Source organism: Rathayibacter sp. VKM Ac-2879 (assembly GCF_015351245.1).
Taxonomy (GTDB): Bacteria; Actinomycetota; Actinomycetes; order Actinomycetales; family Microbacteriaceae; genus Rathayibacter.
This window is the reverse complement of record NZ_JADKSO010000004.1, coordinates 280,250-335,661: the sequence shown is the minus strand read 5'-3', so window position 1 is coordinate 335,661 and position 55,412 is coordinate 280,250. Positions and strand designations below refer to the sequence as shown.

The window sequence follows — 55,412 nt, the reverse complement described above, 5'->3', positions numbered from 1 at the left end:
TGATCGTCGGCGCGCTGCTCTCGCTCGTCGCCGCCATCGGGCTGCTGCGCTTCGATGACCTGCTGTCGCGAATGCACGCGGGCACGAAGCCGCAAGTGCTCGGGCTGATCTGCGTGATGCTGGCGGTGGCGATCCGCAATCCGGGTTTCGCGGCGGCCGGGACGATCGTGCTGGTGATCGGGTTCCAATTGCTCACCGTGCCTGTGTCGGCACACATGGTCGGCCGGGCGGCCTACCGGGCCGAGTCGGTCTCGACCGGGCTCCTGGTAGTCGACGAGCTCGCGGAGGCAGTCAGCCGGGCCGACGACGAGGCGCGCGCCGACGACGAGGCTCGGCCCGAGGGCGGGGAGCTGACGACCTGAAGGAGCTCTCGGTTGAGGCGCTGACCCAGGGCTGATTAGCGCCAGGAGAGCCCGTCGGTCGGAGAAGGGCCGCTTCTTCCAGGCGAAGAACGCTTGTTTCGTGAATCCTGGCCTCACCTCTCCGCACCACAGCGACGACATCCCGGCAGAACTCCTCCGGACACGGCCCATGCATAACTGCCATTCCTCCAGCCGCGATCAACGGCCACCGCATGTCAGGAGTCAACCGAACCCTCAACAGTCCCACGTTCCTGATCGCTGGTTCGTCTCTCGGCGAACGAGCTGAGCGTGATGATCGAACTGTGGAAGTCTGCAACCATGAAGATTCTGGTCCTGGGCGGTACGGCATGGCTTAGTCACGAGATCGCGAAAACTCTCCTAGCTCGAGGCCACGATGTCACCTGCGCAGCGCGGGGGTCCGACGCACCACAGGGCGCGCGAGTGGTAAACCTCAACCGCGACCTGGACGATGCCTTGCGGCCTCTCACGGGGCAAAGATGGGATGCCGTCGTCGATGTGGCTCGACAGCCCGGGCATGTGCGTCGAGCTGTCCGCGACCTCGCCTCCTTGGTTGACCGCTACCTCTTCGTTTCGACCGGCAACGTCTATGCCTCCCAGGACGAGGTCGGTGCAGACGAAAGCGCCCCGCTGAACGAGCCGTTGCTTGCAGATACCTTCTCGGACCCGGAAGAGTATGGCCCCGCAAAGGTCGCGTGCGAGAACGCAGTTCTCGCCACCTTTGGCGCTGACCGTTCCTTGATCGCTCGTGCAGGGCTTATCGGTGGTCCAGGCGACCACACGCAGCGCACCACGTACTGGCCCTGGCGTTTTGCTCACCCCGCCAGGGAGGGCTCGGTGCTTACTCCGGACGCTCCTGACCTTCCGGTTGCCGTCATAGATGTTCGCGACCTGGCTCAGTGGCTCGTTCGGTGCATTGAGCGGGCTGCATCCGGCGTTTACAACGCGACGGGGTCGGCGGTCGCCCTTCCCGAGCACCTTGCCGCCGCCCATCGCGCAGCCCACAGCTCGGCAGTTGCCGTGCGCGCGCCCGAGCAGTGGCTGCAAGACCACGACGTCGCGGAGTGGGGCGGCCCTCGCTCGATGCCTCTGTGGCTGATGGATCGTTCTTGGTATGGCTTCAACGGCCGTTCGAATACTCGCGCTGTGGCGACGGGGCTGTCCCTACGGCCTCTCGAAGAAACGTTGCGCGACGGGCTCTCCTGGCGCGAATCCGCGCCAGCCGAAGAGATGAAAGCTGGGCTGGAAGACGCAGACGAGGGGTCACTCCTCAGCGCCCTGGGTCAGCGCTAGCCGGATCGTCGTCGACCACCCACAGGATCGAGAGACAAGTCGCCGTGCGCCAACCGCGCGTTGCCGGCCCGCCGCCTTCATCCGCCGCGGTGCGTCCGCGACTGCACACACGGTCTCACTGGTTAGGGCAGTAGACATAACGCCGAAAAGACGAGGAACGGCGTCATGACAAGGAAGCAAATCATACAGTGATGCCACAAGCCATGAAGGCTGTCGCGACCGCCAACTATTCGGCTGATCACACCTTTAATGAGAGGTGGGAACAGAAACAGCAGTAGCCACGGTGCCACGCTCGAAACGGCGGGCGGCGTCCAGTCAGGGTAGTCATCCCGGTCCAGAGGAGGAAGCCTGACAAGGAAGAACAGGAGGGCAAGAATCGATGCGGGAACGACAGAGAGACAGGTAAGCGTTATCGCTACAAATTTTGCTCCTGCTTCGCGCCTATTTTCTCCCCGCGTGGTCTCAAACGGCGTTTCCACTTCGGAGTCCTCGTCCCAGCCTGGACTGCTGAATCGGATTCTTCTCATGACGCCATCATGCCGCGTCATCAGTGTGTTCACACCACTGCCTGTACCGAACGGCGAAGAGCGCCCGCACGACGATCGGCGAGCGGGCCATAAGACGATCCCCGGACGACCATACGCACGTCTCTCGCGCTACCGGGACGAAGCGACGAGCCCCCTCGAGCCGAAGACTGCCGCACGAGCAGCGGACACCTCCTCGGGGATGCCTCCGGTCACGAATCGCAGCTCAGGCCATCCATGGAATGCCACTGTCGCTTCCACGAGTCGCGGCAGCTTCATCGCCACACTCAACGGAAAGGACGTCTCAGAGACAAGCAAGCCCGGCGATGCCTGTCTCACCGTCCACTGCGAGCGGTATACGTGCTTCCCGTGCCGGTCGAGAGCTGTGCGCTCGACGTCATCACCAATGAACCGGATCGAGACCGTGTCGATCCGGCCCTCGCTCGCGCCGACATCGTTCAGGAGCGGAAGAGTTCCCAAGAACCACGCCCGCTCGAACTCCCCGACGCCGAGCTTGAGTTGCTGCGCTCGCGGAAGACGCATCATCCTCCTCGAACGAACGCGTGTCTACCTCGCCCCGTCGCCCCTCGCCCCTGCTTCTCACGCCGCTGGCCACCCAATTCCCCTACGGGACGAGTAGACAAGGAGTTCCCTGATGAGCGCGGAGGACGCGTCATGACGTGTTACGAGGCTGAAGTACAGAAAACTTCGACGCACGTGAACATGACGGCATCAGAACTCGGGCCCTCTCGACGTGAGGACGAGCAAAGCTTCCTTGCGGTCGAGGTTCTCCGTGAACTAAGCGCACGCAGCGCACGATGCCGCCGAAAGAGACGACGTGGAAGGCGTAGTGCGCGCCAGGGTGACGTCCGCGTGCGGACCCTCGGATGCCGTCATGCTGCGGAGCGCGAAGCCCCCGATCGCCAGAGTCAGCGCGACGAGTCCCCCGATGAGCAGCATCAGGAGGGGGACGACCCAGAGCAGCGCTCGGCGCCGACGGGCGCGGGCCTCCTCGGGAGTCTCGGCGGTCATCCCTCGACCCTAGCTGCCACGGGGACGCCGCGATTCCGCCCGATAAACTCGAGACTATGACCCTGGACTCCGCTCTCTCCGGCGCGCCCGAGAACTCCCCCGGCCCCTCCACGGAGGTCGAGAACCGGCCAGCAGGCGAGTGGTGGCGCACCGCGGTCATCTATCAGATCTACCCCCGCTCCTTCGCCGATGCTGGCGGTGACGGCATCGGCGATCTACCCGGCATCACCTCCCGGCTCCCGAGCCTGGCCACGCTCGGTGTCGACGCGATCTGGCTCTCGCCGTTCATGACCTCGCCCCAAAACGACGCAGGCTACGACGTCGCCGACTATTGCGACGTCGATCCGCTCTTCGGCACCCTCGCCGACTTCGACGCGATGCTCGAGCGGGCGCACGCCCTCGGGATCCGCGTGATCGTCGATCTCGTGCCCAACCATTCCTCGAGCGCGCACCGATGGTTCCAGGAGGCACTGGCCACCCCGGCAGGCAGTGCCGAGCGCGCGCGGTACCTCTTCCGCGACGGCCGCGGTGCCTCCGGCGAGCTACCGCCCAACAACTGGGAGTCGGTGTTCGGCGGCCCAGCATGGACCAGGGTGACCGAGCCAGACGGAACGCCGGGTCAGTGGTACCTGCACCTGTTCGACACGTCGCAGCCCGACTTCGACTGGACGAACGAGTGGGTGCGCGAGCGCTTCCGTGAGGTCCTCCGCTTCTGGCTCGACCGCGGAGTCGACGGCTTCCGCGTCGACGTCGCGCACGGCATGATCAAGGCCGAGGGACTGCCCGACTACACGCCGCCCGCCGACTCCGGCTCGATGGGAGGGGTCGGGCCCGACGACGACCACCCGGCGACCGCCCCCTACTGGGCACAGGACGGCGTGCACGAGATCTACCGCGACTGGCACGCCCTTCTGGCCGACTACCCCGGCGACCGCGTGCTCTGCGCGGAGGCGTGGGTGCAGCCGCTCTCACAACTCGCGCGCTGGGTGCGACCCGACGAGATGCACCAGGCCTTCAACTTCGCCTATCTCGAGACGCCGTGGAGTGGCCCGGCCCTGCGCGACGCGATCGATGCGTCCGTGAGCGCCTTCGCCGCGGTCGGCGCCCCCTCGACCTGGGTGCTGTCGAACCACGACGTGGTGCGGCATGCGAGCCGCCTCGCGCTCACCGCCGAGAATCCGCAGGGCTATGGGATCGGGCCACGCACGCCTGGGCTGCCGGATCCCGCGCTCGGGCTGCGCCGGGCGCGGGCCGCGACGGCTCTGATGCTGGCGCTGCCAGGCTCCGCCTACCTCTACCAGGGAGAGGAGCTCGGGCTCCCCGAGGCAATCGACCTGCCCGACTCCGCACGGCAGGATCCGACCTGGTTCCGCACCGGCGGCGAGCGCTACGGGCGCGACGGCTGCCGCGTGCCGATCCCGTGGGAGGCCGATGCGCCCGCGTACGGCTTCAACGCCACGGGGGCCTCCTGGCTGCCGCAGCCGAGCGACTGGTCGCCGTTCGCTCGAGACTCGCAGGAGGGCGTCGAGGGCTCGACCCTCGAGCTGTACCGTGCGCTCCTAGCCGTCCGGCGGGCCGACGATCTCGGCTCGGGGGCCGTCGAGTGGCTCGACGGCTATCCCGATGAGGTGCTGGCGTTCCGTAATGGCGGTATTACGGTGATCGCGAACGTGGGCTCCGCGCCGGTCGAGCTGCCGGTCGGCTCCGTGGTGCTGTCCTCGGAGGAGCTGCGCGAGCCTGCTCTACCCGCGGACACGACGGTCTGGCTGCGCACCGACTGACGCACGACGGCGGGGGCTCAGCGCCCGGCGTTCGCCATCAGCCAGAGGTAGGAGTCGACCTTCGTCTCACCGTCGAGCCGGATCTCGAAGTGCAGGTGCGGGCCGGTCGACATGCCGGTCGTCCCCACGCGTCCGAGCAGCTGCCCCACCTTCACCGGATCGCCCTCACGGACGGCCGCCGAACCGTGCTGCATGTGCGCGGACACGCTCGAGACGAGCCTGCCGTCGATCTCGTGGTCGACGATCACGTGGACGCCGAGCGAGCCCTCACCGTCGATGACCGTGCGGACGACTCCGTCGGCGATCGCCTGAATGGGCGAGCCGTCGCCCGGGTTGAAGTCGGTGCCTCCGTGGTCGACCGAGCAACCGGCGCAGTTGCGGTAGCCGAAGCGGTCGCCGACCGGCACGCCGACGGCAAAGGGCCACTGCACGGAGGCGTTCGGGTCGTTCGTGAATCCGGCGTCGGAGGTGCGCACGATGTCGCCGACGTGTGTCTGCGTCTTCTTCTCCTGCACTCCGAAGCCGTCGCGCGCCGCCGACTCCGCGCTGACGTCGCCCGCGACGAAGGTCTGTGCCCCGCGAGACGAGTCGGTGCCTCCGAGCATGCTGCGCGCCTGCACGTCCTCGGCCGTCAGGAGGGACGTGGCCGGGAACGACGTCGCGGCGACGATGGCGGCGACGAACGAGAGCGCGACCAGGCCGCCTGCCCGTCGAAGGCCCCGCACCGGAGGAGCAGAAGCAGCCCGCGGCGCTGCGACGGGGGCGGGAGCACTGCGCACCGCCGCGATGCGCGCCTCGGCCTCGCGCAGACCTGCCACGTCCTCGCCCTCGACACTCGCACCGCTGGCGGGCTCGGCGTCGACGACGGCCGAGTCGCCCCGGGCAGAGTCACTACGGGCCACATCGCCATCGGCCTGAGCCGCAGCGCCCGCCTCGGCCCGCTCGCGCTCGCGCCGTTCACGGCGGGTGAGAGGTGGAGTGGATTCGCCGGGGCTCGGTGCGGAGGCAGCGGGGGCGGGCGAATCGAGGCTCACGAAATCGGGATCTTCCGTCGGGGACAGGCGGAGGAGGGGCACATCCGCGGGGGGACGGAGCGCCGCTCCGATTCATGATCGCAGCCTGTGCGAATGTCACGAATTCATAAAGGATACCCACGGGCACGGCGAGCTGGCCAGAGCGGCGGGAGTTTCCGTGGTGGACACCCCCTCGCGAAGGGCCGCTCCGCATCGACCTCGGGGGCGCCTCCGCACCAGCCGGCCGTGGGTCACGCCTCGTCGGCGCGCAGCTCCCGAAGCAGTTCTTCGAGCTCGCCGAAGAGCGGCTCTGGTGCTGCCACGAGGAGCTCCCCGCTCGCCGGCCGCCCCTCGAGCCCTGCCACGCGCGCGCCCGCCTCCTGAGCGATGAGCGCTCCTGCCGCGAGGTCCCACGGGTTGAGCCCCCGTTCGAAGTACGCGTCGAGGCGGCCGGAGGCGACGGCACACAGGTCGAGCGCGGCCGAGCCGATCCGGCGGATGTCGCGCACCGATCCGAGAAGCTCACGCACGATCGCTCCCTGGCGCATGCGCCGACCGGCGTCGTAGCCGAAGCCGGTGCCGACGAGGGCGAGCGCGAGCGAACTCGGGGAGGAGACGCGTAGCGTCACCCCGTCGCGCTGGGCGCCTCCGCCACGGCTCGCGGTGTAGACCTCGGCCGTGGCCGCGTTGACGACCACGCCGACGAGAGCGGTCCACGTGGCGGGGTCCGCTTCGCCCTCGACGACGGCGATGCTCACCGCGTAGGCGGAGATCCCGTAGAGGTAATTGACCGTGCCGTCGATCGGGTCGACCACCCAGGTGAGGCCGCTGGTGCCGCCTCCCGCGCCCGACTCCTCCCCGAGGAACCCATCGTCGGGGCGCGCCTGCGCGATCCTCCGACGGATGAGCTGTTCGACCTCGCGGTCGGCCGCGGTCACGACGTCCTCCGGCGAGGACTTCGAGGCGGCGATCTCGACGCCATCCTCCCTGCGCTGCCGGGCGAGATGCGCCGCCTCGACGGCGATGGAGCGGGCGATGGCGAGGAGGGAGGCGGTGTCGCGCATGCGCCCAGCCTACGGAGCACGCGCGGCAGAGACACCGCCTCCCGTGCCGAGACACCACGGCGTCCACGGTGGCTCGGCGAGAGTCCGCCGTCTCGGCAGGCGGGGCCGCCGAGCGTGCTCGCACGGCATCATGGAGGGATGACCGCTGCGATCGCCCTCACCGGAGTCACCGGGGCGGTGGGCGGTCGCGTCGCCCGTCTGCTCGCCGCCGACGGCCTCCCCCTCCGCCTCCTCGCCCGCGATCCCGCCCGTGTGCCCGCCCTGCCGGGCGCCGAGGTCGAGCGGGCCTCGTTCCTCGAGGCGGGCCGAGCGCTCGAAGGCGTCCGACTGCTACTGATGGTCTCCGCCTCCGAGAACGAGGAGCGCCTCGCGGAGCACCTCGCGTTCGTCGAGGCGGCCGCCGCGGCGGGCGTCGAGCACATCGTCTACACCTCGTTCGCGGGCGCCTCCCCCACTGCCACCTTCACGCTCGCGCGCGATCACGCCGCGACCGAGGAGGCGATCCGCGCCTCGGGCATGGAGTGGACTTTCCTCCGCGACAACCTCTACCTCGACTTCGTGCCGGCGATGCTCGGCGAGGACGGTGTCCTCCGCGGACCCGCGGGCACGGGCCGCGCCGCCGTCGTTGCCCGGGCCGATGTCGCCCGCGCGGCCGCGGCGATTCTCCGGGCCCCGTGGCCGCACCGAGGCACGGTCTACGAGCTCACCGGCCCGGAGGCGCTCACCTTCGCCGAGATCGCCGCCTCCCTCACGACGGCGGGTCGCCCCGCGATCTTCGTCGATGAGACGCTCGAGGAGGCGTATGCCTCGCGCCGCCGCTGGAACGCCCCGCGCTGGCAGGTAGACGCCTGGGTCAGCACGTATACGGCTGTCGCGGCCGGCGAACTCGCCCACGTCTCGCGCGACGTCGAGCGGCTGACGGGCCGCCCCCCGCTATCGCTGGCGGAGTTCCTCGCGTCCGGGGGCTGACGCTCCTCACGGCGCGCAGCACTCACGACGGCGACAAGCCCCGCCGCCTCCGAAGAGGTTCGAGCGGGGCTTCGAATGGTGGCGAGTGAGGGATTCGAACCCCCGAAGGCTACGCCGTCTGATTTACAGTCAGATCCCTTTGGCCGCTAGGGTAACTCGCCGCGGCGCACCCGACAGCGTGTTCACAACCGGAGGCGCTGGACAAGGATACCCGCGCCGCGAGCGGATCGGAAATCGGAGCGGACGGCGCGCTCACGAGACGTCCGAGGCGTACCGCGACGCCGCCTCCGCGACCTTGTCGGCGTAGCTCGCGGCAGGGTTGTAGGCCGCGATTGCCGCGCGCCAGCCCGACTCGGTCGAGAGGTCGCCGCCGGCGGCGCAGAGGTAGCGCGCCGCGGTCACAGCCTGCTGGTCGATGTTCTGCGGGTCCCAACCCGGCGAGGCCCAGGCCATCCAGGTCGCGGGGATGATCTGCAACGGCCCCATCGCACGGTCGACCTCGGGGTCTCCGTCGAGGGCTCCCCCGTCGTGATCGTCGACGCGATCGAAGCGCGTGCCGTCGAGTCGGGGCCCGAAGATCGGCTCGGTGGGGCGACCGTCGTCGCCGAGCTCGCCGCCGTCGATCGTGCCGTGCCGACTCTCGACGTAGCCGATCCCCGCGAGCGTCGCCCAGTCGAGCCTGCACCCGGGGTCGACGGAGGAGGTGAGCAGCGCCGCTCCCGCGTAGGCGGCGAGCGCACGCCGTGGGACGCCGCTGGACTCCGCGGCTCTCGTGAGCCACTCCGCGCTCGTGAGGCGTCGCACCGGCGTCTCTTCGGCGACGGAGGCGTCCGCGAGCAGCGCCGGATCGGCCGCGGCGGGAGTCGTGGCCGCGGGAGGCACCGTCAGCACCCCCTGATCGACGGCGACCGTTCCGCTCGTACAGCCGGCGAGTGTCGCCGTCCCGAGCACGACAACGAGAGCTGAGAGGGGGCGCATCCGTCCAGAGGTACCAGCGCCACCTGAGGCAAGGCTCCACCAGGCCCGAAAGCTAAGCTCGGAGGCATGGCAGATTCAACGTTCGACGTCGTCAGCAAGATCGACAAGATGGAGGCGGACAACGCCCTGAACCAGGCCCACAAGGAGGTCGAGCAGCGCTACGACTTCAAGAACGTCGGCGCCTCGATCGCCTGGAGCGGCGAGAAGATCCTCATCAAGGCCAACACGGAGGAGCGGGCGAACGCCATCCTCGACGTCTTCCAGTCGAAGCTCATCAAGCGCGGCATCAGCCTTAAGAGCCTCGACGCGGGCGAGCCGTTCGCCTCAGGCAAGGAGTACCGGATCGAGGCGACCCTCAAGGAGGGCATCGACCAGGAGCACGCCAAGAAGATCAACAAGCTCATCCGTGACGAGGCGCCAAAGTCGGTCAAGTCGCAGATCCAGGGCGACGAGCTTCGTGTCTCGTCGAAGAGCCGCGACGACCTCCAGGCGACGATGGCACTGCTGCGCGGGGCCGACCTCGACCTCGACCTCCAGTTCGTGAACTTCCGCTGAGGGATGTCGCCTCAGGGAGCACGCATGACCGCCGGGATCGACGAGCCCGACCGCCGGGGCCGGACCGGCCTCGACCGCGAGGGGTTCGACCTCACCGGCAACCCCGACGTCGTGGTGAAGGAGGTGACCCTCCTCTCGAGCCACTGGTACGTCCTCCGCTCGACACGGTTCGAGTACCGCCACCGTGATGGCCGCTGGACCACCGAGCACCGCGAGACCTACGACCGCGGAAACGGCGCGGCGGTGCTGCTATTCGACCAGGAGGCGCGCACGGTCATCCTCGTCCGCCAGTTCCGCTACCCGACGTACGTCAACGGCAACACCGACGGCATGCTCCTCGAGGTGCCGGCCGGTCTGCTCGAGGAGGATGGCCCCGAGGAGGGCGCGCGCCGCGAGGCGTCGGAGGAGACTGGACTCGCAGTGGGCCGCCTCGAGCACGTGTTCGACGCCTACATGAGCCCCGGCTCGGTGACCGAGAAGCTGCATTTCTACGCCGGCCGCTACCGCGCGGGGTCCCGCGAGGGAGCCTGGGCAGGGCTGGCCGACGAGGGCGAGGACACCGAGGTGGTCGAGCTCTCGTTCGACGAGGCACTGACCCAGATCGGCGTGCAGATCGTCGACGCGAAGACGATCATGCTCCTGCAGTGGGCCTCCCTGAACGGACCGTTCTCGCGCTGAGGGGGAGGCGTGGCGCCGGTCGTCACGTCAGATAGTCGGCGAGCGCCTTCCCCGTCAGCGTGTCGGCGCCCGCGAGCTCGCGCGGCGTGCCCTCGAAGACGATGGAGCCTCCCTCGTGCCCGGCGCCGGGGCCCACGTCGATGATCCAGTCGGCGTGAGCCATCAGTGCACGGTGATGCTCGATGACGACGACCGAGTTGCCGGAGTCGACCAGCCGGTCGAGCAGACCGAGGAGGGTGTCGACGTCGGCGAGATGCAGCCCGGTCGTCGGCTCGTCGAGCAGATAGATGGAGCCCTTCGAGGCCATGTTGATCGCGAGCTTCACGCGCTGGCGCTCGCCTCCCGAGAGCGTGTTGAGCGGTTGTCCGAGGGTCAGATAGCCGAGCCCCACGTCGACGAGCCGGGCCAGCACGACGTGGGCGGGACCGGAGCCGAAGAACTCGGCCGCCTCGACGATCGGCATCGAGAGCACCTCGTGGATGTTCTTGCCGCGCAAGCGGTACTCGAGGACCTCGGCCGTGAAACGCTTGCCCTCGCACTCCTCGCACACCGACGACACGGTCGCTGCGGGGCCCAGCTCGGTGAAGAGGAGCCCGGCGCCCTTGCAGACGGGGCAAGCGCCGGCCGAGTTGGCGCTGAACAGAGCCGGTTTCACACCGTTTTCCTTGGCGAACGCCGCACGGATGGCGTCGAGCACTCCCGTGTAGGTCGCCGGGTTGCTCCGCCGCGAGCCCCGGATGGGCGACTGGTCGGCGACGATCACTCCCGCGCGCTTCGCGAGCGAGCCGTGCAGGAGAGAGGATTTTCCCGAGCCGGCGACCCCTGTGACGACCGTGAGCACCCCGAGCGGGATATCGACGTCGACACCGCGGAGATTGTGGGTCGCCGCGCCGCGGATCTCGACCGCTCCTCGGGGCGAGCGCACCTGCTCCTTGAGCGGCACCCGGTGGCCGAGGTGCTTGCCGGTGAGGGTGTCGGAGGCGCGCAGCCCCGCGACCGTGCCTTCGAACCGGATCTCACCGCCGGCTCCTCCCGCCCGCGGCCCGAGATCGACGACGTGGTCGGCAATCTCGATGATCTCGGGCTTGTGCTCGACAACCAGCACCGTGTTGCCCTTGTCGCGCAGCTGCCGCAGCAGCTCGATGACGCGCGAGATGTCGTGCGGATGCAGGCCGGCCGTCGGCTCGTCGAACACGTAGGTGATGTCGGTGAGGCTCGACCCCAGGTGCCGCACCATCTTGACGCGCTGCGCCTCGCCTCCCGAGAGCGTGCCCGCCTCGCGGTCGAGCGAGAGGTAGCCCAGGCCCACCTGCACGAGCGAGTCGAGCGTGTCGACCAGGGTCTGGACGATGGGCGCGACGGAGGGGTCGCGCACCTCCCGCAGCCACCCGGCCAGATCGCTCGCCTGCATCGCCGAGCACTCGGCGATGGTGCGTCCGCCGACCAGCGACGAGAGAGCCGCGCGCGTGAGTCGCGCTCCCCCGCACTCGGGGCAGGCGGCGAAAGTGGCCACCCGCTCGGCGAATGCGCGGATGTGGGGCTGGGCCGCCTCCTTCGCGAGGTAGAGGCGGGTGACCTTCACCACCAGACCCTCGTAGGTCATGTTGATACCCGCGATCGGCAGCTTGGTGGCGGGCTTGTAGAGGAAGTCGGCGAGCTGGTGCGGAGTGAAGTCGGCGATCGGGACGTCGGAGGGATAGAGCCCCGACTCGGCGAGGCTCTTCCAGTACCAACCGCCGACCACGAAGTTGGGGATCGCGTCGAGCGCGCCCCCCTCGAGCGACTTCGAGCGGTCGAACAGCGCGTCCAGATCGATGCTCGAGGCTCGGCCCGTGCCCTCGCACCGCGGGCACATGCCCTCGGGCAGGTTGAACGAGAATGCCCCGCTCGTGCCGACGTGCGGCTCGCCGAGCCGGCTGAAGAGGATGCGCAGCATCGTGTAGGCGTCGGTCGCGGTACCGACGGTCGAGCGGGCGTTGGCCCCCATCCGCTCCTGGTCGACCACGATAGTCGCCGACAGACCGTCGAGCGACTCGACGTCGGGACGCGCGGGCGAGCCCATGAACTGCTGCACGAAGGCGGAGTAGGTCTCGTTGATGAGCCGCTGCGACTCGGCGGCGATCGTGCCGAAGACGAGCGACGACTTGCCGGACCCCGAGACGCCGGTGAACACGGTGATGCGCCGCTTCGGAATGTCGACATCGACTCCGCGCAGGTTGTTCTGGCGCGCGCCGCGCACCCGAATGAGGTCGTGGGTGGTCATGCTGTCTCCTCCTGAGCGGTGCCCGCAGCATAGAGGAGACGTGCGACATCGCGACGGCCCTCGGTCAGCGCCGGAGGGCCGTCGACGTCAGAAGGAGGCGCGTGGTCAGCCCGCGACCGACTCCGCCCGCGAGATCGCGATCATGTCCTCGCGCGGCACGACCTTGATCCGAGCGCGCCCTTCGGAGGCACCGAGCGCCCTCTCGTGCCCGTCGAGACGGTGCCACCCGTCGAGATCGGTGTACGCGATGCCCCGCTCCTCGAGCAGCGCCACGACAGCAGACTCCTCGGGGTGCGCCGGCGTCCACCAGGAGGCCTGGTCGTTGAGCACGTGCGCCACGGTCTCCATCGCATCGGACTTCGTGTGGCCGATCAGGCCGACCGGGCCGCGCTTGATCCAGCCCGTCGCGTAGACGCCGTGGACCTGCTCGTCCTGGTCGTCGAGCACCTGCCCCTCCCGGTTCGGGATCACGCCGCGCTTCTCGTCGAACGGCAGTCCGTCGAGAGGCGAGCCGAAGTAGCCGACCGCGCGGTAGACGGCCTGCACCGGGATCTCGCGGATCTCGCCCGTGCCGCGCACCCCGCCCTGGCCGTCGGGAGCGGTGCGCTCGTAGCGGATCGCTCCCACCCGGCCCGTCCCGTCGTCGACGAGCTCGAGCGGCTTCGCCCAGAAGTGCAGGTGGAGGCGCCGCGACGCGCCTCCGACCTCGCGCGTGCGCCACTGGTTGAGCACGCGATTGATGACCATGACCTGCTTATTGGTGTCGATCGCCGCCTGCGAGGCGGGGTCGAGCTCGAAGTCCTCGTCGGCCACGACCATGTCGACGTCGCGCAGCTCGCCGAGCTCGCGCAGCTCGAGCGGAGTGAACTTGACCTGCGCCGGTCCGCGCCGCCCGAAGACGTGCACGTCGGTCACGGGCGAGGCCTTGAGGCCCTCGTAGACGTTCGCCGGAACCTCGGTGGACAGGAGGTCGTCGGCGTGCTTCGCGAGCATCCGCGAGACGTCGAGCGCGACGTTGCCGTTGCCGATCACGGCGACGGAGGCGGCCTCGAGCGGCCAGGTACGCGGCACGTCAGGGTGACCGTCGAACCAGCTGACGAAGTCGGCCGCTCCGTACGACCCCTCAAGGTCGACGCCGGGCACGTCGAGCGGAGCGTCGCGCACGGCACCGGTCGCGAAGATCACCGCGTGGTAGTGGCGCTTGAGGTCGTCGAGCGTGATGTCGGTGCCGAAGTGCACGTTGCCGAAGATGCGGATGTCGCCGCGGTCGAGCACCTCGCGGAGGGCAGTGACGATGCCCTTGATGCGGGGGTGGTCCGGAGCGACTCCGTAGCGCACGAGCCCGTACGGTGCCGGGAGGTGCTCGAACAGGTCGATCGAGACGTCGTACTTCTTCTCGGCCTTGATCATGAGGTCGGCGGCGTAGATGCCCGCGGGCCCTGCGCCGACGATGGCCAGCCTGAGCTTGGTCATGGTGTTCCTCCTGCCGGGGCGCCGCAGCGCACGTCCGGTCTCATTCCTGCGGCGCCAGGATGCGCCGCGACGGTCGGGGTCAGCCGTTGCGGTCGACGACAGTGTCGGCGAAGCGCGTGAGCGCCTTACGGACCGAGCCGTCGGGCAGCGGGGCGAGGGCGGCGACCGCCTCGTCGGCCCAGCGATGGGCCTCGGCGAGGGTCTGCGCCGTCACGTCGTGGTCGCGCAGCTGCGCGATGGCATCCGAGATGTCGGCGCTCTGCTCCTCGGTGTGCGCGATCTCGTCGTTCGATCGACTCACGTAGCTCTCGATCCGCGCGAGCAGCACGGCCGCCTCGCGGTCGGCCGAAGCCCGCTCACGCAGGCGGAGGATCGGAAGAGTCGAGACGCCCGCGCGGATGTCGGTGCCCGGATTCTTGCCGGTCTCCTCCGGCTGGGGTGAGAGGTCGATCACGTCGTCGACGATCTGGAACGCGACGCCGATCTTCTCGCCGAAGACGCGCATCGCCTCCTCGTGCTCGGCCGGCCCGTCGGCGAAGACGACACCCGTGCGACCCGCGGCGGCGATGAGGGAGCCCGTCTTGTCGGCGAGCACCGAGAGGTAGTGCTCGACCGGGTCCTCTCCGTCGACCGGCCCCACCGTCTCGTGCAGCTGCCCGAGGACGAGCCGCTCGAAGGTGTCGGCCTGGAGGCGGATAGCACGGTCGCCGAGCTCGACCATCAGCTGGTTGGCGCGCGCGAACAGCAGATCGCCCGTGAGGATCGCGACGTTGTTGCCCCACACCGTCTGCGCAGACGGAACGCCGCGCCGCTTCTCCGCCTCGTCCATGACGTCGTCGTGGTAGAGCGAGGCGAGGTGGGTGATCTCGATCGCCTGAGCGCCGAGCAGCACCTGTTCGGTGTTGCCACGGCCCAGCTGCGCAGCGAGGAGGGTGAGCATCGGGCGGACGCGTTTTCCTCCGGCCTCGAGGAGGTAGCGCGTCGACACGTCCGCCACAGCGTCGGCGAACGAGAGCTGGCGCACGAGACCCGACTCGACCCGCTCGAGGCCGTCGTCGATCGTCCGCGCGAGGGCGCGATCGGAGGCGGAGGCGAAGATGCGCTCGGAGAGGCCGAGCTGCGCCGTCAGCGACGGGCTGCGGCGGGCGACGGGCGCAGTGGCTTTCACAGGGAAACCCTAACGTCTCGCCCTGGGCGGGCGGCGGCGACCATCAGAGGGAAGCGATCGGCTTGATTCCGCGGTGCAGAGCCACGACGCCCGCCGTGAGGTTGCGGTAGGCGACGCGCTCGAAGCCCGCCTCTCGGAGCCACTGCGCCACGACGCGCTGCGCGGGCCACGCACGGATCGAGTCGCCGAGGTAGTCGTAGGCGGGGTCGTTCGACGAGGCGAGCCGGACGATGGCGGGCATCACCTTCGAGAGGTAGACGTCGTAGGCCGCGGCGAGCGGTGCGAGCGGAGGGGTCGAGAACTCGCAGATCACGACACGGCCGCCCGGCTTCACGACACGGAAGAACTCGGCGATCGCCACTCGCGGCTCGGCCACGTTGCGCAGCCCGAACGAGATCGTGACCGCGTCGAAGAAGTCGTCGTCGAACGGCAGGTCCATCGCGTCGGCGTGGACGAACTCGATGCGCTCGTCGTCGGCGTGACGGCGGCGGCCGACCGAGATCATCCCGCGCGAGAAATCGGCCGCGACGACCCGCGCGCCAGACCGCGCGAGGGACGCGCTCGAGGTGCCGGTTCCCGCCGCGACATCGAGGATCCGCTCGCCCGGAGCCGGGTTGACCGCGCGAGTCGTCGCGATGCGCCAGAGGCGGTCGTTGCCGACCGAGAGGACCGTGTTCGTCAGATCGTAGGCGGGGGCCACCGTGTCGAACATCGCCGCGACCTCGTCGGGGCGCTTGGTGAGGTCTGCCTTCGTCACGATCATCGAGTCTAGGCCGAGAAGGCGGGGCGGCGGCTGTGCATCCGCCGCCCCGCGTGCTCCCCCGACGGATCTTCCGGGGGAACGGGAGCCGGGGCCGTCGTGCTCCGCCTCGCCCGGCGGCCCCGAACCGGATCACGGTAACAACGGCCTCCCTCCGCCTGCCCCTGAAGGCGTAGGACGTCTCACTTCCTGGCGCGGCGTACTCTCTAGGAGTGACGCTCATCGGCGCGGGGGCTCGTCCTCTCCATGCGGAGACGACCCCGCTGGACCTCCCGCAAGAGCTCCTCCCCACCCCGTTGGTGGGCTTCGGCGACGCGCAGCGTCCCCTCCTCTGGCAGCGTGCGGGAGCCGGCCTCGCGGGGTACGGGGAGGCGCTGCGCCTCGAGTTCACGGGACCGACGCGGATGAGGGACGCGGCGCAGGCGTGGCGAGAGCTGTCGGCCTCCGCCACGGTCGACGACGAGCTCGAACTGCCGGGCACGGGGCTGGTGGCCTTCGGCGCCTTCGCCTTCTCGAGCCGCTCACGCGCGAGGAGCCTCCTGATCGTGCCGCAGACGGTGATCGGCACTCGGGGCGGCCACTCCTGGCTCACCCGCATCGCGCCCGCCGGCGAGGCATTGCCCGACGGCCCCGTCATCGCACCGCTGGGCGCCGCCTCCGTCACCGCGCTCGTGCCCGGAGCGATGACGCCGGAGGCGTACCGAGCGGCCGTCGCCTCCGCCGTGGCGACGATCCGCGGAGGCGGGACGGGCTCGGGAGGCGAGACCGGCCACCTCCTCGAGAAGGTCGTCCTTGCCCGCGAGCTGCGAGGGAGGTTGGGGCCCGACGCGGACGTGCGTCGCCTTCTCGGGTCTCTCGCGTCGGCCTACCCCGACTGCTGGACCTTCGCTGTCGACGGCTTCGTCGGCGCCAGCCCGGAGACGCTGGTCAGCGTCGACAGGGGGAGGGTCTCGGCGCGCGTCCTCGCCGGCACCGCCGCCCGCGGGACGGACGCCATGAGCGACCGCCGCGCGGAGGAGGCGCTCCTGGACAGCGCGAAGGACGGCGCGGAGCACGCCTTCGCCCTCGCGAGCCTCCTCGACGCCCTCCACCCGCACACCCGCGCCCTCTCGGCCTCTCCCCGGCCCTTCGCCCTCGAACTTCCCAATCTGTGGCATCTCGCGAGCGACGTGGAGGGCACGCTCGACGACTCCTCCTCGGCCCTCGATCTGGTTGATGCCCTGCACCCCACCGCCGCCGTCGCCGGCACCCCGACCGCCGAGGCGCTCGACCTGCTCGACGCGCTCGAGCCCTTCGACCGCCGGCGGTACGCGGGCCCTGTCGGGTGGATCGACGGCGCGGGAGGCGGCGAGTGGGCGGTCGGGCTGCGCAGCGCCGAGATCGACGCCGACGGCACGATCACAGCGTGGGCGGGCGCGGGGATCGTCGCTGACAGCGACCCGGACGCGGAGCTGGCCGAGACCTCCATGAAGTTCAGGCCGATGCTGGACGCTCTGGGCTGAGGCACCGCCCCGGTCTCCGCGTCGGCGCCGGGTCAGCGCGAGAGCGGCACCTCGACGATGCCCGGCCCCTCGCCCGGGGAGGTGAGCGCCTGCTCGAGCTCCCCGCGGGTGACCGCACGACGGTGGCTCCAGCCGTAGGCCCGCGCGAGGGACTCGAGGTCTGCGCTCTGCGGAGTGAACTGGACCCGGTCGAAGGCGGCCGGAGTCGAACTGCGCGCGACCTCGAGGCCGTCGAAGATGGTGCCGCCTCCGTCGTTGACCACGACGAGCTGCACTCGCGGGCGCCGCTCCCCCGGCGCGAGGAGGAGGCCTCCCGCCTCGTGGAGCAGGGTCAGGTCGCCGAGGACGGCGCGGGTGACGCCTCCCGCCCCGCTCCCCTCCGACTGGGAGGCGATCGCGAGGCCGAGTGCGGTCGACACGGTGCCGTCGATGCCCGCCAGCCCGCGGTTGGCATGCACGGCGATCTTCTTGCCGGGGAGGGAGGCGTCGGCGACGCGGATGAGCCGCGATGCTCCGAAGAGCAGGCGATCGTGCGGCCAGGTGACCCGCCAGACGGCCGCGACCACGAACTCGCGGGTGAGCGGCGCACGCACGGCCGCGAGGGCGTTGCGAGCGAAGCCGCGGCGGTCCTCGATCGACATCGAGCCTCCGTCGGGGGTTTCCTCGAGGGCGTCAGGATCCGCCGACGCGAGAAGCGCGCGGCTGGCGGCGACCCACGAGCCGGCCCAGGCCCGCTCGGAGCGATCTGGCCTGGGCGACCCCTCCGCTCGCACGACCTCGACGGCGGGGACGCGCCGCGCGCGCCGGCCGGGGTTGTAGAACTGCTCGCGCCGGGAGTCGACCACGATCGCCTCCACGTCTGAGCGACGCAGCAGCTCCGGGACCTCGCGCGAGAGCGTCGGATGCCCCAGCACGATCGCCCGCCGGATCCTCCCGCCAAACTCGGGCTCGGCGAGCAGCCGCCGCCAGGCGACGACGAGCTGCGGGCCGAAGCGCGCTCCGGAGGAGACCTCGGCCAGGAGCGGCCAGTCGCCCGCGTGCGCCACGGCCTCGGCCTCGGGCCCCGCCTTGTCGCCCGCGATGACGACGGTGAGCGGCTCCCCCGGCCCGGCGAGCACGGTCTCGGGAGGCGCCGCCTCCACGGGAGCGAGCGCCTCGCCCTGCGGAGGCGTCTCGAACGCGGGCAGCGCGGAGGACAGCGGATCGCGGAAGGCGAGGTTGAGGTGCACCGGGCCGCTCCGGGCGGCGGCGACCGCGCGATCGGCCAGGGTGCGCGCCTCCGCGGAGAGCGACTGTGCCTCGGGGGCGCCGACATCCTCGAACAGCCTCACCGCGGGGCCGAAGAGCTCGCGTTGGTCGGTGGTCTGGTTCGAGCGGATGCCGCGGAGCTCGTCGGGACGATCGGCCGTCAGCACGATGAGCGGCACATCCGAGGCATCGGCCTCGAGGACGGCGGGGTGAAGGTTCGCCGTGGCGGTGCCCGACGTCGTGATCACGAGCGCGGGCATCCGGGACTCGAGGGCGAGACCGAGGGCGAGGAACCCCGCCGAGCGCTCGTCGACGCGCACGTGGAGGCGGATGCTCCCGCGCGTCTCGAGCTCGGCCGCCACCAGGGCCAGCGCCTGAGAACGCGATCCTGGGGCGACGACGACGTCGCGGATCCCGAGCGCGACGAAGCGGGTGAGGAGGTCGACCGCGAAGCGCGTGGAGGGGGCGACCGGAGGGTGGTCAGGCATCCCGGCGACCGGGACCGTCGGCCTCTCCCGGCTCGTCGAGGTCGGCCAGGTCGCGCTCGAGCTGGGCGATGCGCTCCGCCTGCTCGCGCTCCTTCTGCGGGTCTTGGTCGCGGCGCAGGGTGCCGAGGAAGTCGGGGTCGTCGTCGGGAGCCGTGTAACGGCGGCCACCGTCGCGGCTCTTGCGCGGACGACCGATCCAGAACCAGAGGGCCGCGCCGATGAGAGGGAGGAGCAGGACGACCAGGAGCCACCCCCACTTGGGGATCGCGCGCACCGCACGTCGGTCACTCAGGGCGCAGTCGATCACGGTGTACACCGTGAAGACGACGAGGGCCACGAGCAGGCCGATAACGAGGCGGATCATGCGGTCGAGTCTACGTCCGGCACCCGATCGGGAGGCTCCGGCGCGGAGGCTGGACAGGAGGCTCCCACGGTGCTCACGGGACCGCAGCGCGAACGCGACGTACACTGACCCGGTGAAACTGAGCCGCACGATCGCCGTCTACTCGCTCCTGCGTCTGGCGATGTTCGCCGGTGTGTTCGTGCTGGTGTTCTTCCCCGCGCAGAGCTTCGTCGACTCCGAGCTCACCGCCGCTGTCACCGCGGGATTCGTCGCGGCGATCGCGAGCATGTCGCTCTCGTACATCCTGCTGCGGGCGCCGCGCGAGCGGATCGCGCAGGCCCTCTACGAGAAGCGCAAGAACGTTCCGCGCACGCCGACGGACGACGATGTCGAGGACGCGGCGGTCGACGCCTCCCGCGAGCGGCTGTAGCTCGCGCGACCGGCAGAGCGTGACGAGCGGCCGAGCGTGACGAGCGGCCGGCCTCGCCGGACTCCTCAGAACGCCAGCGCGGCCGCCAGGATCGCCGCGTACGCGAGCCCGCCCAGGCTCGTCAGCTGCAGCGCGAGGAGGAGCTCCTTGGCTGTGCGCGCCGTCAGCGTGATCAGGATCGCCGGGAGAATCGCGAGCAGCACGAACAGCGTCAGCCACGCGAGCGGGTAGAACAGCGCGAGGATCACGGCGATCGCGAAGGGCACCAGCACGAATCCCGTGTAGACGGCCCGCGACACGGCAGGCCCGATCAGCACGGCGAGCGTCCGCTTGCCCGAGAGGCGGTCGGTCGGGATGTCGCGGATGTTGTTCACCATGAGCACCGCGCAGGCGAACAGGCCCGCCGCGACCGCGCCGAGCCACGACTCCTGATTGGTGCGGCCGATCTGCACGAAGGTGGTTCCGACCGTGGCGACCAGCCCGAAGAAGACGAACACGAACAGCTCGCCGAGCCCGAGATAGCCGTAGGGTCGGCGCCCGCCCGTGTAGAACCAGGCGGCGGCGATGGCCGCGGCACCGACGAGCAGGAACCACCAGTAGCCCGAGAGGATCGTGAGGATGAGCCCCGCCGCAGCGGCGACTCCGAAGAAGACGAGGGCCACGGTGAGTACCTGGCGGGGCTTGGCCGCGCCCGAGCCGGTCAGCCGCGAGGGACCGACGCGGTTCGCGTCGGTGCCGCGGATGCCGTCGGAGTAGTCGTTGGCGTAGTTCACGCCGATCTGCAGGGCGAGCGACACGACCAGACACAGGAGGGCGCGCACCCAGTGCCACCCCCCGTCGACCACCTGGGTCGCGCCGGTGCCGATGAGCACCGGGGCGATGGCGAGCGGCAGTGTGCGGAGGCGGGCGCCGGCAATCCACTCGCGGGGCCCCGCGGGCTTCGACTCGACACGACGAGGGGTGCCGCCGGGACGGCCGCTGCGGGACCTGGCGCTCTGTTTCTTCTTGCGACTCGTACTCGACACGGAGGGCATCCTACCGAGTGGCCTCTCCGCACCGCGGACGTCCCGGTCGCTCTCGGGCCGAGAGATCAGACCGCGCCGAGCGCGCGCTCGAGCGCACGGCGATCGGGCTTGCCCGAGCCGAGCAACGGCACCGCCGGCACGGTCAGCACCGCGGCGGGCGCCGCCGCCCGGCCGAGGCGGTCCGCGACCAGCCGGCGCAGCACCGCGAGCTCGACGGAGGCGGTCGTGACGACCACCGGCACCTCGCCCCACTGGCTGTCCGCTCGCCGCACGACGACCGCGTCGGGCACCGCCTCCTCCCGCACTACCCCCTCGACGGCATCGAGCGACACCTTCTCACCGCCCGACACGATCACCCGATCGAGCCGGCCGGTCACCTGGAGGCGCCCGTCGACGATCGCTCCGGCATCGCCCGTGCGGTACCAGCGCTGCCCGTCGAGCGTGACGAAGGCGGAGGCCGTCCGCTCCCGGTCGAGCCCGCCCGCCGCGTCGAGATATCCCTCCGCGAGCGTCGGCCCGCCGAGCAGCACCTGGCCGTCCTCCACGCGCATCCTCACGCCGCGCAGCGGCTCGCCGTCGTAGACGCAGCCTCCCGCCGTCTCGCTCGAGCCGTAGCTGAGACGGATGCGCGCACCCACCGCCGCTGCGCGCGAGCGCAGCTCCTGCGGCGTCGCCTGGCCCCCGATGAGGAGCGCGTCGAACGAACGCACCGTCTCGGCCGCGGCCGGATCGCGCTCTGCCAGGTCGAGGAGGCGCGCCAACTGCACCGGCACGAGAGAGGAGTAACGGCGCTCCCCCTCGGGCATCGTGCGCGCGAGCGCCAAGAACTCGGCCGCGTCGAAGCGGCCGGGAGGCAGGACCCTCGGCTCCGCCTCGGCCGAGAGGGAGCGCACGAGTACCTGCACTCCCGCGACGTAGTGAGTCGGGAGGCAGAGCAGCCAGCGGCCGGGTCCGCCCAGCTCGGCGAGCGTCGCGGAGGAGCTCGTGAGCAGGGCCGCGGTCGAGAGGGCGACGCGCTTGGGCGGCCCCGAGGATCCCGAGGTCTCGACGACGACCGCGACGCGCTGCGGGACGACCGCGCCGGCACCGACCGCCTCCGCACCGGCCGCAGGGGAACCGGGAGCGGAGACCCGGATCGCCGGCCCGCTTCCGTCCAGCGCCGCGCGCAGGGCGATCAGCACCGCGTCGGGAGCCGCCTTGACGCCGAGAAGGAGACGAGTCACCTCCGCGCCACCGGGCTCAGAACTGCCACGGGAACGGCGACCAGTCGGGTTCGCGCTTCTCGAGGAAGGAGTCGCGGCCCTCGACGGCCTCGTCGGTGCCGTACGCGAGGCGCGTGGTCTCTCCCGCGAAGAGCTGCTGGCCGACCAGGCCGTCGTCGACCGCGTTGAAGGCGTACTTGAGCATCCGGATCGCAGTGGGCGACTTGGTGAGGATCGTCTCGGCCCACTCCACGGCCGTCGCCTCCAGCTCGCCGTGCGGCACGACGGCGTTGACGGCACCCATCTCGTAGGCGCGCTGGGCCGAGTACTCCCGCGCGAGGAAGAACACCTCGCGAGCGTTCTTCTGCCCGATCTGGCGGGCGAAATAGGCGGAGCCGTAGCCTGCGTCGAAGGAGCCGACGTCGGCATCCGTCTGCTTGAAGCGGCCGTGCTCGGCCGAGGCGATCGTCAGGTCGCAGACCACGTGCAGTGAGTGGCCGCCGCCCGCCGCCCAGCCCGGGACCGCGGCGATGACCACCTTGGGCATGAACCGGATGAGGCGTTGGACCTCGAGGATGTGCAGCCGGCCGTTGCGTGCGGCGTCGATGCCCTCGGCGGTCTCGCCGTCGGAGTAGCGGTAGCCGTCGCGCCCGCGGATGCGCTGGTCGCCTCCGGAGCAGAACGCCCAGCCGCCGTCCTTCGGGCTCGGGCCGTTGCCGGTGAGGATGACGACTCCGATGCGCGGATTCGTGCGGGCATCCTCAAGAGCTCGGAACAGCTCGTCGACGGTCCGCGGCCGGAAGGCGTTGCGCACCTCAGGACGATCGAAGGCAACGCGGGCGATGCGGCCCGAACGGTCGTGGTGGTACGTGATGTCGTCGAGACCGTCGAACCCGGCGACGGGCGCCCAGCGGTCCGCGTCGAAGAGTTCGGAAACCTGCGTGCTCATGCTGTCGACCCTACTGATGCAGGCGTCGGGGCCCGCTCCCTACGAGCGGGCCCCGACGCGCGCGGTGCTCTACTTCGACGCGCTGGTGCGACGGTTCTCGGCCGACACCATCCAGGCGAACTGCTCCAGGCTCTGGATGATCGCGTGCAGGAGATCCGCGCTGGTCGGGTCCTCCTCGTCGACACGATCGTGCACCTCGCGCATAGTCGCGGCGGTGTTCTCGAGGCGGACCGTGATCAGGTCGACGGTCTCGGCCGTGTCGATCTCGCCGTGCGGATACTCGGGGAGGGTGGTGGTCGCGGCGACGGTGTCGCTACGGCCGTCCGGGATTCCGTGCAGGGCGCGCATGCGCTCGGCGACGTCGTCGCTGAACTCGCGCGCGGCCTCGATGATCTCGTCGAGCTGCAGGTGAAGGTCGCGGAAGTTCTTGCCGACGACGTTCCAGTGGGCCTGCTTGCCCTGCACGTGGAGCTCGATCAGGTCGACGAGGACGATCTGGAGGCTGTCGAGCAGTTCCTTCGAGGCCTTGAAGCCCTTCTCGGCGTTCTGGCGGCGGCTGGTCTTGGCACCGGAGCCCGCGGGGGCTTCGACGTGGCGTTCGAGGGTGGTGGTCATGGACCGTTCCTTTCTCTTGCAGTGCCGGGGTGCGGTGACCCGCTCCCCAGTGTGGCTTCTTCGGCTGGGCGCCCCCCGGATGTGGGACGCGCAGGGTCAGAGGGTCGCAACCGATCCGGAGTCGACGCGGTAGTTCGATCCGTTCACGAAGGAGGCTCGGTCGGAGCAGAGGAAGGCGATGACGGCCGCGACTTCCTCCGGCTCGCCCCGGCGCTTGAGCTCCATGTACGGGCGCTTCTCGTCGAGGAACGACGAGATCGCCTCGTCGGCCGAGGTCCCCCGCTGGTCGGCGCGTCTCTGCATCATCGCGTCGGTCATCGGGGTGTGGATGAACGCGGGAGAGACCGTGTTCACCAGCAGGCCCTCTTGCGCGTAGGAGCGCGAGAGGCCCTTGGCGAAGGCGAGGACGCCCGCCTTCGCGGCGCAGTAGGGCAGCTCGTCGTCGTAAGGCTGCACCGCGTCCTCGGAGGCGAGGAGCACGAGTCGGCCCCAGCCTCCCGCGCGCAGATCGGGCAGGAACTCGCGCACGAGCCGCACCGGCCCCAGCAGATCGACCTCGAGGGTGGTGGTCCAGCCCTCGTCGTCGATCTCGTGGAACAGACCCTGCGCCCCGGTGATCCCGGAGCACTGCACGAGGATGTCGATCTCGCCGACCGACTCGGCGACGCGGCGGTGTAGCTCGGCGAGCTGCTCCGTGCTCGTGACGTCAGCGGCGAACGCGTGCAGGCGCCCCTCCGGCGCATCGAGCCGGGCAGCAGCCTCGTCGAGCGCCCCCTGGTCCTTATCCGAGATCACGAGAGTGACGCCCTCCGCGAGCAGCAGCTTCGCGGTGGTCCAGCCGATGCCGGAGTCGCCTCCGGTGACGAGGGCGGTGCGGCCGGTGAGTCCGAGGTCCATGGGGCGGGGTCTCCTTTGCAGCTGCGGTTCGAGGGGGCGATACCGGTCTACGCTCCCCTGCGCTGCTCCCTCAACGGGTTGCGCCGACGCTGCGGACGGGGTTACGGGCCGCCGGTCCTCTCGGGCGCGAGCTCCTCGATCGTGATCGCGGCGTTGATGAGCGCCAGATGACTGAGCCCCTGGGGGAGGTTCCCCCAGAACGCGAGATCATCGACCGCGACCATCTCGGACATCAGGCCGACATCGTTCGGGATCGTCGCCACCAGTTCGTCCATCAGCGCAACAGACTCGTCGTGCCGGCCCACGCAGGCGAGCGCCGAGACGAGCCAGAACGAGCACGCGACGAAGGGATGCTCCTCGCCCTCCATCCCGGAATAGCGGAACAGGAGTGCACCGCGGCCCAGCTCCGCCACCAGCGCGTCGATCGTCGAGATCATCCGCTCGCCGCGCTCGTAGCCGCTCGGAGCGTGCAAAAGCACGGAGGCGTCGAGCTCCTCGCTACCGGGGAACATCACGTACGAGCCCCACGTCTCCGACCAGCAGTTCTCCTCGATCCAGTCGCGGATGCGATCGCGCTCGAAACGCCAGCGGTCGGGGCTGCCGGCGACCTGCCCGAGCTCGGCGAGGTGCACGGCCGCGTCCAGCGCCTGCCAGCAGCCCATCTTCGAGGAGGTGTAATGCTGCTCCTCCTCCAACTCCCACATCCCCGCGTCGCGATTGCGCCAGAGGTCGCAGGTGGTGTCGGCCACCCGCGCAAGCAGCTGCCCCGTCTGGATGTCGAGCACGTTCCCCTCGTCGACGTAGATGCGGCAGATGTCGAAGAGGTCGCCGAAGACGCCGAGCTGCACCTGACGCTGCGCACCGTTGCCCGAGACGACCGGACCGATCCCCGCATAGCCCGGGACGTCGTACTCGCGCAGCCCCGCGGGCATCGAGCCGTCGAGGCCGTAGAAGATGTGCAGTTCCGGCCCGTGCTCCTTGATCGTGCGCAGGAGCCACGAGAGCGCCGCGTGCGTCTCCTCCCGCAGGCCGAAACGCACGAGAGCGTGTGCCGTGTAGGCGGCGTCGCGCACCCAGGCGAAGCGGTAGTCCCAGTTCTTGCCGCCGAGCGGCGACTCGGGGAGGGAGGTGGTCGCGGCCGCCGCGATCGCTCCGGTGGGCGAGTAGATCAGCAGCTTCAGGGCCAAGGCGCTGCGCTGCACGGCCTCCGCCCACGGGCCGTCGTACGAGAACTCCTCCGACCAGTCCTGCCAGCTGCGGACGGTGCGGTCGATGCCACGGTCGACGTTCTCGGCGACGGGGAAGTGCAGGGGCTCGTCGTGCGTCGCCGAGACGACGAGCACGTGGCGTGACTCCGGCCGGGCGAGGAACGAGCCGGTGAGCGCGTCGCCCGCTCCCGAGGGGGCATGATCCCCGTCGGGCCCGTGATCGTGGCCCGTGACGCCGATGGTCACGTCGCCGGCACGGATCAGGGAGCGTCCGTCGGCGTTCTGGATCCACGGCGAGAACGTGCCCAGCCCGGTGCCCGGGCGTACAGCCCACCGCATCCGCACCTCGCCGACCACGCCGTCGATGCGCCGTGCGAGCTCGGCCCACGGGAGTCGTCCCGCGATGCCGGTGACGAGCGCGTCCGTCACCCGCACGGTCCCCGACGCCGTCGTGAAGGTGGTCTCGAGGACGTTCGTGTCGTGCAGGTAGCGGCGCGTGGTCTCGGCGGGCTCCTCCGGAGCGAGCTCGACGCAGCCTCCCGAGCGACCGTCGACGAGCGCGGCGAAGGCGGGCGTCGAGCCCAGATCGGGCACCGGCATCCAGTCGACGCTGCCGTCCGAGGCGATCAGGGCGACGGTGCGCCCGTCGCCGATCGCCGCGTAGTCGCGCAGAGGTCTGGTCGCTCGGGGTTCCGCCATTCCCTCACGGTAGGCGGCAGCGCGGAGGCGGGCTCGGGCTTGCACCGCCCGAGCGATGCCGGTAACGCGGGGCTCAGGTTGTCGGGATGCCGCCGAACTCCTGCATTCGCTGCGTGAACTCGGCTCGGTCACCCTCCTCGAGGACACTGTTCGCGTAGCCGGCCAGGAACGCGCCCTGGTCAGGCGGGGTCACGCTCACCTTGTCCAGCATCGAGGCCACGTCACCGCTCGGATCGGCGTCGAGGTCGACGAGGCCGATCTCGACCGCCGGGACCGAACTGGCGTCCGAGTACGCCGTCACGATCCACAGGGCGGTCGACGCCTCGTCGTCCGAGAGGTCGCCCTCGTACTCGTAGCCCACCGACGACCACTCTGAGGGCGTCCTGGCCACGTCGACCTTGTCGAACCCGAGCGGGGCGAGGGCACGCGTGAAGCGGTCGACCACCTCCTGCTTGGCGGAGTCCGTCGAGAGGTCGGCTTCTGCGTAGTCGGTCGCGGAGATGTAGTTGTAGAGCAGGGACGGGCCCCCGTACGCGTTCTGGGTCTTCTCGTAGTACTCGTCATCGGCCGAGGTCCAGTCGCGGAGCACGGCGGTCTCGACGGCCTTGATTCCTGCCTCCGCCTCGGAACGCGCCTTCTCGGCCGAGGGCTGCGCGAGCACGACGGCCGCGTCGCCGTCCTGATAGCCGGGATAGTCGTAGAGCGGGTCGGACGGGTCACCGCTGCTGAACGGGTCGTCGGTCGAATCTCCGAACGGCTCGTCCGAGACTCCCGGGGCAGAGGTCGGGGCAGACTCGGAGGCGGCATCGATGGCCGAGCCGACGCCGAACGCGAGGAGAGTGCCGAGCACCCCTGTGTAGAGGACTCCGACCACGACGCTCACGGCGAGGGCGGTCCAGCCCCCTGCACCGAGGGGGCGCTGGCTGGGCGTCACGCTCGATGTCGCCTCGACGGGCGGCTGGGCAGGTGTCGGGCCCGGGGGGATCTGGCTCATCGCGTTCCTCCGTTCACGAGCGGCAGCGGAGCAAGTCTGGCATCTCGGCCGGTCGTGCGGGCGCGGAGCGGAGCGGTAGAGCTTCCGTGTCCGTCGCCGGTCGAAGGCGCGCAGAACGAGGGTCGGGCGGGTCGGGAAAGGCCGTCACCGTGACCGCGCGGGCTGTCCGCCTCCGCTGTGCACGAGACGGCGAGCATCGGGAGTGGCCGGCGCGGTGGACAATGGCCGGATGGACGATGTCGTGCCCGCCACCCCCCTCCCCTCACTCGGCGAGCTCGACTCGGGACTCCGTGTCGTCGCGCTGCCGCTGCGGACGCGCTTCCGCGGCGTCGATCGGCGCGAGATCGCGCTGATGCGCGGGCCGGAGGGGTGGACCGAGTTCTCGCCGTTCCTGGAGTACGGCGCCGAAGAGTCCTCAGCGTGGCTCCGTGCCGCGATCGACTACGGCTGGAGCGCGCAGCCCATGCCACGGCGCAGCAGCATCCCCGTGAACGCGACAGTGCCGGCCGTGGCGCCCTCCGCCGTCGCCGAGATCCTCGCCAGCTACCACGGCTGTCGCACCGCCAAGGTCAAGGTCGCCGAGCGGGGTCAGAGCCTCGCCGACGACATCGCGCGGGTCGCCGAGGTGCGGCGCGTGCTCGGCCCGGAGGGTCGGATCCGCATCGACGCCAATGGGGCGTGGAACGTGGACGAGGCAGAGCACGCGGTGCACGCGCTCGCCGCCTTCGATCTCGAATACGTCGAGCAGCCGTGCGCGAGCGTCGACGAGCTCGCGCAGCTGCGCACGCGTGTGAAGTACATGGGGATCCCGATCGCGGTCGACGAGAGCGTGCGCAAGGCCTCCGATCCGCTCGCCGTCGCCCGGGCGGGCGCAGCCGACCTGGTGGTGATCAAGGCGCAGCCCCTGGGAGGCGTGCGCCGCGCGCTCGCGCTCGCTGCCGAGGCGGGACTCCCCGCAGTCGTGTCGAGCGCTCTCGACAGCTCGGTCGGGCTCGCGATGGGCGCCGCTCTGGCCGCCGCGCTCCCCGAGCTGCCGTTCGACTGCGGCCTGGGCACCGCCTCCCTCCTCGTCGACGACGTGACCGAGAGCCCCTTGCGGCCGGTCGACGGGAGCATCCCGGTCGGGCGCGTCGACGTCTCGGAGGCGCTGCTCGCGCGTCACGCGGTGTCACCCGAGCGGCATGCCTGGTGGCGCGCCCGGGTGGGCGAGGCGTACGCGCTGCTCTGAGGACCGGCTGGCCCGCGGCACGAGGCCGCCTCCCCGTCGAGCTGAGCCGGCGCACGCCGTGCAGCTCCGGTCCTCCCCTGTCGCTGCGACCGGCAGAATGGAGATCCCGGCCGCCTGACGCCCTTGCCGTTCCAGAATCGGAGTTCCGTGACCGCACCGACCGTCCCCGTCTTCCTCGACTGCGACACCGGCATCGACGATGCGCTCGCGCTCGCCTATCTGCTGCGCTCGCCTCGCGCTCGCCTCCTCGGCATCAGCACGGTCAGCGGCAACACCGACGCCCGACAGGCCGCCGTCAACAGCCTCGGACTGCTGGCGCTCGCGGGTCGGGGCGACATCCCGGTCGCTGTCGGCGCCCACCATTTCCTCGAAGAGTCATACGCGGGCGGTTCGCCGCACGTGCACGGCGACAACGGCATCGGCGGTGTCGTGCTGCCCACGGGCGCCGAGCCGGTCGACGAGGACCCAGCCGACCTTCTCCTGCGCCTCGCCCGCGAGGAGGAGGGGCAGCTGCGCCTGGTCGCGGTCGGTCCGCTCACCAATCTGGCGCTCGCTCTGCGGAAGCATCCCGAGTTGGCTCGGCTGCTGCACTCGGTCACCGTCATGGGTGGAGCCGCGCTCGTCCCCGGCAATGTCACCGCCGTCGCGGAGGCGAACATCTGGCACGATCCCGCCGCCGCGGCCGAGGTCGTGGCCGCCGACTGGGATCTCACGCTCGTCCCTCTCGACGTCACCATGCGCCACCTCATGACGGAGGCGCATCGCGCCGCGCTGCTCACATCGCCCGATCCGCTCGCGCAGGCAGTCGGGCAGGCGCTCGACTTCTATTTCGACTTCTCTGCCGGCCTTTTCGGCGAACGCACCGCGGCCATGCACGATCCGATGGCCGCCGCCATCGCCATCGACGCCGTCGCCGTGACGTCCGCTCCTCGGGTCCACGTGGAGGTGGACGCCACCGCTGGTCCGGGCCGCGGCCAGATCCTCGCGGACCTCCGTAGCCTCTACCGCGACGTCCACCCCGCCGACGCCCGCACCCGCCTCGTCCTGTCTCTCGCCACGCCCTTCGCCCCCCACCTCTTGTCGGTGCTCACCCCCTCCTGACCCCTCCCCTCACCTCTGCAGCGGAGCCCCCGTTACTTTCTTCGTGCTCACGTCGGAGTGATCCGTGGGGTGTTGGGGCTGCAAGGACAGCCCCACTCCTCCCTCCGATCACATGCCGGTGCTGAGGCCTGAGTAGGCGTGGAGCCCCTTGAAGAACACATTGACCACGCCGAAGTTGAACATGACGGCAGCGAAGCCGACGATGGCGAGCCAGGCGGAGGGGGTGCCGCGCCAACCGCGGGTGGCGCGGGCGTGGATGTAGCCGGCGTAGATGGTCCAGATGATGAAGGTCCAGACCTCCTTCGTGTCCCAGCCCCAGTAGCGACCCCAGGCCTTCTCGGCCCAGACCGCGCCGGCGATGAGGGTGAAGGTCCAGAGGATGAAGCCAATGATGGTGACGCGATAGGCGAGGTTCTCGAGGGTGAGGGCGCTGGGCAGGGTGCGGAGGAATCGGAGGATCGAGCGCGGGCTTTCGTCAGCCGTCTCCCTCCGTGCTTGGAGGAGTTGAGTGACGGACAGGGCGAAGCCGAGGGCGAAGAACGCGGTGCCGAGGATCGCGACGAGCACGTGGATCACGAGCCAATACGACTGAAGGGCCGGCGGCAGAGGGACGATGGCGACGTAGTAGTTGACGGTCGCGACGCCGAGGAGCACGAGGACCAGTCCTGTGATGAACGCGCCGAGGAAGCGGAGGTCCCAGCGCAGTTGCACGGCCAGGAAGACGCCGATGATGATCAGGGTTCCGGTCATCGAGAACTCGTACATGTTCGCCCACGGCACGCGGCCGGCGGCGACTCCGCGCAGCACGGTGGCGGCGAGGTGCAGCACGAAGGCGAGAAGCGTCAGCGAGAAGCCGATCCGCATCGCCGTGGAGCGGGCGGGGGCGTTGTAGACCTCGTCTTCGACGCGGCTGGCGATGCGGGAGAGTGTCGCGGTGCGACCCGCGCCGGGGCCGGCGACGGTGGCTCGTCCGCTTGCGGCACGGTCGGCGGCGGCCGCGGAGGCGACGCGCTCCGCCTCCTTCACGACCTCGATCGACTCGCCATCGGCGAGCGAGGCGCGTCGGGCGAGGTCGATGGCGAAGAACACGAACGCGAGGGCGTAGACGCCCATAGCGGAGGAGAGGCACAGCACCGAGTACTGCGAGAGGGTCGCGATCACCTCCTCAGGGTAATCGACCCTCGGGCCGCCCGCCCCTGCGCAGACCCACAGACTCCCCTGTCCCCCATGGAACGGGGTGTCAGGCGTCGAGCGGCGCGTGCCGGTCGGCGATGGTCCGCACCGCGCGCACGAGCTGCGGGTCCTCTCCGCGCGCGAGGCCCGCGTACTCGAGGGTCAGCCCCCCGCCCTGCTCCTGTGTCGCCTTCACCCACACGCGTCGACGTGGCACGAACAGCGACGTCAGCAGCCCGCCGAGCACGAGGATCGCGAACAGGAGCACCCACCCCTGAGTCGCGTCGTGGTGGATGTCGAGCGAGGCAAACCGTTTGACGCTGTCGGTGCCCACGCGGGAGGGATCGGCCCCGACGTTCTCGAAGGTCACCGTGCCGAGTCCGTTCGGCAGTGACGCGGTGTCGCCCGGCTTGAGCGTGATCGGCGCCACGCCGGTCTGGCCGCCCGTGAGCCGGGTGAGCGAGTCGGTGTTGAGCGTGTAGACCGAGGTGGGCACGCCCCCGTCGAGGCCGAGGTCGCCCACGAAGACGTTGAGCGAGAGGACGGGGTATTGCAGGTCGGGGAAGATCGAGGTCGAGGCGCCGCTCGCCAGCGTGTCCTGAGTCGGGTAGAAGAAGCCCGTGAGGCCGAGCTGCTGCGAGAGCCCGTCGGGGATCTTGATCACGCCGACCGAGGTGAGGTTCGCATCCTGCGGAAGGAACGGCACGGCGTCGGTGAAGATCGCCTTTCCGGAGGGATCGCGCACCGTGATCGTCGGCGCGTAGCCGTTGCCGAGAAGGTAGACGTTGGTGCCTCCGATCGACAGCGGGTCGTTGACCTTGATCGTCTGCTGCTGGGGTGCGCCGCCCCGCTCGGTCGTGGTGACGTGCGCCGTGAAGTCGATGGGCTGGCCGAGCGCGGTCTGGTTCTGCTCCTCGTAGCGCACGTCGAGACGGTCGAGGGTGAGCTGGTAGGGGTCGAGCTGGCTGCTGGTGAAGAAGCGGCCCGGGTTGAACGAGTCGTAGGCGGCGAGGTTGTTGGCGAAACCGAGCGAGCCCTCGACGAGCACACGCTGCCCGCTGTAGCCGAAGCCGCCTCCGATGCCCACCGCGAGCAAGATGCCGACGAGCGCGGAGTGGAACACGAGGTTGCCGGTCTCGCGCAGGTAGCCGCGTTCGGCCGACACGCTCGACCAGCGACCGCGGGGATCGTCGTAGCGCTCGACGCGGTAGCCCGCGCGACGAAGGACGTCGTGGGCGGAGGCGATCGCCTCCTCCGCGCTCGCCCCCTCGACCTCGCGGACCGTGTAACCGGCGAGACGCTGCAGGCGCGCGGGGGTCCGTGGCGGCCTAGAGCGCATCGCCTGGAAGTGGTGCCGTGTGCGCGGGATGATGCAGCCGATCAGGGAGATGAACAGCAGCAGGTAGATGCTCGAGAACCAGGCCGACGTGTAGGTGTCGAAAGCCTGCACCTTGTCGAGGAGCGGCGCGAGATCGGGGTTGTCGACGAAGTACTGGGTGACGCCGTTGGGGTCGGACGAGCGTTGCGGCACGAGCGACCCCGGCACGGCCGCGATCGCGAGCAGCAGCAGGAGGAAAAGCGCGGTGCGCATGCTGGTCAGCTGGCGCCAGATCCAGCGCAGCCAGCCCGTGAGCCCGAGGGCGGGCTGGGTGATCGCCCCGTCGGAGTCGTAGTGGTCGGCGGGCCTGAACGACGCGTCGGCGCGTTCCTGGGCTGCGTCGTCGGGGCGCGCGTGGGCGCCCGAGGAGGCCTCGGGGCCCGGCTCAGAGTGCGGGTTGGAAGCCATTGATCACCTCTGCGAGCGCTCCATAGACGAGGGTGTTCCAGATGCCCGTGACCATCAGGACTCCGATCAGGACGAGGGCGGCTCCGCCCGCGATGTTGACGACGCGAATGTGGCGCTTCACGAACGCGAGCGTCGAGGTGACCCAGCTGAAGCCGAAGGCGACGAGGAGGAAGGGCAGGCCCAGCCCGAGGCAGTAGACGAGCGCGAGGAGGGCTCCCCGCCACGGCGAAGCGGTGCCGTAGCTCAGCGCGAGGATCGACGCGAGGGTGGGACCGAGGCAGGGCGTCCAGCCGACGCCGAACACGATGCCCAGTAGTGGGGCGCCGAGGAGGCCCGTGGCCGGGCGGACACCGGGCCGCATCGTGCGCTGGAGGAACGAGAACTGCCCGACGAAGACGAGCCCCATCGCGATGACGACCACGCCGAGGACGCGCGTGATGACGTCGCTGTACTGCCGCATCCAGAAACCGATCGAGCCGACCGCGGTGCCGTAGAGCACGAACACCAGGGAGAAGCCGAGCACGAACAGCAGCACGCCGAGCAGCAAGCGGCGGCGGCCGCGCGCCGCCCGTTCGTCGGCGTCCGTGAATCCGCCGACGTAGGCGAGGTATCCCGGCACGAGCGGGAGGACGCACGGCGAGGCGAACGAGACGAGTCCTGCGAGCACGGCGATCGGGACGGCGAGGAGGAGCTGGCCGCTGACGACGATGTCGCCCACTCCGCTACTCCTGCTCCGCGAGCGTGTCGCTCACGAGCGTCGAGAGGATGGACGCCTCCTGGAGCTGGCCGAGGATGCGTGAGGCGACGCGCCCCTTTTTGTCGAGCACGATCGTGGTCGGCACGGCGTTCGGCGGGACGGTGCCGGTGAAGGCGAGCTGCACCGAGGAGTCGGTGTCGATGATCGAGGGGTAGCTGAGCCCGAAGGTCGTCGCGAAGGCGGCAGCGGTGGGCGCCTGATCGCGCACGTTGACGCCGACGAACGAGACGTCCTTGCCGGCAAACTCGCCGTTGACCTTCTCGAGGTCAGCGGCCTCCGCTCGGCACGGGGCACAGCTCGCGTACCAGAAGTTGACGACCACGACGCGGCCGGCCAGCTCAGCGGAGTCGATGGTGGAGCCGTTCTCGTCGGTGCCGGAGAAGGCGATCGGATCGGCGCGGTCGGCGACGGCGATCTCGGTGACGGTTCCGTCTCCTGAGATGTAGCCCTTGTTGCTGCCGCTGCGGTACTGGCCGGCGAGGGGATCCTCGGTGCACCCGCTGAGAGCGAGCGCGGCGACCAGCGCGACGGCGCCGAGGAGGCGGAGGCGGCGCATCAGACCGCGCCCACATCGGTCGCCAGGCCCTGGAGACCGGCGGCGGGGTCGGAGTAGCCGACCTCGACGAAACGGTCGCCGCGGCGCTCGAGCGTGGTGATGCTCGAGAGAGCGCAGCGCCGCTTGCGCGGGTCGTGGAACAGATGCTCGCCCGCGAGCGCACGGTGAACGGTCCAGATGGGGAGCTGATGACTGACGATCGCGACGTCCCCGTCGACCGTTCCCTCCCATGCCGCCTCGATCGCCGCGTACATCCGCGCGGAGATCGAGAGGTACGGCTCACCCCAGCTGGGCTCGAACGGGTTGCGCAGCAGCGGCCAGCTCCGGGGGTCGCGGAGGGCGGAGGCGCGTGCGGTCATCGAGCGGCCCTCGAATCGATTGGAGGGCTCGATCACGCGCTCGTCCGTGCGGACGTCGAGCTCGAAGGCCTGCGAGATCGGCTGAGCCGACTCCTGCGTCCGCTGGAGAGGCGAGGCAACGAGCCGGGTGACGCGTCGCGTGCGCTCGAGGAGATCGTCGGCGGCGGCACGCGCCATGCGGTGGCCGAGTTCCGAGAGGCGGAAGTTCGGGAGTCGCCCGTAGAGGACACGGTCGGGGTTGAACACCTCGCCGTGCCGCACGAGATGGATCTGATCGGCAACCACGAGCGTCAAGTGTACGGAACGACGCCGGCAGGATCGGTCCGGCGGCCGGACTGGGTGGGGCCTGGGCGGGACCTCAGCGGCGCGCGAGAACGGCCGAGGAGAGCCTCCGCACGAGCCAGCCTGGGAGGTGCCGCACGAGCGCCATCGGCACGCCGAAACGCCACGACGGCACCGAGACCACCTGGCCGCGGGCGACGTCGCCGAGGAACTCCTCCACCACCGCGTCGGCGCGGAGCCAGAGGAAGGCGGGAATCGAGGAGGTGTCCATCGCCGCCCGCGTGTGGAACTCGGTGCGCACCCATCCGGGGCAGAGCACCGCCGCACGGACCCCGGTGCCGCGCAGCTCGACCGCGAGCGATTGCGTGAAGGCCGTCGCCCACGCCTTCACCGCCGAGTACGGGCCGAGGTGCACGAACCCGGCGACACTCGAGACCGTCAGGATCGCCCCGCGGCCCCGCGCAGCCATCGCCTCCGCCGCCGCGCCCGAGAGCACGGCGACCGAGCGGACCATGACCTCGAACGCCTGATCCTGCGCCGCGACATCGGGGACGGCGAAGCTGCCCTCGATCCCGAAACCGGCGTTGTTGACGAGCACCCGCACCGGCCTGGCCGGGTCGACGAGACGCCGACGCACGCTCTCGACCTGCTCGCGATCGGCGAGGTCGGCCCTCAGTACCTCCACCTGCGGGGAGCCGCGCCGACGCAGGTCAGCCGCCTCGTCGCGGAGTCGAGCCTCGTCGCGGGCCACGAGCACGAGGCCGAAGCCGCGCCGCGCGAAGGCGCGCGCGAAGGCGAGGCCGATGCCGGAGGACGCGCCGGTGACGAGCGCGGTGCTCACCTGTCGAGGCGGCGACCCACGCTGCGCAGGGTCGGTCGAGCGAGTCGCCGTCGAGTGAGGCTCGGCATCTGGCATGGCTCCCCCTTGCTTTCCCTCAGACGACGGGATCGCTCGAAGATGCTAGCGGTTCACGCACGCTGTGGACGGTCTCGATGCGGACCGCGGCAGAGAGGCGGCGCAGATTGCCTTGTCGACCTGCTGCACGCCGCAGGCCGTGCGCCCGGGCTCCCGCCGAGCCCGCGAGTAGACTCCCCTCTCGTGACCGACGAGACCCGCCTCCCCCGCACCACCGTCCGCAAGCTCGCTGCGCTCGAGGACGGCCCGGTCCGCGTCTCCGGCTGGGTCGAGACCGTGCGCGACCAGAAGAAGGTGCAGTTCGTCGTCCTCCGCGACGAGTCAGGCTCCGTGCAGCTGGTGAACCCGACCGTGCGCGAGGCGGAGGACGGCGACGAGGCCGCCCGGGCGAAGCTCGCCCTCACCGAGACGATCTCGGGCCTGGCCCTGGGCTCCTTCGTCACCGTCACCGGCAGCCTCAAGCATGACGAGCGCGTCAAGCTCGGCGGCATCGAGGTCAAGCTCGAGACCCTCGAGGTCGTGGCGGCGTCGATCCCCGAGACGCCCATCGCCCCCGACTCCGGCATCGACAAGCGCATGGACTGGCGCTTTCTCGACCTGCGCCGCCCCGAGCAGAACCTCATCGCGCGCGTGCAGACCACGTTCGAGCACGCCCTGCGCAGCTACTGGATCGAGCACGACTTCATCGAGATCCACACGCCGAAGCTCATGGCGAGCGCCTCGGAGTCGCGTGCCGAGCTCTTCGAGGTCGAGTACTTCGAGACCAAGGCCTACCTCGCGCAGAGCCCGCAGTTCTTCAAGCAGATGGCGCAGCCCGCGGGCTTCGGCAAGGTGTTCGAGGTCGGTCCGGCGTTCCGCGCCGACCCGAGCTTCACCTCCCGGCACGCCACCGAGTTCACGAGCGTCGACGCCGAGGTGTCGTGGATCGACTCGCACGAGGACGTCATGACCCTGCACGAGGAGCTGATGGTCGCGGGCCTCACCGCCGTCGTCGAGAAGCACGGCGCCGAGGTGAAGGCTCTCTTCGACATCGAGCTGGAGGTTCCCAGCACCCCGTTCCCGCGCATCCCGCTGGCCGACGCCAAGCGCATCGTCGCCGAGCGCGGCTACGAGGTCCCCCGTGCCGACGACGACATGGACCCGGAGGGCGAGCGTCGCGTCGCGGCATACGTGAAAGAGGAGTTCGGCCACGACTTCGTGTTCCTCACCGACTATGCGTCGAGCATCCGGCCGTTCTACCACATGCGCCGCGAGGGCGACTCGACGATCACCAACAGCTACGACCTCATCTACAACGGCGTCGAGATCTCCACCGGCGCGCAGCGCGAGCACCGCGTCGACGTGCTCGTCGAGCAGGCGCGCGAGAAGGGGCTCGACCCCGAGGAACTCGGCTTCTACCTCGACTTCTTCCGCTACGGGGTGCCGCCGCACGGAGGCTTCGGCATGGGCCTGTCCCGCGTCATCATGCTGATGCTGCACCAGGCCAACCTGCGCGAGGTCACCTACCTCTTCCGGGGGCCCACCCGCCTGCTGCCGTAGGCCCTCCGCGAGGCTGCCTCGCCGGGAGGCGGATCGTCGGCACGTGCTCGACTCCCCTGGGGCGCCTCCCTCGCGTGGGACGCTGGAACACGACAGCATGAGCGCACCGCGGCACTTCGACGCGGCCCGGAGGAAGGTTCCGTGCGATGACGCCGACGCCCCACTACCTGAACGACACAGGCCCCGGCTCGGGCCGCCGTCGGCCCGCCCGCTCCTGGCTGCACACCGACGCCCCCGCGCTGAGCCTCGACGGGGACTGGCGATTCCGTCTGCTGCCGGCGGCGCCCGGCACGCTCGGAGGCGAGGGCGTCCTGCCCGACGGCGAAGGTGTCGATGCCGTCGCGGCCGAATCGTTCGACGACTCCTCCTGGGATCTGCTGCCGGTGCCCGCCCACTGGGTGCTGCAGGGCGAGGGCCGCTACGGCCGACCCGCCTACACGAACGTTCAGTACCCGTTCGCGACCGAGCCGCCGTTCGTGCCCGACGAGAACCCGACCGGTGACTACCGCCGGACGATCCGGGTACCGAAGGAGTGGGCCGACGCCGAGGCGATCGTCCTGCGGTTCGACGGGGTCGAGTCGCGGTATCGGGTGTGGGTCAACGGCGTGGAGATCGGCATCGGGTCGGGGAGCCGGCTCGCGCAAGAGTTCGACGTGACCGGCGTGGTCCGTCCCGGCGAGAACCTCGTCGTCGTGCGGGTGCACCAGTGGTCGGCGGCGAGCTACATCGAAGACCAGGACCAGTGGTGGCTGCCCGGCATCTTCCGCTCGGTACATCTGCTCGCCCGACCGGTCGGGGGGATCGAGGACGTCTGGGTGCGCGCCTCCTTCGAGACGGGCGCGGGCCGCATCGAGACCGAGGTCGTGGCAGCGCGGGCCGCGTACCCGCTCACGCTGCGCGTTCCCGAGCTGGGGATCGAGGCCGTCTGGGGCAGCGCGGAGGAGATTGCCCCGATCGAGGTGCCGGCGGTCGACCCGTGGTCGGCGGAGGCGCCGCGCCTCTACGACGCGCAGCTCGCCTCCGCCGGCGAGACGGTCTCGCTCCGTCTCGGCTTCCGTACCGTCGAGATCCGCGGCGACCGCTTCCTCGTCAACGGTGAGCGGGTGGTGTTCCACGGGGTGAACCGCCACGAGACCCACCCTGATCGCGGGCGTGCGTTCGACGAGGGCTTCGCCCGCGACGACCTGGCGATGATGAAACGCTTCAACGTCAACGCGATCCGCACCAGCCACTACCCGCCGCACCCCCGCCTCCTCGACCTCGCCGACGAGCTCGGCTTCTGGGTGATCCTCGAGTGCGACCTCGAGACGCACGGCTTCGAGCGGCACGACTGGGTAGGCAATCCCAGCGACGATCCGGCGTGGCGCGAGGCGTACCTCGACCGCATCGAGCGGACCGTCGAGCGCGATAAGAACCATCCGAGCATCGTGCTGTGGTCGCTCGGCAACGAGGCGGGCACCGGCGCGAACCTCGCCGCGATGTCGGCCTGGGTGCACGCCCGCGACCCCGAACGCCCGGTGCATTACGAGGGCGACTACACGGGCGCCTACACCGACGTGTACTCGCGGATGTACTCCTCCGTTCCGGAGACCGAGCGGATCGGGCGTGACGACTCGCGCTCTCCGCTCCTCGGGTGCTCTCCCGGAGAGTCGGCCCGTCAGCGGGCCAAGCCGTTCCTGCTCTGCGAGTACGTGCACGCGATGGGCAACGGCCCCGGGGCGATCGACCAGTACGAGGAGCTCGTGGAGCGGTTTCCGCGGCTGCACGGCGGTTTCGTCTGGGAGTGGCGCGATCACGGCCTGCGCGCTCGGACGTCCGAAGGCGTCGAGTACTTCGCCTACGGCGGCGACTTCGGCGAGATCGTCCACGACGGCAACTTCGTGATGGATGGCATGGTGCTCTCGGACGGCACCCCGAGCCCCGGCCTCTTCGAATGGAAGCAGGTCGTGGCGCCGGTGCGGGCGCACATCGATGCCGACGGGATCGACGTCGAGAACCGGCGCCATGACGCCTCCACCGCCGACCTGCGCCTCGAGTGGCGGGTCGAGCTCGAGGGGCGAGTGACGCAGGAGGGGACGCTCGCCGCACCCGTGATCGCGGCTGGCGCCTCCGCGCGTCTTGCGCTGCCGAGGGTCGACGTGCCCGCCGTCGGCGAGGTCTGGCTCACGGTCGACATCGTGCTCGCGGCGCCGACGGAGTGGGCCGAGGAGGGGCACGTCCTCTCGACCGCACAACGTCTCCTCTCCGCTCCCGCGCCGGTTCCCGAGTGGGCCAGGGCCTCTCGCTCGACGGGCGACGGAGGGCCGGCCCGCTTCCGCGGCTGGCGCGTGGTCGAGCTGGCGGGACTCGCCATCGAGGGTCCGCGCGCCGAGCTCTGGCGCGCGCCGACCGACAACGGACGAGCGTTGGAGCGTGGACGGCGACTCCGCGGTGTTGCGAGTCGATCTCGCTCCCACCGGCCGCTGGGACATGGTCTGGCCGCGCCTGGGCATCCACCTCGACCTCCCCGCCTCCATCGACGTCGTGGAGTGGTTCGGGACCGGCCCGCGCGAGTCCTACCCGGACAGCAGGCACGCGGCACGCGTCGGCCGCTTCTCGGCAGGCATCGACGAGCTGCCCACCCGCTACGCGCGACCGCAGGAGAGCGGGCATCGCAGCTCGATGCGCGAGCTCCTTCTGTCGGAGGGAGACACGCCGCGTCTGCGCGTCGAGGCGGCACGCGATCTGCACGGCCGCCTTCCCGGCTTCACCCTCTCGAGGCACACTCCGCAGGAGATCGCGCTGGCCCGGCACCCGCACGAGCTGCCCGTCTCCTCCCGCTCCGTGCTGTCGATCGACGCGGCCCAGCACGGGCTGGGCTCGCGGGCCTGCGGCCCCGACGTGTGGCCTGACGCGCAGCTGCGTCCGGAGGCTCGCTCGCTCGTGCTGCGGTTCAGCGCACTCGGTTGAGGACGCGAGCACAGCGGCAAAGATGACGGATCAGGTCACGAACAGGTGACTCCTCCGGCCGGACAGGCCACACTTCTCCTCATCGAGCCACCGGGAGGGAGAGGCGATGCAGCACCCCTGGCGCCGCGGAGTCACGCTGTTCTGGTGGCTCTTCGCCTCCGCTCAGACTGTCATCACGTTCCTCCGCGACTTCGATCCCGGGGGGACCGTCCTCGTGGTCCTCGCGTCCGCCATCGTGTCGGTGGCGTTCATCGCCTCTCGCCAGTGGGCGGGGATCCGCGCCGAACGTGCAGCCCAGAGGCTCCAGCACACTCTCGAGCAGCCCCTGGCAGGGAGCCGCCACTGCCATCTCGTGGAGGCCTCCGGCTCCTTCGAACCTCTCCCGGCCGGCTACACCCTCCGCCTCTTCGTGGAGGAGGACCCCGGCGTCTACTACCCCCACCATGGAGTCGCGATGACTCCCGACGGCAGGTGGTCGGGGACAGCCGCGATCGGACGACGGCTGCGGCATTCCTGCGACGGCCAGCGCTTCGTGGTGCACCTGATCCTTCTGAGCACGACAGACGACGCCGCGGTCGCGGAGAGTCTCGAGAAGGCGCACATCACCGACGTCTGGCTGTCGTTCCCGATGCGGAGCGGGATGCGCTCAGTGGCGAGCGTCGAGGTCGTCCGAGACGACACCGCGACCGACTGGGGTGCGCTCGTCTGAGACCGCGGACGTCACTCCTGCTGCTGATGCGGGAGCGGGCCGCCGACGAGCAGGTCGGCGTTCTCACGGCGGCGCCGCACGACGACGGCGGCGAGCAGGCCGGCGAGGAGGGCAGCGACGAGGACTCCCGCGCCGATCGCGAGCCCGACGCCGGCCGAGAGGCCTCCGGCGCGGGTGCCGGAGCTCGGCGCGACGAGACCCGAGATCGCCGATTCGATCGCGACTCCGCAGACCTGCGACGCTTCGGGCGGCGAGGTGGAGGAGCCCTCGCTCGGGTACGAGACGGTGACCGCCGCGGTGCGCTTGCTGATCGACCCCACGGCGACGATGCAGTAGACGGGCGCAGTCGCCTCCTTCACGATCGCGGCGCCGAGGTCGAGGCCGGCCCACCCGAGCGCGTCCACTCGCACCGAGAGCTCGCCCGCGGCGAGCTCGGCGCGGACGCCCGTGGTGGTGAACGCTCGGACCGAGACGCTCTCGACCGGACCGAAGCCCCACACGGCGCCCCGCGGAGACCCCGCTTCGCTGCTCGTCGAGACGCGTGGCTCGACGAGCACGCCCGGGCCGGTGGAGGCAGCGAGCGCGAACGTGGTCGCGGCCGTCGATCCGCGGTCGCCCGTAGCGGTGACGGTGTAGCTGCCGATCGATGTCAGGGCGGAGGCGGGCACGGTCGCCGAGCCGGTGCTGCTGGTCGCGCCGTCCTGGCGGCCCTCGACCGAGAGCGCCGTCTCGGTGCCGCCGGGGGCACGGAGGCTGAGCGTCGCGTTCTCCTCGCGCTGGAAACCCGCGTAGGCGACTCCGACGCCGTAGAAGCGCGCAAGTTCGACCGTGAGCGAGGAGGCGTCGATGCCGGCGTCTCGGGTGAGATAAACCGAGACGGCGGGGGCTGCCGATTCGACGACGGGTGCGCCCCCGGTCACGGGAACGGGGGCCGACGCGGCGTCGCCCGTCGAGGTCGAGAGGAGGGTGCGCCCAGGCGAGGAGGGGGGCGGGGCAGCGCTGCCGGCCTGGCTCGTTGGAGTCCCGCCGGCAGAACCGCTCGTGTCTCCGGCACCGCTCGATCCGCCGGACTGGCCGCCGCCGGGCTGGCCACCCCCGGAGTCGCCGCCTCCGGTACCGCCACCGGTTCCCGGATCGGGGACCGTCGTCGGATCGGGGTTCGGTGCGGGATCGCTCGGCGAGGGGTCGACCGCGGGCTCGCTCGGCCCCGGGTCGGGAGTCGTCGAATCGGTCGGCTCCGGGTCGGGCGTGGCGGGGTCGGTCGGGTCCGTGGGGTCGACCGGGTCCGTCGGGTCGACGGGGTCAGTCGGATCGACCGGATCAGTGGGATCGACCGGATCGGTCGGATCCCCGGGGACGGCAGGATCGGTCGGCTCCGCGGGGTCGACCACCTCGGTCTGCACGCGCGGAACGGTCTCGGCCGCCTGGGCCGGCAGCGCGAGGTGGAGGAGCAGCACGGCGAGCGCGAGCGTGGAAGCCGCGGTACGGCGTCGTGACATGGACGTTCCTCCTCACGAGACGCTGAATGCACCCCGGACACGGGGAGCAGGCCTCCCCGAGAAGAGCCTAGGTGGCAACCGAGAGGACCCGAAGAAGAAGAATCCCCCGAACAGGGTTCGTTCTACAACATTCGGATCACGAGGCCGCGATCCGGCGCCGCTCAGACCTCGAAGTCAACGCACGCCCGCTCGCGCACGAGCGGACGGATGAAGCCCGCCACACGCCGGTGATCGGGATGCTCGACGTAGGCGTTGAGCGCGTCGGCGTCGGCGTAGTCGGCGACGAGCACCATGTCGAAGTTGTCCTTCGGGAACATCGCGTTCTTGCCGATCGTCATCGACTCGATCTCGGGAATGATCGGAAGGAGGCTGCGCAGCGCCTCCGAGATCTGGGTGGTGTGCTCAGCGCGTTGCGCCGGGTCGACGGCGTTCAGCTTCCAGGCGACGACGTGTCGGATGGTCATACGTGCTCCAGGAGGGCTCTGCGAAGACGCGTCGGATCGACGCGCCAGTACGTGTGGACGCGCCCGTCGATCAACAACACCGGGATCTCCTCCACGAAACGCTCGTGCAGATCCGGGTCCTCGAGGATCGAGACGTCGTTCACCGAGACGGTCGGGGCACCGGGCTCGCCGGCGATCGTGGCAAGGACCCCCTCGACCACTGAGCGCGCATCGTCGCAAAGATGACAGCCGGGCTTTCCCACGAGTGTCACCTCCACGTCGACCATCCGCCCAGCTTAGAGGACACCCCGTGTGCCGTCGGCGCAGCGACGCTTGCCCTCTGAGGTCCAGGAATCGCCCACGCACCGCTCCGCGCGCCGAGGTAGACCGCGCATCCCGCGGCCACGAGGAAGCCGAGCGCGGGCAGCGCCGAACCACAGACCACGACGCTCAGGCCACTCAGCACGAGTGCCGCCACCACATCGTTGCGGAAGGATGCCGACTGCGACGTGTTCCGCGTCTTGGGGGTGATCGTGAACCGCGCGCCGCCGCCTCCGACCACCCGCCACACCGCCGCGGCCGTCGTCCACAGCACCGAGGCGTACAGCACCAGGGCACGGAGGAGGAAGACCGCCGCGGAGCGCACCTCACCCCGGCTGAGGCGGCGCAGCGCCTCCGGCAGGAGCGGGAGAAGCCCGCCCAGTCCGATCGCGGCCCCGGCCCAGCTTGGCAGCACGTCCTCCCCCGAGGAGGAGGCGATCGCCGAGAAGACGAGCAGGAGCGCGCTCAGCGCCGCGCCCAACGGGGCAGACAGGACCTCGAGGAGGAGGTCGGCCTTCTGCCAGGGCCTCAGCGACGACCGAAGCACCGGCGCGAGATACTGCCGCACGATCTCGACGCTGCCCTCTGCGGCTTTGCCGTGCTGTTTCTTGAAGGCGAAATAGTCGATGGGGAACTCCTCTGTGCTCACCAGCTCGGGCGCATACACGATCTCGAATCCCTGCGCGGTCGCCTCGATGCTGAACGCGAGATCCTCAGCGACGACTTCCGGGAACCCTCGGGTGGCGCGGAGGCACTCGGTGCTGATCAGAGCGCCGCGCCCCATGAAGTGGGAGAAGCCGAATCGGGATCGCACGAGCTGCGTGACGCGCACGTGCGTCTCGAGCAGCGCCCCGAACTCGTCCGCGAAGCCCGAGACCCGCCGGAGCGTGCGGTGCCGGCCCTGGACCACGCCGACCCGCACTCCGGACCGTGCCCGGTGGACGGCGTGGTCGAGCGCACGCCGGACGAAGTCGGGCGGCAGGACCTCGTCGCTGTCGACGACGACCACATACTCCTCGTCGATGCCACGCAGGAGGAAGTCGTTGAGGTTGCCTGCCTTGAATCCCGTGCGCCGGGCCCGCCTGACCACTCGGGCCCCGGTGCGGGCGGCGAAGGAGTCGATCTCTGCTCGGACCCGCTCGTCCTTCGAGTCGTCCAGGATGACGGTGCTCACTCGAGGGTGCGTCTGGTTCATCGACGCGCGGAGAGCGCGGGGGTTGAAGTCGTCGGCCGCGCAGGAGAGCAGGACGACCCCCGCGTCCGACTCGTATGCCGGGACCTCGTGTCGGCGTCGGGCGAGCAGCGGGTAGAGCACGAGGACGGCGAGCGAGCGGAGGCTCACCATCCAGACCGTGCCGATCACGACGCCGAGCATCCAGGTCAGCGTCAGTCCGACCCAGGGTGCGCCGACCTCGACAGGAGGAAGGACATGGACGGCGACGGCGGAGAGCGCGAACCACAGGGCGAGCAAGACGGCGGAGAGAAGGCGGTCGACATGGTTCGGGGACATGAGAGAAGCCCATCAAAGACCCGGGAGAGCGGGAAGGGAGCGGATGGTAGGACCGGGTGCAGGGCAGTGCACTGCCCGCGCGCCCCGCTCCACCCCCGTGCCGATCAGCGCACGGCGTGAGGCGCTGTCACGCCGTGCGGCCGCCGAATGCTCTCGGCTCGTCGCTCCGCTGACGCACGGAGTCGAGGTACAGCAGCACGGCACGCACACGCCGGTGGCCGGGGTCGGATTCGGCGAGCCCGAGCTTGGCGAAGATCGAGCCGATGTGTTTCGAGACGGCGCTGTCGCTGAGGTGCAGGAGAGACCCGATCTCGGGGTTCGACCTCGCCTGCGCCATCAGCGCGAGCACCTCCGACTCGCGGGCACTGAGCACGTCGATGCTCGACGCGGGCGCCTGCTTCCCGCTGACGCTCGACAAAATCTCGGGGTCGATCACCGTTCCGCCGTTGGCGATGAGCTCGATGCTCCGGAGGAAGTCATCCACGCGCCCGACGCGGTCCTTCAGCAGATAGCCGAGGGCTCGGCTGTCCTCGGCGAAGAGGTCGGAGAGGTAGGCGGTCGCGATGAAGTTCGACAGCAGCAGTACGGGCAGACCGGGCCGCTGGCGGCGAAGGTCGAGCGCCGCATCGACCCCGTCGCTGCGGTTGCCGGGAGGCATCCGCACGTCGGTGATGACGAGGTCGAGCTCGTCGCCCGCCGCCAGGACGCGCTGACGGAGGTCGGTCGCGTCGACCGCGGTGACCACCTCGTGGTCCGCGCTCTCGAGCAGCGACGAGATGCCGTCGCGCAGGAGGGCGGAGTCGTCCGCGACGATGATCCTCATCCGGACATCCTTCGTCGAGCGTCACCCCTCTCCCCGAGGGGGATCTCGAGGGCGAGAACGGTCGGCCCGCCACTCGGACTCGACATCGCGAGAGTACCGCCGAGGCTCCGCGCCCGCTCCCGCAAGCCGCGAATCCCGGTGCCCGCGGCGTGATCCGCGCCGCCGTGCCCGTCGTCGGCGACACGGACCATGAGCCGCCCCTCCACGTCGGACAGGTGGACCTCGATCAGCGAGGCGGCGGAATGCTTGAGCGCGTTCGTCACCGCCTCGCTCACGGCGAAGTAGGCACACCGCTCCAGGGCCGGCGCGTAGCGATCGTGGAGCGACGAGTGCACCGCGAGCGGGACGACCGACCTCTGAGCCAGCTCCTCGACCGCAGCGGTGATCCCGTGGTCCGTGAGCACGTCGGTGTAGAAGCCGAGGACGGTCCTCCTCAGGGTCGAGAGCGCCAGCTCGGCGCTCGCCTGTGCCTTCTCGAGCGTCGCGAGCACCGGGCCGTTGCCGCTGCCGGCCTCGAGGGCGCGCACCTGCCGCGCGGCTGTACCCACGAGAAGCGCGGTGAGGACGAGGTGCTGCTGAGCGCCGTCGTGCAGATCGCGCTCGATGCGGACGCGGTCGTTCTCGAACGAGTCGATGAGCGTCGACCGCGAGCCCTCGAGCTCGGCGACCGCTCCCTCTAGCTCCGCCTCGCGCGGAGAGAGCAGGAGCCCCACCACCTGGGCCTGCACGCGGGCCAGGACCGATCCCGCATACCAGGCGACCGCGAGCAGGAGGATCGTCGCCGCGATCCAGAACACCGTCTGGGGGGCGTCGGTGATCCTGAAGTTGACGCTGCTGGGAAGCAGGATCGGCTCGGCCGGCGTCCACCCGCTCGTGCCGTTGCGATAGGCGGCGACCTGCGCGGGCAGCATCGCGGCCGACGAGGCCACCATGCTGCAGTAGTACCCCAGCACGCACTGCACGCCGCCGATGACGACGGTGGCCAGGAACGAGGCGACGGGACGCCACGACACCGAGTAGGCCAGGCCGCGATGCAGCCGGGCACCGACGGTGTCGCCACCCTGACCGCGCGGAGGCAGAGGGATCGCCGGGTAGCCGAGCAGCACCCCCCGGCGGCGCTCGATCGCCGCGAACAGCAGCACGAGCAGCGGCAGGAGGGGCACGGTCACCACAGCGAGCACGCACGCCGTGGCGAGCGCGACCATGATGACGGTGATCGTCTGGTAGCCGAGCAGCCGAAGCGGCCAGGCCGACGGCTTCCGCCATGAGGAAGTGTCGCGCGGAGCAACGGTCATGCTGCGCGACTCTAGCTCCGGTCCTGGTGCGCCGGCGCCGTGGCGCGGATCGTGCGCCGAATCCTCCCCCTGCTCGGTCACTCGGCCGAAAGGGAGGCCGGGACGGAACGCCGCATCGACAGCGCTGCAGGCACGACGCTCGCCACGGCGATCAGCGCCGCGCCGGCCGCCGCGACCCCGGCAAGCGGGAGCAGCGGAACCGCCGGCGGAACGACGACCCCGGATGTGCTGCCGAGGGCGACCGCGACGGCCACTGCGAGGGCCGACACCACTGCGAGCCCGAGGAGGAACGCCGTGACCGCGATGATCACCGCCTCGAGAGCACTCGCGGCGACGATCGTCGTGCCGAGCGAGCCGGCAGAGCGCAGCAGCGCGTTCTCTCGGCTGCGCTCGCACCCCGCGATGAAGACCACGACCGCGATCCCGAGCACGGAGAGCGCCAGCGGTCCGCCGAGCAGGAGGATGATGTTCGCTATCGCGGTGGACGTCTCCGCGGTGAAGTAGTCGGTGTCCAGCTCGTGGGTGATCGCGACCCAGTTCGTCGCGGTCGCCGGCGGCGCCAGCAGTGCGCCGAGCAGCGAGAGGGACAGGAGGAGCGCGAGGATCCCGGCCGAGGACTGCACGGCACGGTACTGGGCGCTGTGGCGCGCGAGGTACCACACGGTCGAGCGTCGCGCGGGAACGAGCGCCGTCCACCCCAGGATCAGCCGCGGAAACACGAGCGGGCCGAGGGCGGCGACCAGCGCGGCCAGCACCGGCCCGAGCAACGACGCCATGCCGAGGATCTCGGCATACTCTCCCGTGGCCAGACCGCTCAGGATCTGCGCGAGCGCGAGCAGGAGGCCGCCCACCGTGAGCCAGCGAACGACCGTCATCCGCGGCTCTGGCGGTGCCGAGTCCCGCAAGAGGTCGAGCGGAGACGTGCGGGAGGCGCTCCGGGCCGCGGGCAGTCCGACGAGGACGACCGCTGCGGAGACGACGACGATCAGCACGAGCACTCCGCCTCCGCTGAGGCGCACGGATCCGCGGGGCATGTGGATCGCCTCGAGGACCCACGTGTCCAGCACGGCGGAGACGACAGGCACCGCGAGGAGGGCGCCGACCGTGGCTCCGACCAGCCCGAGCACGGCGTTCTGACCGTTCGCCAGCCACCACACCCGCCCAGGAGCGACACCTGCGAGCTGCCAGAGCGCGTAGTCCTCCCTCCGCAGACCACCGGAGAGCGACAGCACTGGGCCGAGGACGAGAGCGACGGCAGCCAGGGAGCTGACCAGCACTGTGTCGCCGGTCGACGCCAGTGTGGTCGTGTCCGCCATACGGAGCGGATTGCTCGCCGCAGTGTCGAGGAACGCGACTCCGAGCCCGAGCACCACGGCGGTGGCGACGATGGTGACGAGCGGACCGAGGCGGGTGGCGACGTTGGTTCGCAGGTCGGCGATCAGCAGCCGGATCACGAACGGACCTCCTGGGCGGACGGAGCGGCCGAGGTCATCGCTGTCCAGATCTGAGCGGTGCTCGGCGCGGTCAGGTCGGCGCGCAGTACCCCGTCTCTGAGCACGAGCACACGGTCGGCGCGAGCCGCCGCTTCGAGGTCATGGGTGACCATCACCACCGAACGGCCCTCGTCCGCGACCGACCGGAGCAGTCTCAGCACGGTGTCGCCGGCCACGGCGTCGAGCGCGCCGGTCGGCTCATCGGCGAAGACGACGGCCGGTTCGGCGGCGAGCACCCGGGCGATCGCGACCCGCTGCTGCTCTCCTCCCGAGAGGAGGCGCGGCCCGTACCCGGCCCGGTGCGAGAGGCCGACCTCCGCGAGCGCTGCGTCCGCCCTCGCAGGCGCATCCTCGCGCCCGGCGAGGCGCAAGGGGAGGGCCGTGTTCTCGCGCGCGCTCAGCGAGGGGATGAGAGCGAACTGCTGGAAGACGAAGCCGATCCTCTCGCGACGGAACCGGGCGAGGCGGGAGCGGCTCATCCGCTGGGGGTCCTCCCCGTCGATGCGCATCGAGCCCGATGTCGGCCGCTCGAGCGAGGACAAGCAGAAGAGGAGGGTCGACTTGCCGGATCCGCTCGGCCCGACGATGGCGACGAACTCGCCTTGCGCGATCGAGAGCGAGACCCGGCGCAGGACAGGGATGCCCGGACCGCGACGCCCGCGGCGATAGGTCTTGACGAGCTCCTGCGCGTCGAGCGCGGGAACGGCGAAGGTGGAGGGCGACGACGAGTCAGTGGGGAGTAAAGGCATGTCCTCCACCCGACCAGCCCCGCCGTTCGACAGGGAGGGAGCGGACGACACGATCGGAACAGCGACCTGCACGTCGGGAGTGCACCTGGCTGCACCCCGGACGCCGCGCCGCGTCACCTCCGGCCGCGAGAGGGTGCGAGCCGTCGCAACGCAGACGAGCGCCCGACCCCGGGAGGGACGGACGCTCGAAGGAGAAGAGGCGTGCGCCTACTTCTTGTTGCGACGCTGGTGGCGAGTCTTGCGAAGCAGCTTGCGGTGCTTCTTCTTCGCCATACGCTTGCGACGCTTCTTGATGACAGAACCCACGAAGACCTCACAACGTTCAGGGGGTCGACCGCCCGACGGACGGCCGCTTACGAAAAACTGGCTTCCGCGAGCTTACACGACGGCGCGCTCGCGCGGATTCGCGCTTACACAGGCCGACGCAGCGCGCCGATCACTTGCGGATCCGCAACGCCTGTCCCACCTTCGTCGCTCCCTCGCTCACCCCGCGCTGGATGTCCTGGACGACGGTCGTGACCTGATGGGTGCGATCGGCGAGCGCACGGCCGAGCGACTCCGCCCGAGCCGCCGTCGGCGCGTCGAGGAGGGTGGGCGCGCCCTCCTCCGCGACGGCCAGGAACGGGAGGAGCCAGTCCTCGAGCTCCGCGAGTGGCCCGTACTGCAAGGCGTAGTAGCGGTGCTGACCGCTCTCGCGCACCGTGACGAGACCCGCCTCCCGCAGCACCCTCAGGTGCTTCGACACGGTCGGCTGGCTGAGTTCGAGCCGCGCGACGATCGCCGAGACACTCATTCCGTCGGGCGCCGCGTCCTCTCGCTGCTCCAGCAGGAGCGCGAGGATGTCGCGCCGCGTCCCGTCCGCGATCACGCCGAAGATGTCAGCCATGCGCCCAGGCTAGTCAGCCCTCCGGCCGCCGCGGTGGTCGCCGTGTCGCCGGAGGCGCTTCGAGCGAGAGCACACGACCGATCAGAGCCGGTGCCGTACCATAGCCGCGATCGAGTGGAGGATCCGCCGTGGTGGCTCGCCAGCAGTTCCGCAGCCCGGTGGGCGTCTCGCCCATGTCCCCCTGGTCGGGCTTCGCGCGGGCCCGCGATCTGGTCGACGACTTCGCCGGCCGCTCGCCCTCGCGCTTCGCGATCCTCATCTTCTCGAGCCTGATCCTCGTCTTCACCCTTCTCTTCTCGCTGCCGATCTCGAGCAGCGAGGGCCTGGTCACCCCCCTGCACGACGCCTTCTTCACCGCCATGTCGGTGATCTGCGTCACGGGACTCGCGACCGTCGACATGGCCACGCACTGGTCGGCGTTCGGCCACTCCATCATCTTCATCGGCGTCAACATCGGCGCCCTCGGGGTGCTCACGCTCGCGTCGATCATGGGGCTCGCCATCTCGCGCCGCCTCGGCTTGCGAGCCAAGCTCATGGTGGCGAGCGACTCCAACCCGCTCCGGATCCACTCCGGTCCCGTCGCGGAAGGACAGGCGGTGCGCCTGGGCGAGATCGGTGGCCTGCTTGCCACCGTCGCGATCAGCGCCGCCGCGATCGAGCTCATCGTCGCCCTGCTGCTGTTCCCGCGGATGCTCATCGACGGCATCCCGGTCGGGGAGGCGGTGTGGCACTCGTTCTACTACTCGGCGATGGCGTTCACCAACACGGGCTTCTCCCCGAATGCCGCAGGACTGACCCCGTTCGAGGACGACTACTGGTTCCTCGGGATCCTCATGGTCGGCGTGTTCCTCGGCTCGATCGGTTTCCCGGTCATCTACGCCTTCTCGCGCGGCTGGAGACGACCGCGCAAATGGTCGGTGCACGTGAAGCTGACCCTGGTCACCTCCGTGATCCTCCTCGTCGCCGGGGCGGTGCTCTACATCGTCCTCGAGTTCGACAATCCGAAGACCTTCGGCAGTCTCGACGCGGGCGACACGGTGTTCCAGTCGTTCTTCCTCTCGACCATGACCCGATCGGGAGGGTTCTCGACGATCTCGATCCCCGATCTCAACGGGTCGAGCCTGCTCGTCACCGACATGCTGATGTTCATCGGGGGAGGCTCCGCGTCGACCGCGGGCGGCATCAAGGTCACGACGCTCGCCATCCTGTTCCTCGCCGCGTTCGCGGAGGCGCGCGGAAACAACGACATGGAGACGTTCGGTCGCCGCATCCCCAACGATGTCCTGCGCCTGGCCGTCTCGGTGGTGTTGTGGGGGGCGACGACCGTGGCGGTCTCGTCGATCCTGATCCTGCACCTCACGAAGGCGCCGCTGGACTCCGTGCTCTTCGATGTCATCTCGGCGTTCGCGACCTCGGGGCTCTCGACGGGCCTGACCGCCGAGCTGCCGCCCACCGGGGTCTACATCCTCGCGTTGACGATGTTCATGGGGCGCGTTGGTACCGTGACTCTCGCTGCCGCGCTCGCCGCGAGCCAGCGGAGGCAGTTGTTCAGACGACCGGAAGAGAGGCCCATCGTTGGTTGACCGCATCAGGTACGACGCCCCCGTGCTGGTGATCGGTCTCGGCCGCTTCGGAGCCGCGACGGCCGGCCAGCTCGACCGCCTCGACCGCGAGGTGCTCGCCGTCGACGCTGATGCCGGGCTCGTCCAGAAGTGGTCGGAGCGGGTCACTCATGCGGTGCAGGCCGATGCCCGCTCGCTCGACGCGCTCGTGCAGATCGGCGCGCAGGACTTCCAGGTCGCCGTCGTCGCAGTGGGCTCCTCGATCGAGGCGTCCGTGCTCATCACCGCGAACCTGGTCGATCTCAAGATCCCGCAGATCTGGGCCAAGGCGATCTCCCGCTCGCACGGCAAGATCCTCGAGCGCATCGGGGCGAACCATGTCATCTATCCCGAGGCGGAGGCGGGCGAGCGGGTCGCGCACCTCGTCTCGGGCCGGATGCTCGACTTCATCGAGTTCGACGACGACTTCGTGCTCGCCAAGATGTACCCGCCCAAGCCCATCCGGGGTCTGACTCTCACGGAGTCGGGGGTACGCCGCAAGCACCGCGTCACCGTGGTCGGAGTGAAGAGCCCGGGCAAGCCCTTCACCTATGCCACCGAGCAGACCGTCGTCTCGAATCACGACCTGATCGTGGTCAGCGGCACCCCGGGCGACATCGAGCGCTTCGCGGCCCTCGGCTCCTGAGGCCTCCCGGCAGGGTCAGGAGGCGGCGAGCGCGCGGGCGCGAGCGAGCGCTGCGTCGGTCGCGCGGGTGAAGAGGGAGGCGAGGTCCGCCTCCTGCAGCACCGCGATCGCGCGCTCGGTCGTTCCCTTCGGGCTCGTCACACGGCGCCGCAGCTCGGCGGGGTCCTCGCCGGAGTGCGCCAGCAGCTCCGCGGCACCGCGGAAAGTGCCGACGACCATCGTCGACGCCTGTTCGGCGGTGAACCCTTTCGCGACCGCGGCGGCGATCAGCTCCTCGATCAGCAGGAAGACGTAGGCGGGCCCCGACCCCGACACGGTAGAGAGCGCGTCGAGCTGCGCCTCCGGGACCTCCACGACCTCGCCGACCGTCTCGAACAGGCGGCGGACGAGCGCGAGGTCGCCCGCGCTCGATCGGGTGCCCGCACTCAGGCCCGTCACGGCGCGACCCACGAGCGCGGGCGTGTTCGGCATGGAGCGCAGCACAGCGACGGAGGCGGGAAGGTGTCGCTCGAAGGTCTCGACCGTCACACCCGCGGCGACGCTGACGACGACCGTCCCGGGCGCCAGGGCGTCCGCAATCTCGTCGAGCAGCGCAGGCACCATGTGGGGCTTCACCGCGACCAGCACGACCGCTGCGCCCTCGACCGCGCGGCGGTTCGCCTCCGGGTCGTCGGCGGTCGCGAACGCGGTCACCACCGGGTGCCCCTGCCAGGCCGCCGCCTTGGCCGAGTCGCGGTTGGTCACGCGCACACCGCCCTCGACCTGCACACCGGGGGCGAGCAGTCCCGTGAGGATGGCGCCTCCCATCGAGCCGAGGCCGAGGACGGCGATGGACGGGAGCTGCACGGGAGCGTCGGTCACCCGGCCATCCTACGAAGCCACCGAGCACGCGGCGGCGCGCGGTCGGTCGCACGACTCCCGGCCCCTAGGATGATGCGACCGGCGCTCGGCGAGCCTGCGCACGGCATACCCAGCGCACGGCACGGCACTGAGGAGAACACGTGAGCTCATCCGGAGGCGGCATCGCGATCGTCCCGCCCCCTGCGGCCGAGGATCAGGACGGCCCGGCACCATCGGCCGCCCGGATGACGGTGCGGCTGCCGCACCTCGGACGCACCGTCTCCGTCGAGAGCGCCGGCTGAGATGCGCCACGCCCTCGCCATCGTCAACGAGCGCGGCGCGGGCCTCGGCGCGCTCGAACCGATCCTGACCGGGCTGGGATTCGACGTCGAGTCGGTCGCGGGCACTGGGCTCGGCCAGGTCGACCTGGTCGCGCCCGACCTCGTGGTCACCCTGGGATCCAGCGCGGGCGTCTACGAGACCGCCCGCCATCCGTTCATCACGCCGCAGATCGCACTGCTGCAAGAGAGGCTCGACGACAAACGACCGACCCTCGGCATCTGCTTCGGGGCCCAACTGGTGGCGACCGCGCTCGGCGACACGGTGCGGCCTGGGCCGACGCGTGAGGTCGGGTTCAGCGAGCTCGCCCTCACGGAGGCGGGCCGGCTCTCTCCACTGCGCCATTTCGAGGGGGTGCCGGTCATGCAGTGGCACGGCGACAGGATGGGGCTGCCCGCCGGTGCGACGCTGCTCGCCTCCTCCGCCGCCTACCCCGTCGAGGTGTATGCGGTGGGCGGATGGCTACTGGGGCTGCAATTCCACCCCGAGCTCTCGACGACGATGGCGGCGAGCTGGCTGGAGGGCGACGGAGAGTACGCAGCCGGCGCGGGCTACGACTCCGCGCGGCTCGTGGAGGACCAACGCTCAGGCCGGTTCGAGCGGATGCGGGAAGCGACGGCGCGCATGCTCGAAGAGTGGCTGGGCGCCGGCGACTGAGGCCGGAGCATCACCGGCGAGCGGCGAAGAAGTCGAGCAGGAGGCGCGAGCCCTCCTCGGCACGCACGCCCGGGTACACCTCGACCACGTGGTTGTGCCGACGGTCGCGCAGGAGGTCGTGCACCGATCCGGCGGCTCCCGCCTTCTCGTCCCAGGACCCGAAGACGACGCGGTCGATGCGGGCCGCGAGGATCGCGCCCGCGCACAGGACGCAGGGCTCGAGCGTGACGACGAGGGTGCAGCCCACGAGTTGCCAGTCGCCCCGGGCGGAGGCGGCGGCGCGCAGCGCGACGACCTCGGCGTGAGCGGTGGGATCGCGCGTCAGCTCGCGCTCGTTGCGGCCCCGGCCGATCACGGTTCCGGAGGCGTCCACCACGACCGCGCCGACGGGGACGTCACCCCATTGGGCGGCCCGCCGCGCCTCGTCGAGCGCGATCGCCATCCAGCCCTCGGAGCCGACGGGTGCGGGCAGGTCGCTCTCGCGCATCGCTCCTCCTCCGCCTCGACCGGCCGGGCGAACTGCGCTCGGCGGAGGCGCCGGGTCGTCCAGCGGCCAGCAAGTACATTGAGCCTATGCGCGTCCACGTAGCCGACCATCCGCTAATCACGCACAAGCTCACCGTGCTGCGCGACAAGCGCACCCCCTCCCCCACCTTCCGGCAACTCGCCGAGGAGCTGATGACCCTCCTCGCCTATGAGGCGACGCGCGGCGTCCGCACCCGTCCCGTCACCATCGAGACGCCGGTGACGCAGACCACTGGCCTCGCCCTGAGCGATCCGCAGCCTCTCGTCGTGCCGATCCTGCGCGCGGGCCTCGGGATGCTCGAGGGCATGGTCAAGCTCATACCGACCGCCGAGGTCGGCTTCCTCGGCATGGCGCGCAACGAGGAGACCCTCGAGCCCACCACCTACGCCGAGCGTCTGCCCGAGGACCTCTCCAACCGCCAGTGCTTCGTCCTCGACCCGATGCTGGCCACGGGAGGCTCTCTCATCGCAGCCATCCGGTTCCTCTTCGATCGCGGTGCCGTCGATGTGACAGCGGTCTGCCTGCTCGCGGCTCCGGAGGGGCTCGCCGCCGTCGAGAAGGCGTTCGGCGACCGCGACGTGACCATCGTCCTCGGCTCGCTCGACGAACGGCTCAACGAGCTCGGCTACATCGTCCCCGGTCTCGGCGACGCGGGTGACCGCCTCTACGGCCTCGCGGGCTGAGACCGCGGCGCACGAGGGACCGGGGACCCCCAGAAGACGGGCCCCTCGCCAGCAAGGAAACATATTGACGCAGGACGTCACAGTCCGCTTTACTGTCCCCCATGACTGACAACGCGCACGCCCTGACCTCCCTCGAGGCCATCGGGAATGCCGGCATGATGATGGCCGGCGGCCTCGTCATGAGCTGTCGAATGTGTGCATGAGGCACTGACCTC

54 protein-coding genes, 1 tRNA gene and 1 pseudogene (1 of these 56 cut by a window edge) are annotated in these 55,412 nt (G+C 70.4%); 19 read left to right on the top strand and 37 right to left on the bottom strand.

The window, feature by feature from the left end:
• Together mnhG and ITJ45_RS12430 are read left to right on the top strand one after the other, a co-directional pair.
• Positions 1–362: the 3' portion of a monovalent cation/H(+) antiporter subunit G gene (mnhG, locus tag ITJ45_RS12435; RefSeq protein ID WP_323742992.1), read on the top strand. It extends 37 nt beyond the left edge of the window; the window shows 362 of its 399 coding nt (coding positions 38–399); its start codon lies beyond the left edge, outside the window; the stop codon is at positions 360–362.
• A gap of 291 nt (positions 363–653) precedes the next feature.
• The gene (locus ITJ45_RS12430; RefSeq protein WP_228493888.1) at positions 654–1,673 is read left to right on the top strand and encodes an NAD-dependent epimerase/dehydratase family protein; all 1,020 of its coding nucleotides are present in this window, start codon (positions 654–656) and stop codon (positions 1,671–1,673) included.
• A 656-nt stretch (positions 1,674–2,329) separates the two neighbouring features.
• Here the strand turns inward: ITJ45_RS12430 and ITJ45_RS12425 are convergent.
• Both ITJ45_RS12425 and ITJ45_RS12420 read right to left on the bottom strand, forming a co-directional pair.
• On the bottom strand, positions 2,330–2,743 hold the full coding sequence (locus ITJ45_RS12425; RefSeq protein ID WP_194609874.1) for a hypothetical protein: 414 nt from the start codon (positions 2,741–2,743) through the stop codon (positions 2,330–2,332).
• 252 nt (positions 2,744–2,995) lie between these two features.
• A complete protein-coding gene (locus ITJ45_RS12420; protein WP_194609876.1) occupies positions 2,996–3,229 on the bottom strand; it encodes a hypothetical protein in 234 nt (77 codons plus the stop codon).
• 56 nt (positions 3,230–3,285) lie between these two features.
• On the opposite strand from ITJ45_RS12420, the gene ITJ45_RS12415 reads away from it, so the two are divergent.
• Positions 3,286–5,010 (top strand): glycoside hydrolase family 13 protein, encoded by a 1,725-nt coding sequence (locus ITJ45_RS12415; protein ID WP_194609879.1) that lies wholly within the window; start codon positions 3,286–3,288, stop codon positions 5,008–5,010.
• A gap of 17 nt (positions 5,011–5,027) precedes the next feature.
• On the opposite strand, the gene ITJ45_RS14355 is transcribed toward ITJ45_RS12415, so the two are convergent.
• Together ITJ45_RS14355 and ITJ45_RS12405 are read right to left on the bottom strand one after the other, a co-directional pair.
• Positions 5,028–6,044, bottom strand: a complete 1,017-nt coding sequence (locus ITJ45_RS14355; RefSeq protein ID WP_194609881.1) for a M23 family metallopeptidase — start codon at positions 6,042–6,044, stop codon at positions 5,028–5,030.
• Positions 6,045–6,274: 230 nt separating this feature from the next.
• The gene (locus ITJ45_RS12405) at positions 6,275–7,087 is read right to left on the bottom strand and encodes an inositol monophosphatase family protein (RefSeq protein ID WP_194609884.1); all 813 of its coding nucleotides are present in this window, start codon (positions 7,085–7,087) and stop codon (positions 6,275–6,277) included.
• A gap of 138 nt (positions 7,088–7,225) precedes the next feature.
• Here ITJ45_RS12405 and ITJ45_RS12400 point away from each other — a divergent pair, with 138 nt between their 5' ends.
• On the top strand, positions 7,226–8,056 hold the full coding sequence (locus ITJ45_RS12400) for an NAD(P)H-binding protein (RefSeq protein WP_194609886.1): 831 nt from the start codon (positions 7,226–7,228) through the stop codon (positions 8,054–8,056).
• A gap of 76 nt (positions 8,057–8,132) precedes the next feature.
• On the opposite strand, the gene ITJ45_RS12395 is transcribed toward ITJ45_RS12400, so the two are convergent.
• Positions 8,133–8,217 (bottom strand) — tRNA-Tyr (locus ITJ45_RS12395).
• A gap of 91 nt (positions 8,218–8,308) precedes the next feature.
• Positions 8,309–9,034 carry a murein transglycosylase gene (locus tag ITJ45_RS12390; protein WP_194609889.1) on the bottom strand — a complete coding sequence of 242 codons (726 nt, stop codon included), beginning with the start codon at positions 9,032–9,034 and terminating at the stop codon, positions 8,309–8,311.
• A gap of 66 nt (positions 9,035–9,100) precedes the next feature.
• Between ITJ45_RS12390 and ITJ45_RS12385 the strand changes: the two genes are divergently transcribed.
• On the top strand, positions 9,101–9,589 hold the full coding sequence (locus ITJ45_RS12385; protein WP_104346501.1) for a YajQ family cyclic di-GMP-binding protein: 489 nt from the start codon (positions 9,101–9,103) through the stop codon (positions 9,587–9,589).
• 24 nt (positions 9,590–9,613) lie between these two features.
• Positions 9,614–10,267, top strand: coding sequence for an NUDIX domain-containing protein (locus tag ITJ45_RS12380; RefSeq protein ID WP_194609913.1), 654 nt, complete (start codon positions 9,614–9,616; stop codon positions 10,265–10,267).
• A gap of 22 nt (positions 10,268–10,289) precedes the next feature.
• On the opposite strand, the gene ITJ45_RS12375 is transcribed toward ITJ45_RS12380, so the two are convergent.
• From ITJ45_RS12375 to ITJ45_RS12360, 4 genes are all read right to left on the bottom strand, one after another.
• Complete coding sequence (locus ITJ45_RS12375) at positions 10,290–12,530, bottom strand: ATP-binding cassette domain-containing protein (RefSeq protein ID WP_194609915.1); 2,241 nt, start codon at positions 12,528–12,530, stop codon at positions 10,290–10,292.
• Between the two features lie 105 nt (positions 12,531–12,635).
• Positions 12,636–14,003 (bottom strand): FAD-dependent oxidoreductase, encoded by a 1,368-nt coding sequence (locus ITJ45_RS12370; protein ID WP_194609917.1) that lies wholly within the window; start codon positions 14,001–14,003, stop codon positions 12,636–12,638.
• 79 nt (positions 14,004–14,082) lie between these two features.
• Entirely contained in the window at positions 14,083–15,171 is a 1,089-nt protein-coding gene (locus ITJ45_RS12365; protein WP_194609919.1) for a polyprenyl synthetase family protein, read from the bottom strand.
• Positions 15,172–15,214: 43 nt separating this feature from the next.
• Positions 15,215–15,928 (bottom strand): demethylmenaquinone methyltransferase, encoded by a 714-nt coding sequence (locus tag ITJ45_RS12360; protein WP_194609921.1) that lies wholly within the window; start codon positions 15,926–15,928, stop codon positions 15,215–15,217.
• A gap of 215 nt (positions 15,929–16,143) precedes the next feature.
• On the opposite strand from ITJ45_RS12360, the gene ITJ45_RS12355 reads away from it, so the two are divergent.
• The gene (locus tag ITJ45_RS12355; RefSeq protein WP_323742993.1) at positions 16,144–17,433 is read left to right on the top strand and encodes an isochorismate synthase; all 1,290 of its coding nucleotides are present in this window, start codon (positions 16,144–16,146) and stop codon (positions 17,431–17,433) included.
• 32 nt (positions 17,434–17,465) lie between these two features.
• Here the strand turns inward: ITJ45_RS12355 and menD are convergent, their stop codons facing one another.
• Both menD and ITJ45_RS12345 read right to left on the bottom strand, forming a co-directional pair.
• The gene (gene menD, locus ITJ45_RS12350) at positions 17,466–19,169 is read right to left on the bottom strand and encodes a 2-succinyl-5-enolpyruvyl-6-hydroxy-3-cyclohexene-1-carboxylic-acid synthase (RefSeq protein ID WP_194609923.1); all 1,704 of its coding nucleotides are present in this window, start codon (positions 19,167–19,169) and stop codon (positions 17,466–17,468) included.
• Entirely contained in the window at positions 19,162–19,533 is a 372-nt protein-coding gene (locus ITJ45_RS12345; protein WP_194609925.1) for a PLDc N-terminal domain-containing protein, read from the bottom strand. Before ITJ45_RS12345 ends, menD begins: the two co-directional genes overlap by 8 nt.
• A gap of 112 nt (positions 19,534–19,645) precedes the next feature.
• Between ITJ45_RS12345 and ITJ45_RS12340 the strand changes: the two genes are divergently transcribed.
• Positions 19,646–19,942, top strand: coding sequence for a DUF4229 domain-containing protein (locus ITJ45_RS12340; RefSeq protein ID WP_194609927.1), 297 nt, complete (start codon positions 19,646–19,648; stop codon positions 19,940–19,942).
• Positions 19,943–20,007: 65 nt separating this feature from the next.
• Here the strand turns inward: ITJ45_RS12340 and ITJ45_RS12335 are convergent, their stop codons facing one another.
• The 7 genes from ITJ45_RS12335 to ITJ45_RS12305 form a co-directional block, all read right to left on the bottom strand.
• On the bottom strand, positions 20,008–20,976 hold the full coding sequence (locus tag ITJ45_RS12335; protein WP_194609930.1) for a 1,4-dihydroxy-2-naphthoate polyprenyltransferase: 969 nt from the start codon (positions 20,974–20,976) through the stop codon (positions 20,008–20,010).
• A gap of 56 nt (positions 20,977–21,032) precedes the next feature.
• Positions 21,033–22,190 (bottom strand): AMP-binding protein, encoded by a 1,158-nt coding sequence (locus ITJ45_RS12330; RefSeq protein ID WP_323742994.1) that lies wholly within the window; start codon positions 22,188–22,190, stop codon positions 21,033–21,035.
• 16 nt (positions 22,191–22,206) lie between these two features.
• Positions 22,207–23,118, bottom strand: a complete 912-nt coding sequence (locus ITJ45_RS12325) for a 1,4-dihydroxy-2-naphthoyl-CoA synthase (protein ID WP_194609932.1) — start codon at positions 23,116–23,118, stop codon at positions 22,207–22,209.
• Between the two features lie 69 nt (positions 23,119–23,187).
• The gene (locus tag ITJ45_RS12320) at positions 23,188–23,733 is read right to left on the bottom strand and encodes a Dps family protein (protein ID WP_194609934.1); all 546 of its coding nucleotides are present in this window, start codon (positions 23,731–23,733) and stop codon (positions 23,188–23,190) included.
• Positions 23,734–23,829: 96 nt separating this feature from the next.
• Positions 23,830–24,630, bottom strand: a complete 801-nt coding sequence (locus tag ITJ45_RS12315; protein ID WP_194609936.1) for an SDR family NAD(P)-dependent oxidoreductase — start codon at positions 24,628–24,630, stop codon at positions 23,830–23,832.
• 101 nt (positions 24,631–24,731) lie between these two features.
• Positions 24,732–26,537: a glycoside hydrolase family 15 protein gene (locus tag ITJ45_RS12310; RefSeq protein ID WP_194609938.1), complete on the bottom strand. Its 1,806-nt coding sequence runs from the start codon at positions 26,535–26,537 to the stop codon at positions 24,732–24,734.
• A gap of 73 nt (positions 26,538–26,610) precedes the next feature.
• A complete protein-coding gene (locus ITJ45_RS12305; RefSeq protein WP_194609940.1) occupies positions 26,611–27,531 on the bottom strand; it encodes a hypothetical protein in 921 nt (306 codons plus the stop codon).
• 229 nt (positions 27,532–27,760) lie between these two features.
• Here ITJ45_RS12305 and ITJ45_RS12300 point away from each other — a divergent pair, with 229 nt between their 5' ends.
• Entirely contained in the window at positions 27,761–28,759 is a 999-nt protein-coding gene (locus ITJ45_RS12300; protein ID WP_194609942.1) for an o-succinylbenzoate synthase, read from the top strand.
• 147 nt (positions 28,760–28,906) lie between these two features.
• Positions 28,907–29,860 carry a nucleoside hydrolase gene (locus ITJ45_RS12295; protein WP_194609944.1) on the top strand — a complete coding sequence of 318 codons (954 nt, stop codon included), beginning with the start codon at positions 28,907–28,909 and terminating at the stop codon, positions 29,858–29,860.
• 108 nt (positions 29,861–29,968) lie between these two features.
• Here the strand turns inward: ITJ45_RS12295 and ccsB are convergent, their stop codons facing one another.
• From ccsB to ITJ45_RS12265, 6 genes are all read right to left on the bottom strand, one after another.
• Positions 29,969–31,021, bottom strand: a complete 1,053-nt coding sequence (gene ccsB / locus ITJ45_RS12290) for a c-type cytochrome biogenesis protein CcsB (protein WP_416365299.1) — start codon at positions 31,019–31,021, stop codon at positions 29,969–29,971.
• Positions 31,022–31,100: 79 nt separating this feature from the next.
• Positions 31,101–32,819 carry a cytochrome c biogenesis protein ResB gene (gene resB, locus ITJ45_RS12285; protein WP_194609946.1) on the bottom strand — a complete coding sequence of 573 codons (1,719 nt, stop codon included), beginning with the start codon at positions 32,817–32,819 and terminating at the stop codon, positions 31,101–31,103.
• Positions 32,797–33,537, bottom strand: coding sequence for a cytochrome c biogenesis CcdA family protein (locus tag ITJ45_RS12280; RefSeq protein ID WP_323742996.1), 741 nt, complete (start codon positions 33,535–33,537; stop codon positions 32,797–32,799). Before ITJ45_RS12280 ends, resB begins: the two co-directional genes overlap by 23 nt.
• Before the next feature lie 4 nt (positions 33,538–33,541).
• Positions 33,542–34,132, bottom strand: coding sequence for a TlpA family protein disulfide reductase (locus ITJ45_RS12275; RefSeq protein WP_194609948.1), 591 nt, complete (start codon positions 34,130–34,132; stop codon positions 33,542–33,544).
• Positions 34,132–34,776 carry a histidine phosphatase family protein gene (locus ITJ45_RS12270; protein ID WP_194609950.1) on the bottom strand — a complete coding sequence of 215 codons (645 nt, stop codon included), beginning with the start codon at positions 34,774–34,776 and terminating at the stop codon, positions 34,132–34,134. The genes ITJ45_RS12275 and ITJ45_RS12270 overlap by 1 nt, the downstream gene beginning before the upstream one ends.
• A gap of 73 nt (positions 34,777–34,849) precedes the next feature.
• Complete coding sequence (locus ITJ45_RS12265; protein ID WP_194609952.1) at positions 34,850–35,614, bottom strand: SDR family NAD(P)-dependent oxidoreductase; 765 nt, start codon at positions 35,612–35,614, stop codon at positions 34,850–34,852.
• 258 nt (positions 35,615–35,872) lie between these two features.
• On the opposite strand from ITJ45_RS12265, the gene aspS reads away from it, so the two are divergent.
• The 4 genes and pseudogenes from aspS (at position 35,873) to ITJ45_RS12250 (ending at position 40,886) form a co-directional block, all read left to right on the top strand.
• Entirely contained in the window at positions 35,873–37,228 is a 1,356-nt protein-coding gene (gene aspS, locus ITJ45_RS12260; RefSeq protein ID WP_323742997.1) for an aspartate--tRNA(Asn) ligase, read from the top strand.
• Positions 37,229–37,374: 146 nt separating this feature from the next.
• A pseudogene (locus tag ITJ45_RS12255) lies at positions 37,375–39,645 on the top strand (glycoside hydrolase family 2 TIM barrel-domain containing protein); the annotation flags it as partial.
• Positions 39,641–40,177 (top strand): hypothetical protein, encoded by a 537-nt coding sequence (locus tag ITJ45_RS14470; protein ID WP_416365301.1) that lies wholly within the window; start codon positions 39,641–39,643, stop codon positions 40,175–40,177. The pseudogene ITJ45_RS12255 and the gene ITJ45_RS14470, both read left to right, overlap by 5 nt.
• A gap of 106 nt (positions 40,178–40,283) precedes the next feature.
• Positions 40,284–40,886 (top strand): hypothetical protein, encoded by a 603-nt coding sequence (locus ITJ45_RS12250; protein ID WP_194609956.1) that lies wholly within the window; start codon positions 40,284–40,286, stop codon positions 40,884–40,886.
• An 11-nt stretch (positions 40,887–40,897) separates the two neighbouring features.
• Here ITJ45_RS12250 and ITJ45_RS14110 read toward each other — a convergent pair whose 3' ends face one another.
• The 10 genes from ITJ45_RS14110 to ITJ45_RS12195 all read right to left on the bottom strand — a co-directional run bounded on the left by ITJ45_RS14110 (position 40,898) and on the right by ITJ45_RS12195 (position 49,905).
• Positions 40,898–42,385, bottom strand: a complete 1,488-nt coding sequence (locus ITJ45_RS14110; RefSeq protein WP_228493874.1) for a hypothetical protein — start codon at positions 42,383–42,385, stop codon at positions 40,898–40,900.
• Between the two features lie 161 nt (positions 42,386–42,546).
• Positions 42,547–42,849: a Dabb family protein gene (locus ITJ45_RS12235; RefSeq protein ID WP_194609962.1), complete on the bottom strand. Its 303-nt coding sequence runs from the start codon at positions 42,847–42,849 to the stop codon at positions 42,547–42,549.
• Positions 42,846–43,115, bottom strand: a complete 270-nt coding sequence (locus tag ITJ45_RS12230; RefSeq protein WP_194609964.1) for a glutaredoxin family protein — start codon at positions 43,113–43,115, stop codon at positions 42,846–42,848. Before ITJ45_RS12230 ends, ITJ45_RS12235 begins: the two co-directional genes overlap by 4 nt.
• On the bottom strand, positions 43,097–44,659 hold the full coding sequence (locus ITJ45_RS12225) for a glycosyltransferase (RefSeq protein WP_194609966.1): 1,563 nt from the start codon (positions 44,657–44,659) through the stop codon (positions 43,097–43,099). Before ITJ45_RS12225 ends, ITJ45_RS12230 begins: the two co-directional genes overlap by 19 nt.
• A 127-nt stretch (positions 44,660–44,786) precedes the next feature.
• Positions 44,787–45,482, bottom strand: coding sequence for a response regulator transcription factor (locus ITJ45_RS12220; RefSeq protein ID WP_194609968.1), 696 nt, complete (start codon positions 45,480–45,482; stop codon positions 44,787–44,789).
• Positions 45,479–46,777: a sensor histidine kinase gene (locus tag ITJ45_RS12215; RefSeq protein WP_194609970.1), complete on the bottom strand. Its 1,299-nt coding sequence runs from the start codon at positions 46,775–46,777 to the stop codon at positions 45,479–45,481. The genes ITJ45_RS12220 and ITJ45_RS12215 overlap by 4 nt, the downstream gene beginning before the upstream one ends.
• A gap of 77 nt (positions 46,778–46,854) precedes the next feature.
• Positions 46,855–48,231, bottom strand: coding sequence for an FtsX-like permease family protein (locus ITJ45_RS12210; protein WP_194609972.1), 1,377 nt, complete (start codon positions 48,229–48,231; stop codon positions 46,855–46,857).
• On the bottom strand, positions 48,228–49,019 hold the full coding sequence (locus tag ITJ45_RS12205; protein ID WP_194609974.1) for an ABC transporter ATP-binding protein: 792 nt from the start codon (positions 49,017–49,019) through the stop codon (positions 48,228–48,230). The genes ITJ45_RS12210 and ITJ45_RS12205 overlap by 4 nt, the downstream gene beginning before the upstream one ends.
• A 207-nt stretch (positions 49,020–49,226) precedes the next feature.
• Positions 49,227–49,325 carry a 30S ribosomal protein bS22 gene (locus ITJ45_RS12200; protein ID WP_003792170.1) on the bottom strand — a complete coding sequence of 33 codons (99 nt, stop codon included), beginning with the start codon at positions 49,323–49,325 and terminating at the stop codon, positions 49,227–49,229.
• Positions 49,326–49,455: 130 nt separating this feature from the next.
• Entirely contained in the window at positions 49,456–49,905 is a 450-nt protein-coding gene (locus tag ITJ45_RS12195; protein ID WP_194609976.1) for an ArsR/SmtB family transcription factor, read from the bottom strand.
• A gap of 173 nt (positions 49,906–50,078) precedes the next feature.
• On the opposite strand from ITJ45_RS12195, the gene ITJ45_RS12190 reads away from it, so the two are divergent.
• Together ITJ45_RS12190 and ITJ45_RS12185 are read left to right on the top strand one after the other, a co-directional pair.
• On the top strand, positions 50,079–51,488 hold the full coding sequence (locus ITJ45_RS12190; RefSeq protein ID WP_194610475.1) for a TrkH family potassium uptake protein: 1,410 nt from the start codon (positions 50,079–50,081) through the stop codon (positions 51,486–51,488).
• Positions 51,481–52,152 (top strand): potassium channel family protein, encoded by a 672-nt coding sequence (locus ITJ45_RS12185; protein WP_194609979.1) that lies wholly within the window; start codon positions 51,481–51,483, stop codon positions 52,150–52,152. The genes ITJ45_RS12190 and ITJ45_RS12185 overlap by 8 nt, the downstream gene beginning before the upstream one ends.
• 15 nt (positions 52,153–52,167) lie before the next feature.
• Here ITJ45_RS12185 and proC read toward each other — a convergent pair whose 3' ends face one another.
• Positions 52,168–53,013, bottom strand: coding sequence for a pyrroline-5-carboxylate reductase (gene proC, locus ITJ45_RS12180; RefSeq protein WP_194609980.1), 846 nt, complete (start codon positions 53,011–53,013; stop codon positions 52,168–52,170).
• Between the two features lie 140 nt (positions 53,014–53,153).
• On the opposite strand from proC, the gene ITJ45_RS12175 reads away from it, so the two are divergent.
• The gene (locus ITJ45_RS12175; RefSeq protein WP_194609982.1) at positions 53,154–53,294 is read left to right on the top strand and encodes a hypothetical protein; all 141 of its coding nucleotides are present in this window, start codon (positions 53,154–53,156) and stop codon (positions 53,292–53,294) included.
• A 1-nt stretch (position 53,295) separates the two neighbouring features.
• Positions 53,296–53,988: a glutamine amidotransferase-related protein gene (locus ITJ45_RS12170; RefSeq protein WP_194609984.1), complete on the top strand. Its 693-nt coding sequence runs from the start codon at positions 53,296–53,298 to the stop codon at positions 53,986–53,988.
• A gap of 10 nt (positions 53,989–53,998) precedes the next feature.
• On the opposite strand, the gene tadA is transcribed toward ITJ45_RS12170, so the two are convergent.
• Entirely contained in the window at positions 53,999–54,475 is a 477-nt protein-coding gene (gene tadA, locus ITJ45_RS12165) for a tRNA adenosine(34) deaminase TadA (RefSeq protein ID WP_228493875.1), read from the bottom strand.
• An 86-nt stretch (positions 54,476–54,561) separates the two neighbouring features.
• On the opposite strand from tadA, the gene upp reads away from it, so the two are divergent.
• Positions 54,562–55,197: a uracil phosphoribosyltransferase gene (gene upp, locus ITJ45_RS12160; RefSeq protein ID WP_194609985.1), complete on the top strand. Its 636-nt coding sequence runs from the start codon at positions 54,562–54,564 to the stop codon at positions 55,195–55,197.
• The last annotated feature ends 215 nt before the right edge of the window (positions 55,198–55,412 follow it).

What these genes read in the sequence shown, in the direction of transcription:
- ITJ45_RS12385 (WP_104346501.1), top strand. Translation starts at nt 9,101, where the DNA reads ATGGCAGATTCAACGTTCGACGTCGTCAGCAAGATCGACAAGATGGAG.
- ITJ45_RS12405 (WP_194609884.1), bottom strand. Translation starts at nt 7,087, where the DNA reads ATGCGCGACACCGCCTCCCTCCTCGCCATCGCCCGCTCCATCGCCGTC.
- ITJ45_RS12170 (WP_194609984.1), top strand. Translation starts at nt 53,296, where the DNA reads ATGCGCCACGCCCTCGCCATCGTCAACGAGCGCGGCGCGGGCCTCGGC.
- ITJ45_RS12420 (WP_194609876.1), bottom strand. Translation starts at nt 3,229, where the DNA reads ATGACCGCCGAGACTCCCGAGGAGGCCCGCGCCCGTCGGCGCCGAGCG.
- ITJ45_RS12305 (WP_194609940.1), bottom strand. Translation starts at nt 27,531, where the DNA reads ATGAGCCAGATCCCCCCGGGCCCGACACCTGCCCAGCCGCCCGTCGAG.
- ITJ45_RS12215 (WP_194609970.1), bottom strand. Translation starts at nt 46,777, where the DNA reads ATGACCGTTGCTCCGCGCGACACTTCCTCATGGCGGAAGCCGTCGGCC.
- ITJ45_RS14110 (WP_228493874.1), bottom strand. Translation starts at nt 42,385, where the DNA reads ATGTCACGACGCCGTACCGCGGCTTCCACGCTCGCGCTCGCCGTGCTG.
- ITJ45_RS12430 (WP_228493888.1), top strand. Translation starts at nt 654, where the DNA reads ATGATCGAACTGTGGAAGTCTGCAACCATGAAGATTCTGGTCCTGGGC.
- ITJ45_RS12335 (WP_194609930.1), bottom strand. Translation starts at nt 20,976, where the DNA reads ATGCCCTCCGTGTCGAGTACGAGTCGCAAGAAGAAACAGAGCGCCAGG.
- ITJ45_RS12205 (WP_194609974.1), bottom strand. Translation starts at nt 49,019, where the DNA reads ATGCCTTTACTCCCCACTGACTCGTCGTCGCCCTCCACCTTCGCCGTT.
- ITJ45_RS12375 (WP_194609915.1), bottom strand. Translation starts at nt 12,530, where the DNA reads ATGACCACCCACGACCTCATTCGGGTGCGCGGCGCGCGCCAGAACAAC.
- ITJ45_RS12300 (WP_194609942.1), top strand. Translation starts at nt 27,761, where the DNA reads ATGGACGATGTCGTGCCCGCCACCCCCCTCCCCTCACTCGGCGAGCTC.
- resB (WP_194609946.1), bottom strand. Translation starts at nt 32,819, where the DNA reads ATGGCTTCCAACCCGCACTCTGAGCCGGGCCCCGAGGCCTCCTCGGGC.
- ITJ45_RS12380 (WP_194609913.1), top strand. Translation starts at nt 9,614, where the DNA reads ATGACCGCCGGGATCGACGAGCCCGACCGCCGGGGCCGGACCGGCCTC.
- ITJ45_RS12190 (WP_194610475.1), top strand. Translation starts at nt 50,079, where the DNA reads ATGTCCCCCTGGTCGGGCTTCGCGCGGGCCCGCGATCTGGTCGACGAC.
- ITJ45_RS12345 (WP_194609925.1), bottom strand. Translation starts at nt 19,533, where the DNA reads ATGATCCGCCTCGTTATCGGCCTGCTCGTGGCCCTCGTCGTCTTCACG.
- ITJ45_RS12225 (WP_194609966.1), bottom strand. Translation starts at nt 44,659, where the DNA reads ATGTCCCCGAACCATGTCGACCGCCTTCTCTCCGCCGTCTTGCTCGCC.
- ITJ45_RS12370 (WP_194609917.1), bottom strand. Translation starts at nt 14,003, where the DNA reads ATGACCAAGCTCAGGCTGGCCATCGTCGGCGCAGGGCCCGCGGGCATC.
- ITJ45_RS12195 (WP_194609976.1), bottom strand. Translation starts at nt 49,905, where the DNA reads ATGGCTGACATCTTCGGCGTGATCGCGGACGGGACGCGGCGCGACATC.
- upp (WP_194609985.1), top strand. Translation starts at nt 54,562, where the DNA reads ATGCGCGTCCACGTAGCCGACCATCCGCTAATCACGCACAAGCTCACC.
- ITJ45_RS12310 (WP_194609938.1), bottom strand. Translation starts at nt 26,537, where the DNA reads ATGGCGGAACCCCGAGCGACCAGACCTCTGCGCGACTACGCGGCGATC.
- ITJ45_RS12400 (WP_194609886.1), top strand. Translation starts at nt 7,226, where the DNA reads ATGACCGCTGCGATCGCCCTCACCGGAGTCACCGGGGCGGTGGGCGGT.
- menD (WP_194609923.1), bottom strand. Translation starts at nt 19,169, where the DNA reads ATGCCTGACCACCCTCCGGTCGCCCCCTCCACGCGCTTCGCGGTCGAC.
- ITJ45_RS12315 (WP_194609936.1), bottom strand. Translation starts at nt 24,630, where the DNA reads ATGGACCTCGGACTCACCGGCCGCACCGCCCTCGTCACCGGAGGCGAC.
- tadA (WP_228493875.1), bottom strand. Translation starts at nt 54,475, where the DNA reads ATGCGCGAGAGCGACCTGCCCGCACCCGTCGGCTCCGAGGGCTGGATG.
- ITJ45_RS12390 (WP_194609889.1), bottom strand. Translation starts at nt 9,034, where the DNA reads ATGCGCCCCCTCTCAGCTCTCGTTGTCGTGCTCGGGACGGCGACACTC.
- ITJ45_RS12320 (WP_194609934.1), bottom strand. Translation starts at nt 23,733, where the DNA reads ATGACCACCACCCTCGAACGCCACGTCGAAGCCCCCGCGGGCTCCGGT.
- ITJ45_RS12275 (WP_194609948.1), bottom strand. Translation starts at nt 34,132, where the DNA reads ATGCGCCGCCTCCGCCTCCTCGGCGCCGTCGCGCTGGTCGCCGCGCTC.
- ITJ45_RS12415 (WP_194609879.1), top strand. Translation starts at nt 3,286, where the DNA reads ATGACCCTGGACTCCGCTCTCTCCGGCGCGCCCGAGAACTCCCCCGGC.
- ITJ45_RS12220 (WP_194609968.1), bottom strand. Translation starts at nt 45,482, where the DNA reads ATGAGGATCATCGTCGCGGACGACTCCGCCCTCCTGCGCGACGGCATC.
- ITJ45_RS12425 (WP_194609874.1), bottom strand. Translation starts at nt 2,743, where the DNA reads ATGATGCGTCTTCCGCGAGCGCAGCAACTCAAGCTCGGCGTCGGGGAG.
- ITJ45_RS12235 (WP_194609962.1), bottom strand. Translation starts at nt 42,849, where the DNA reads ATGACCATCCGACACGTCGTCGCCTGGAAGCTGAACGCCGTCGACCCG.
- ITJ45_RS12230 (WP_194609964.1), bottom strand. Translation starts at nt 43,115, where the DNA reads ATGGTCGACGTGGAGGTGACACTCGTGGGAAAGCCCGGCTGTCATCTT.
- ITJ45_RS12250 (WP_194609956.1), top strand. Translation starts at nt 40,284, where the DNA reads ATGCAGCACCCCTGGCGCCGCGGAGTCACGCTGTTCTGGTGGCTCTTC.
- ITJ45_RS12325 (WP_194609932.1), bottom strand. Translation starts at nt 23,118, where the DNA reads ATGAGCACGCAGGTTTCCGAACTCTTCGACGCGGACCGCTGGGCGCCC.